Origin of the sequence: Nostoc sp. CCY0012, from assembly GCF_963920855.1 — a bacterium.
Taxonomy (GTDB): Bacteria; Cyanobacteriota; Cyanobacteriia; order Cyanobacteriales; family Nostocaceae; genus Cyanocohniella.
This window is the reverse complement of record NZ_CAWUDM010000037.1, coordinates 1-55558: the sequence shown is the minus strand read 5'-3', so window position 1 is coordinate 55558 and position 55558 is coordinate 1. Positions and strand designations below refer to the sequence as shown.

Sequence of the window (55558 nt, the reverse complement as noted above, 5' to 3'; positions counted from 1 at the left end):
TTTTCTCAAATTGTTGCCACATCTCATCTTCAACTGCCTTGTCACCCGTTAAGGTGGATATGGGATTTATCGGGTGATTTCTCGGATTCAATGGGTGACTTTAAATCGGGAATTGCAGTCTGTGGCGGGAACTCTGCACGATAGTATTGAATTGAAGCTACAAAAACCAGGAATATTAGAACCTGTGATACAACAGCTTTTACCTAATATTTGTGTAGTTGGTCAAAGTTGTACTCAAATATCGGTGAGTTCTCAGCGTCATGTTTTAACTGCTATTAATCAAAGTAATTATTATGTGCGGTTTTTTGATACTTCAGGCGCTTTGTTTGCTATAGCGGGCGCTTATCCACAGGGTTTATCCTCAGAGTTGAATCAGGAGACTTGGCAAATTTTAACAGATAATCAAGGTATTGTTTATCAGCAAATTTCCTTTGATTTACATACCCTAGATAATCGTAATTGGGGTTATATTCAAGTCGGGCGGAGTTTGGAAGACTTGCATAATTATCTTCAAGCTATGCAGCTGACTTTGGCTTTGGGATTACCAATAGCAATGGGTTTTGTGGGGTTTGCTAGTTGGTGGTTAGCTGGGTTAGCTATGCAACCAATTTATTTTTCATATCAACAAGTGCAACAATTTACAGCCGATGCTGCACATGAATTACGGACACCGTTAGCCGCAACCCAAGCCACTGTAGAATCTGCGCTGTTATTAGCTGAATTAGATGAACAAGAAACGCGAGATATTTTGCAAACCATCCAACGACAAAATCAGCGATTAACAACATTGGTTGCAGACTTATTATTGTTGACTCGTTTAAATCGTCAATCTTTACCGCTACAACCTCATCTTTGTTGTTTGAATGATATTATTAACGACTTAATTGAAGAATTTGCAGCTTTAGCGATCGCCTCTAATATCCAACTCACCACAGTAGCCAAAGTATCTCAACCTATAACCATTATCGGTAACGAAGACCAACTATATCGCTTGTTTGCAAATTTAATTGTCAACGCCATTCAATATACACCAGCAGGCGGCGAAGTCACCGTTTATTTAGACTGCAACGATTCACAAGCAATCATTCAAGTACAAGATACAGGTATTGGGATTCCCTCAGCCGAGATTCCGCGGATTTTTGATCGCTTTTATCGAGTTAATAGCGATCGCTCTCGCAGTACTGGCGGTTCAGGTTTAGGATTAGCTATAGCCCAAGCTATTGTTAACTCACACCAAGGCAGTATAGAAGTAGACAGTCAATTTAAAATAGGTAGTAATTTTACTGTTAAAGTCCCCTTTGAAAATGTCCCAAATAAGGGACGCAATTGGTTAAGGGCTATTTTTAATTAAACCTAGTTGCTGCATCACACTTAGTGCATCCTCCTCTCCTTTTTCTTCTACTATCTTGCCTTCAGACAGTCGATAAATGGTCATCCCTGTCCATTTGATTAACTTCATTGTGGGAGGGAGATTGAGGAATGTTATCCGTCCTGCGTTCACACCTTGAACAGTCCAGGAAATGACAACTTTGTCTGCTTCGCCAATGATATCCGTGATTTTAAATTCCAGATCAGAGAATGCTGTGTGGATGTCTCCAAACCATGCTTTCAAGGCTTCTCTATCCAGCGCCTGAGGAAATATGGAGTAATAAGCCTGAAAATCATTGCTTGTAAATTCGTCTACTGCTGCTAAATATCCCTTACCCCATATTTGTTCACAGAACTGTTGGGCGATCGCTTTGTTTTCTGATACTGTCATCAAATATATGCCTTTGTGTAGATACGTCTTAATCAAGAAATAATCTACCAAAAGTAACGTCACTGAACAATCATTTTATTGATTACTTAGGGGTTGCTGAAAATTTATCCCTCAGCTAAAGCGATCGCTATTCCTTGTTGCAAATCTAGGGTAATTTTGGTGTCGTTAGCTAATTGCTGTAAGTAAGTAGGTAGGAAAACTTACAGGTATGTCATTACGAGTGTAACGGAGTGAAGCGAAGTATAAGACCGAAGCGGTCACGCTCCGCGAACGCAAGGGTATAAGGCAATACGGTTCACTTAAGAAAAAAAGTAGGTTGGGTTAAGCGATAGCGCAACCCAACAAAGTCTTGAGGATGTTGGGTTTCCTGAAGTCAAACGCCAGTTGCTCATGGGGGAAACCACGCCAGTTCCTACAAGTCGGCATAGCCGCCCAACGGACTGGCTCCCCAAGATCGCACTGGCTCCCCAACCTACCACTAATTGTAGTTTTTAGCCTTAACTGAAGCAGCTATGCCCTTCAGGGCTTTACGGTAAGTGATACGGCAGTTCGACAAGCTCACTGTGCCACCTGCCGAACTGCTCAGTACAAGTCTTGCCCGCCCGGAATATGGGATGATTAATCTAAGTAAAATTACCACTAAATTTAATGTCAAAAATACAAATTGCCATTGAAAGCGCAGACGCACCCCAAGCCGCAGCAGCTTTACTGGAAATTGAAGGAATATCAGGAGATTACGAAGTTCCTACCCAAAGAGAAGGAACACTAGCCGCTATAGCTACTATTGTCGGGATTGTCGGCGGAACCGTAGCCTTAGCCGAGCAAATCCGCAAATGGTATCAAGAATGGCAGCAAAAACAGCCTAATCAAAAATTTGAGGTGATTATCGTCAATCCTGACACTGGAAGTCGGATTTTTTTGGAAGAAGCTACTATAGATGAAATTACCCAAATCCTCAAATCTCTTGGTTAAGCATAGTGCAAACTATCCGCCTCCAACTCCAGGAAGTTCAACAAGAAACGGTTGAATTACGTTACTGGCTACCACAGCAAAAACACTATGAATCTCGTACTCTCTACTTGGCGGAAATTGCCGATTTATTGAGATTCGGACAACGTGAATATTATAATCTGCTGCCTAATTTACCAGGAATGGGGCGGCAGTTATTTTATTGGCTAGATGGGGATGGTAGGTGGTTGAGTCGTGCTATTAATAATTGTCGCGGTGAAGGTTTGGTAGTTGCCATTGATACTAGGGAATAAGCTCATCTACCTTGGGAAGTGCTACATGATGATCAAGGTTTTTTGGTAAATCGGGTAAATCCGGTAGTTTTGCCTGTGCGCTGGGTGGAGGGAAGCACTGAATCTTTCACCGTAGAAGCGCGACAATTGCGAGTATTGTTTATGGCAACAGACCCAGAAGATGTCACACCCAAGTTAGATTTTGAAGGGGAAGAGGCGCGAATTTTAGCTGATACCCAAGATATGGGTTTAGATTTGCGGGTGGAAGAAAGCGGCTGTGTGGCTGAATTGGGAAAGGTATGGAGTCGGTATATTGATAGTTTTGATGTATTTCACCTGACGGGACACGCTTCGATTATCCGTGAATCACCTTACACGCCTTATTTTATTACCGAGACGGAAACGGGAGAACGTCAGGACACCACCGCCGCCGAATTAGCGGGCGTTTTCCGGTTTCGCTTTCCTAAATTAGTGTTTTTGTCTGGCTGTCGTACCGGAGAAGCCGCCGAGAATGGTGCTGTACCTTCAATGGCTGAGGCGTTAATTGCTCAAGGTGCTAGGGCTGTGTTAGGTTGGGGTCGTCCGGTGGAAGATGGGACAGCGACAACCGCCGCCGCACATTTATATGGGAAGTTGGCAGCAGGATATCAATTAGCCGAAGCATTGGCTAGTACCTATCAGTATTTATTTCAACAAAAAGTTAAAGATTGGCACTTGTTGCGGTTATATGTGCGTGGAGAATGTCCTGGTGCATTTGTGGAAACCTGGGGAGATGTCCCACCACCCCTAGTAGAAACAGCTTATGAACAGTTTTTAGATCCCCTGACGCAACAGGTGAGGGTAGCCACAGCAGCCGAGTTTGTGGGGAGGCGGCGATATTTGCAGCGTTGTTTGAAAGGGATTCGCAATCATTTAGGGTTGCTGATTCATGGCTTGGGGGGTGTGGGTAAAAGTACCCTGACGGCGCGGCTATTGGAAAGGATGCTTGGCTATGACAGGTTGGTGATTTATCGGGGATTAGATGCAGATAAGTTGCGAAAAGTCTTAGCTGAACAATGTACATCAGAACAGGGGTTAGAAATTCTCAACGGGAATTTACCCCTGATGCAGCAACTCACTAAGTTTTTTCAGTCAGGTTTGAATAGTAAAGAACAGCGTTTTGCTCTGGTGTTGGATGACTTTGAAGCGAATTTAGAATTGCGTGGTGATGGGGTGTGGGTGTTACAGCCGCAAGTTGTAGATGTGCTGCTGGCGTTGTTAAAAGCAGTACAGAATTGCCGACTTCCCCATAAGGTGATTATTACCAGTCGCTATGATTTTGTACTGTCGGAATTAAATCAGCGTTTGCATCGAGAAAATTTGGCGGCGTTGCGAGATGCAGACTTAACAAAGAAGTATAGCAGGCTGAATGCTTTTAATGGGGTGTTGGGGATTGATGCCGAGTTGCAAGAACACGCCAAGACAGTAGCAGATGGTAATCCTCGGTTGTTGGAATGGTTAAATCAGATTTTACAAGACTCTACTTTGCAAGTGCAGGGAGTAGAGGCGATTTTGCAAAAGATGCAGGGGGAGGAAGAGAGATTTCGAGAGAATATCTTAGCGGAAGAATTGCTGAAGTTACAAAAGCCAGGTTTGCGGAAAATGTTGGGGAAGTTGTTGGTGTATGAGTTACCAGTTCCCAAGGCGGCGATTTCTGCAATTTGTGGTGATATTTCTGGTTGGGAAGGTTATTTAAAACCGTCGGTGAGTTTGGGTTTATTAGAAGAAGTCACGGTAAATGGAGGAGAGGTGCTGTATCGGGTTCCCCGGATTTTAGAACCATTGTTAAAGTTTGCAGGTGAGGAGTTGTATCCGCAAGCGGCGCGGGTTTTATATCGTCTGTGGTGGGAGGAGGCGGAAACTTCCACGGAAGCGCAAAGGCTAGAAATTCATCGATTGGCTTTGTTGGGGAAAGAAAAAGAAATTGCGGCGAAAATTAATCAAGCATTAGCACCTGCTTGGAATAAAAAAAGCAGATATCGAGAAGTTGTTAATATTTGTCGTTCTACTTTAGATGTTGCTGAAGATTATCGTATATTTCACAGCCTTGCCAGTGCTGAAGATGAACTTGGCGATATTGAAGACTGTCTTCAGCATTATCAAAAGGCTTTAGATTTATGTCCTTCAGAGGAAGAAAAGGAAAAAGCCTCAATTATTCACAACTTGGCAACTGTTCACGCCCAGCAAGGAGAAGTACAACAAGCGATCGCACTCTACAATCAGTCTTTGGATATCGAAAAACGCATAGGCAATGTCCAAGGTGAAGCCGCGACGTTGCACTCTTTAGCAGGTATCTACGCCCAGCAAGGAGAAGTACAACAAGCGATCGCACTCTACAATCAGTCTTTGGATATCAAAAAACGCATAGGCGATGTCCAAGGTGAAGCCGCGACGTTGCACCAATTAGCAGGTATCTACGCCCAGCAAGGAGAAGTAGAACAAGCGATTAATCTGTTTCAGCAATCTTTAGCAATTAAAGAACGCATTGGTAATGTTCATGGTAAAGCGATGACTTTATGGTGGTTAGGACATTTAGCAGAACAACAGGGTGAATACGCCCAAGCTATATCCTATTTGCAACCAGCTTTAGAGATTTTGCAGAAGTTAAAATCACCCAACGCTGAACAGGTAAGGGCAATGCTTGAGAGAATACAGAATAATTCCTAATAATCACAATCTACCCATATCTCGCAGGTTTTGAATATCCTGCTCAAAATCTTCTACTCTGTAATGCACTGGAATACGACGACTAGCAAGTAGATGTTGAAATAACCTTGATAAAATCTAACTATCTAGGACTTCTATAGGTGAAGACTGTTATGCAAACCGCAACTCAAAAACGTTATTACACCCCCGAAGAATATCTAGAACTAGAAGAAAAAGCCGAATTTAGAAGCGAATACCGCAATGGAGAAATCATTCCCATGACAGGTGGCACTACCAATCATAATAAAATAGCCGGTAATTTTTACGCCTACTTAAGATATGCTTTGCGGGGTCAAGATTACGAGATTTATATTGCTGATGTGCGGTTGTGGCTTCCCCGTTATCAGCAGTATACCTATCCTGATGTCATGGTAATTAAGGGTAAACCAGTTTACGCTGGGACTAATACCACCACTGTCACGAATCCATCATTAATTGTAGAAGTTCTATCTAAATCTACGAAAAATTATGACCAAGGAGACAAGTTTCATTCTTATCGCTCTATTCCAGAGTTTCAGGAATACATTTTAATTGATCAATATCAATATCGTGTGATGCAATATGTCAAAACTGCGACTGATCAATGGTTGTTTACAGAATTAGAAGGCGAAGCTGCTACCTTATCACTCAACACGGTTGATTTGCAAATCTCCCTACCGGAAATTTATGAAAAAGTGAATTTTATTGATAGCGAGCCAGAAGAATAAACTTGATTCTCTGACATAATAATGCAATTGTGCTGTTGTGTTTATACTTGATGATTTTTACCATTCAGCTAAAGCGATCGCTATTATTCACTATAATTGAGACAGTAACATATCATACTCAGCGTGTGACCCCACCCAAAACCAAATGACTGTATCACCTTCTAATAAGCCCACTGCTCGATAAATTCTGCTAATCCGAGCAGAGTAAATTGGTAATTGTGGATGTACTTTTTTGAAGCGTAGACTAGGGTGTTCAGGGTCTTGTTTAAATTGACGATATGCTTTGCGTGTTTGCTGCTGAACCGCTTCAGGTAGAACCGCAAATGCTTTACGAAATCGGGCTGTTGTGCGTGACTTCACAGTTTTTCTGGATCTAGCTCTTGGGTTTTCCCTGCTTGGTATTCAGCTAGAGCTTCGGCTGCAAGTTGCGCTAAACTGTCTTGAGAACTGGCAAATGCTTCATCCCATCTGATTTCATCTTCAAGTTCTGCCAAAATCATTTTAGCGATCGCATCCTGTTCCTTTGCAGGTAAAGTTTTTAATTTAGCAATTACCTTTTCTAGTAATTCAGTCATAATTACCAAATTTCTACAATGATCTTACTTACAATCTTATCGTTACCACTCAGCTAAAGCGATCGCTATTCCTTGTTGCAAATCTGGGGTGATTTTGGTGTCGTTAGCTAATTGCTGTAATTGTTGATATGCATCCTCTCCAGCTAGTTTTTTCAAAGACGCGATCGCCCGGAGTCTGACTATGGGATTGGTATCGGCTAAAAGTAAAATTAATGACTCAGTAGCTTGTTGATTACCTAACTGTCCCAAAGCTAGAGCGATCGCACTTTTAATACTGGCAATTTTGGTGGCTGGATGTTGAGATTGCAGGACTTTTAATAAAATTTCTGCGGCTGGTGTCGTTAATTGCGGTTTTTGTATTTGTCCTAAAACTGTAATAATTTCCTGCCATAGTGTTTCTGATGTAGTGCGATTAAATGCTTGGTGCAAATACTCCAAACCAGATAATGTCTCACACCACATTAAACCTCGAATAATTTCTAATTGTAGCTGCAAGGGTGTATTAGGCGATACAAGCACCTGAAATAATTGGTGAGATGCTTCATCTGTACCCATGCGAGACAGAGCGATGGCAGCTGCACGACAAACCTCAAGATGCAAATCATACAATCTAGGTTGTAATCTAGTGACTAAATCTAATTCTGTACATAAATCAGCGCGGAAACCTAAACCCAGCACTGCTGCACGTCTGACGGTAGCGGCTACATCATCTAAGGCATTTAATAGTATTGGTGGTATGCGCTGATCATGAAAGCTGCTGAGGGCTTCTATAGCAGTGGTGCGGACAACTACTTGTGAATCTTCTACCACACTTAATAGCGGAGGGATAATTTCTTGACTGCCAATATAAGCAAGCGATCGCACTGCCAAAAGTCTGGTATATTCATCTTGTAGGAGTTCAGTGAGTGCTGTAATTGCCACAGTACCCATTTGCCCTATTGCTGTTGCAGCGATTACTTTGAGTTCTTCATTTTCGGTAGTTTTCAGTAATTCCACTAAATTGACTATAGCATCTGGGTGTTGAAACTCACCTAAAATTCGGGCTGCATACCAGCGTAATTCTTCTTCGGCTTCTTCATCTTTTAAGATGTCAATTAACGGGGGTATGGCAATATTTCCCAACTGAGTCAACACCTTTGTAATATCCCAACGTTGCTGAAAGTCTCCTACTTGTAAAACCGCAAGTGCTAATTCTAGGAGATGCTCTTGATTTTTAACTATCTCTGGATTGGTTGAGGCTTCTGTCAAAATCAACTGTTGCAGATATTGAATCAGTGATGTCCAATCAGCCGTATCCTTTGCTGACTGTGCTTGCACCAAAAGCTGGTTGATATTGTTCACGATGGGGACTGGGGATTGGGGAACTCGGGGCCCTGTGGGGATAAGAGGCAATGGGGGACTGTAGCACCAGCCCAAAGTATTCCCATCTGCTTCTTCCTCTCTAGTACAGCACGGCGTAAATAGGCATACCATTTGAAATTTTCAAAGAGCCTGTTTGATAAGCCTTTTGACTTTTGACTTTTGACTTTTGACTTCCGCGCAGCGGTACTAACCTCTATATCTTATTTGACTGAACTAAAACTGAATCATTCTCAATTTTAGCGGTGTAAGTTTTGAGAGGTTCTGTAGCAGGGCCTCTTTGTACACTACCATCAACCCCAAATTCAGAACCATGACAACGACAGTTGAAATTTTTGGCTTCAGCTTGCCATGTCACTGTACAACCCGCATGTGTACAAGTGGGATCAACAGCAATCAGATTTTCGCTTTGAGATGTACCAACTACTAAAACGTTGACATTAGGCCAGTTTTTCACCAGTAATTCACCATTCTGATCTAAATCGGCCACAGTCCCCACTGTTTGCCAATCTCCAGATGCAGTTTCAGAAGTACAAGCTGCGATCGCTATGGGTAGGCTACTAGATATTCCTGCTAAACCTACCCAATTAATGAACTCACGACGTTTCATAATTCTGAAAATTCTCTGTAATACTGATAGAGCATTATCTTAGCAGGTCAAGAAAGTTACTCAACAACTCCCAAAACAGGCGCTACTTCAGATGTGGGAATGGTAGGAACAAACAATCCCTGGGCATAGATGTGGGGATTTGTTTGCGAGACGATGATCAGAGATTGACGAACCTGAGCATTTATCGCCACAGTCTTGACGTCGTACATTTGCATAGCCAGCTTGGGATAAAACCCGATACCGATAATCAACACTAAAAAACAGGCAGCGATAAACACTTCACGCGGTCTAGCATCACTATAAATGGTCTGATCCGGCAGCAGACAGTCAGTACCAAAACAAGCTGTTCCCTCATCTTCCTGATTCTCTAAAGCGGCATTATTCACGTCGCACACCAGTGATGCACTAGTCCCGTAGAATACCTTTCGCAGCAGGTTAAGCAGGTAAATTGGCGTGAGAATAATTCCCACGGCTGCCAGGAAGACAGTCACAATGCAGAAGGCTGAACTGTAGACATCGCTGGTAGTTATCCCCACAAAAACCGAAAGTTCGCCTACAAAGCCGCTCATACCTGGGAGAGCCAGCGATGCCATGGCGCCTATGGTAAATAGTGCGAATACTTTGGGCATTACTTGACCAATCCCGCCCATATCATCCATGATCATCGTGCGAGTGCGATCGTAGGTTACACCTGCTAAGAAAAATAGCACCGACGCGATTAAACCGTGGGAAATCATCTGCAACATAGCGCCACTAATACCCAAATCGGTAAATGACGCAATACCCAGCAGTACGAATCCCATGTGAGAAATTGACGAATAAGCCAGCCGACGCTTCATATTCGATTGGGCGAGGGAGTTCAACGCACCATAGATAATGTTGACAACCCCCAAAATAGCTAGAACTGGTGCAAAATAAATATGTGCATCGGAAAGGATTCCCAGATTTAGGCGAATTAGTCCGTATCCACCCATTTTCAATAGCACACCTGCTAGGATCATCGATACTGGAGACGAAGCTTCTCCGTGTGCATCAGGCAACCAAGTATGCATGGGGAACACAGCCAACTTGACACCAAAGGCAATCAGCAATCCTGCATATAGCAGCAATTCTAAATTCAGCGGGTAATCTTTTAGTCCTAGATCGACTAAATCAAAAGTCATATTACCGCCACCGTAGAGCGCCATTGCCAGTGCTGCTACCAGAATAAATATAGAAGCCGCAGCCGTATACAGCAAGAATTTTGTAGCCGCATAGCGACGCTTTTGCCCACCCCAAATGCAGATGAGTAGGTATACGGGAATTAGCTCTACTTCCCACATAATGAAAAATAGCAGTAAGTCTTTGGCGACAAATACCCCTACCTGCGCCGAATACAGCACTAGCATCAGAAAATAGAATAAACGGGGTCTGCGATCAACTTGCCAAGCTGAAAAAATCGCCAGTGTCGTCACCAGTCCGGCTAAAAGTACAAACGGAACTGATAACCCATCTACAGCAACTGCCCAGTTCAGACCCAACTGCGGCATCCATACATAATTTTCTTCTAGTTGAAAAGTCGCATTGCTGGCATCGTAATGTTGCCAAAAGGCATAGCACATCAAAATTAAGTCTGCAACACTTACACCCAGTGCATACCATCGTATCCACTTGCCGTCTTTATCGGGTAGCAAAGGGATAACCAGAGCAGCAATGAATGGTAGCAGGACAATTGTGGTTAGCCAGGGAAATTGATCTGCCATCATATGACTAAGAAATAATACTTATTTATAAATCATGTCATACTATTAAACTTTTTAATAATTTATTAATCAGTAGTTTTTTGGTCATTATTGCTACTAAAAAATACAGCGCTTAACACTGACTGTCTATCTGGCGATTTACGGAAAAAATCAAGTCGGGGTGTATTGACGGTTATTTTGAGATTAAAAAAGACTTTAATGCAGAAATTGCATTCAACCGATACGTTTTTAACAATTATTTCCGAAAATCGTAGCAATTTATACGATTTTATCAAAAATCTCACCTTAACCTGATAAGTATCGAAATCGTTACATAAACAGTAACCAAACTTGCTTGACAAATTATCCAAATGTAAAAGACTACAAATTTCCCCAAATTAATTACGAAGTCACGTTCAGCATCACAAAGGTATCTTGTCGGTCATCAAGTAGCAGATTAGCCACCTAGCAATACTCTTGAGTACGAAAAATTAGCCACAAACAAATATTCAGTTTTTCTTCGCTAGACCTTGTAGAAACACCAACTCGTAATTCAGATTTTAAAAGATTATGGGTTATCTGAGATTGGGCAATTGATTTTTGAGGTTCTTACAACGTATCAGCCACTTGCAATGAGAGTCAGTTTATGACAGTCACAGCAGAAACTACTAAAGTTAATCTCAATAAATTTGAGAAATTGAAAGCCGAAAAAGATGGACTTGCTGTCAAGGAGGAAATAGCCAAATTTGCCCATCTCGGATGGGAAGCAATGGATGCAACTGACCGAGATCATCGCCTCAAATGGGTGGGTGTCTTTTTTCGCCCAGTTACCCCAGGCAAATTTATGATGCGGATGCGGATACCTAACGGTATTCTCAACAGCAATCAAATGCGTGTTTTAGCGTCAGTAGTGCAGCGCTACGGAGATGATGGCAGTGCTGATATTACTACCAGACAAAACATTCAACTGCGGGGGATCAGAATTGAAGACTTACCAGATATCTTTAATAGATTTCATGCTGTTGGTTTAACCAGTGTGCAATCAGGGATGGATAACGTCCGTAATATCACAGGTGACCCTGTAGCCGGGTTGGACGCTGATGAGTTGTACGACACCAGAGAAGTGGTGCAGCAAATTCAGGATATGCTTACCAACAAAGGTCAAGGCAATCCAGAGTTTACCAACCTACCACGGAAATTTAACATTGCGATCGCCGGGGGACGAGACAATTCAGTTCACGCGGAAATCAATGATTTAGCCTTTGTTCCAGCTTTTAAGGAAGGGAGTGGGGAGTTGGGAGTTGGGAGTGGGGAAGAAGCTATTTTTGGATTTAACATCCTTGTGGGTGGGTTTTTCTCTGCCAAGCGTTGTGAAGCGGCGATTCCTTTGAATGCTTGGGTATCTCCAGAGGAGGTAGTGGCTGTATGTAGAGCGGTTTTGGAAGTTTATCGTGACAATGGTTTACGCGCCAATCGTCTGAAATCTCGCTTGATGTGGCTACTTGATGAATGGGGTGTAGATAAATTTCGCTCTGAAGTGGAACAGCGTTTAGGTAAATCATTGTTACCCGCAACCCCCAAAGACGAAATTGATTGGGAAAAACGTGACCACGTTGGAGTATATAAACAAAAGCAGTCTGGATTAAATTACGTAGGCTTGCATATTCCTGTGGGTCGGTTGTATGCCCAAGATATGTTTGAAATTGCTAGTCTAGCAGAGGTTTACGGCAACGGAGAAATTCGGCTGACAGTCGAACAAAACGTGATTATCCCGAATATTCCTGACTCAAGGTTAGCAACATTTTTAACAGAGTCATTGTTGCAGAGATTTTCGATTAATCCTCATGTGTTGACGCGATCGCTAGTATCTTGCACAGGCGCACAATTTTGCAACTTTGCCCTCATTGAAACCAAAAATCGCGCATTGGAAATGGTGAAGGCCTTAGAAAGCGAGTTAACCCTAACTCAACCCGTACGCATTCATTGGACTGGTTGTCCCAACTCCTGTGGACAACCCCAAGTTGCAGACATTGGTTTGATGGGAACCAAAGCCCGTAAAAATGGCAAAGCTGTAGAAGGCGTAGACATCTATATGGGTGGCAAAGTCGGTAAAGACGCACATCTCGGCGAATGCGTACAAAAAGGTATTCCTTGCGAAGACCTACAACCAGTATTAAGAGACTTACTCATTCAACACTTCGGCGCCAAACCAATCTAAGTCATAATCACGCACTGCTGAACTTACCAATTCTTTGTGCCTTTGTGCCTTTGCGTGAGTTTATACCATTCATTCAGCAACGCCCGAAATCCAAATCTACCTAACTACCAGGACTGCACCTGTCGCATTCTTTTTAATTCATCAAGCACTACTAAGCAAATGACAAACTTTCCTAGAAGAAAATTCATTTTCACCGCAGGTGGGGCAGCAGCAGCTTCTCTTTTAGCTCATGGTTGTACAAATAATTCTCAATCAGGTACAACTGCTACTAATGTCTCCTTAGCCGCTAACGCACCGCAAGTAGAGACAACCCAAGCGAAGTTAGGATTTATCGCCTTAACCGACTCTGCACCTTTAATTATCGCTAAAGAAAAAGGCTTCTTTGCCAAATATGGCATGACTGATGTCGAGGTAATCAAACAAACATCCTGGCCCGTCACCCGCGATAACTTGGCAATTGGTTCAGGAGGAGGTGGTATTGATGGCGCACATATCCTCAGCCCCATGCCTTATCTGATGACCATCAATAATATAGTGCCTATGTATATTTTGGCACGATTAAATACTAATGGCCAGGCAATTTCTGTTGCTAATAAATTTAAAGAATTTAATGTTCAGTTAGAAAGTAAAGCGCTGAAGGAAGCAGCATCTAAAGCCAAATCCGCGCAAAACGCCCTGAAATTTGGGATGACCTTTCCTGGCGGTACACACGACTTATGGATGCGCTACTGGTTAGCGGCTGGTGGTATTAATCCTGACCAAGATGTAGTTTTATCCCCCGTACCACCACCACAAATGGTGGCCAATATGAAAGTCAACACTATTGATTCCTTCTGTGTGGGAGAACCTTGGAACGCGCAGTTAGTTAACCAAAACATCGGTTATTCAGCCTTAGTGACAGGCCAGTTATGGCAAGACCATCCAGAAAAAGCCTTCGCCATGCGACAAGATTGGGTTAACCAAAATCCCAACGCGGCAAAAGCAATGTTGATGGCAGTTTTGGAAGCGCAACAATGGTGCGATCAGCCAGAAAATGTAGAAGAAATGTGCAAAATCTGCTCGGAACGTAAATACTTTAACGTTGCAGTTGCCGATATTGTTGAAAGATCCAAAGGTAATATTAATTACGGTGACGGACGCACAGAACAAAACTTTGCATATCGGATGAAATTCTGGGCAGATAACGCTTCATATCCTTATAAGAGTCATGATATTTGGTTCTTGACTGAAAATATTCGCTGGGGCTATTTACCACAAAATACTCAAGTCAAAGAAATTGTTGACCAAGTGAATAAAGAAGACTTGTGGAAACAGGCAGCTAAAGCAATTGGTGTCCCTGATACTCAAATTCCCAGCAGTTCTTCTCGCGGTGTAGAGACGTTCTTTGATGGTGTCAAATTCGACCCAGAAAAACCAGAAGAATATTTGAATAACTTGAAAATCAAGAAAATTTAGGCTGTAATCACTGCTTGCGTAGTCCAATATTTGAACAGGAGAAATCAGAAATGACAGCTATTGTGGGGAGTCGTGTTGGTAGAAAAAAACCGCAAAAAGCTATTTATAAGTTTGTTCAGAAAAAAATTGTTCCCCCGTTAGTAGCATTAGCTGTTTTTTTAGTAATTTGGGAATTACTAAGTTTGTTGCCAGATTTTCAGTTACCTGGGCCGATAAAAACTTTTACTGACACTTTTGATCCTTTTATTGTTCATCCATTTTTTGATAATGGCGAAAGTGATAAAGGTTTAGGATGGCAAATAATTAGCAGCTTGGAACGAGTTGGTATTGGCTTCTCTCTAGCAGCTATTGTTGGTATAGTTGTGGGGATTTTAGTAGGTGCTAATCGTTTTCTCTACAATGCCGTAGATCCGTTATTCCAAGTATTACGAACAGTACCACCTTTGGCATGGTTACCAATTTCTTTGGCAGCATTTCAACAGGCGAACCCTTCAGCTATTTTCGTAATTTTCATCACCTCTATTTGGCCGATTATTATTAACACCACGGTAGGTGTACAACAAATTCCCCAAGATTATGTCAATGTGGCTAGGGTTTTGCGGTTAAGAGGATTTAAATATTTTGTGAAAATCGTGTTTCCGGCTACAGTACCTTACATATTTACTGGGTTACGAATTGGCATTGGTTTATCTTGGTTGGCGATTGTGGCGGCAGAAATGTTGGTTGGTGGTGTGGGTATTGGTTCGTTTATTTGGAATGCATATAACACAACTACAGATACTAATTTGAGTGAAATTATCCTGGCGCTTATATATGTGGGGATAGTTGGTTTGGTGCTTGATAAGTTGGTTGCTTTTATTGCTAATAAGGTGGTTGCGGAACAGAAGTAATTAAACAAACCGCAAAGGGCGCAAAGTCCACAAAGTTAAGAGGGTTTTAAAGAGATTTTGGGTGAGTTCTGCACTAATGACTAAGGACTAATGACTAATGGTTACTTTTGTTGAGGTTGATCACGTTGATCGTGTATTTTATTTGCCGAATGGTGGCAAGTATATCGCCCTGAAAAATATTGAATTAAAAATCAAAGAAGGGGAATTTGTTTCTCTAATTGGACATTCTGGTTGTGGTAAGTCAACTTTGTTGAATATCATCGCTGGTTTAGATCAAGCCAGTGTTGGTGGTGTGACTTTAGAAGGTCGGGAAATTAAAGAACCTAGTCCAGATCGGATGGTGGTGTTTCAAAATTACTCGTTGCTTCCTTGGTTGACTGTGCGGGAAAACATTGCTTTGGCTGTGGATGAGGTGTATAAAAATGAGCCAAAGGGTCAGCGCCGGGGAATTGTTGAAGAACATATAGATATGGTGGGACTGCGCCTAGCGGCGAATAAACGTCCTCATGAGTTGTCTGGGGGGATGAAACAACGGGTGGCGATCGCCCGCGCTTTGGCTACTCGTCCTAAGTTGTTGTTATTAGATGAACCGTTTGGGGCGTTGGATGCTTTGACACGGGGAAGTTTGCAGGCTCAATTGATGAAAATCTGCAATGAACACAACGTGACTTGTGTGATGGTGACACACGATGTAGATGAGGCATTATTGTTAAGCGATCGCGTGGTGATGCTAACCAATGGGCCTGAAGCACACATCGGTCAAATTCTGGAAGTGCCTATTTCTCGTCCCCGTGAACGTTTGGAAGTAGTGAAACACCCCAGTTACTACAATCTGCGGAATGAAATAATTTACTTCCTCAATCAACAAAAGCAAGCCAAGAAACGCAAAGCACAGCAGATTCCAGCGCCATTAGTGACATCACGCAGCGGTTTGGAAAAAGTCAATCTAGATATTGGCTTTATGCCTTTAACTGATGCTGCACCGTTAATCGTGGCGAAAGAAATGGGCTTTTTTGCTAAGTATGGGTTAGAAAATATTACCCTCACCCGTGCAGGTAGTTGGAACGAAATCGCTAAAGGTGTGGCTACAGGTAAATTAGATGCAGCCCAAATGTTAGCGGGAATGCCTTTAGCTATGACTTTGGGTGCTGGTGGAAAAACACCGATTTGTATAGTTAATGCCTTAAATCTTTCTCGCAACGCTAACGCTATTACCTTAAGCAAAAAATTATACAACCAAGGCGTCAGAAACCCAGCTGACTTAAAAGCGGTAATTAATGAATATCCTGACCAAGTTCTTACCTTGGGAGTCAGTCATCCCACATCCATGCAGAACTTAATTCTACGTTATTGGTTAGCGGCTGGCGGCATCAATCCTGATCAAGATATCAGCTTGAGTGTGATTCCCCCAATGGAAATGGCTTCTCAACTCAAAGCCGGTAACATTGATGGTTATTGTGCAGGTGAACCTTGGAACTACATGGCCGTACATGAAGGTTTTGGTTTCGTTGCTGCTACCGCCTTAGAAATTTGGTCAGGACAGCCGAAAAAAGTTCTCGGAGTGCGGGAAGATTGGGCGCAGAAGTACCCAGAAACTTATCTTGCTTTAGTTAAAGCATTATTAGAAGCTTGCCAATACTGCGATGAATTTCGCAACCGCGAAGAAATTTTAGAGATAATTTGCCGTCCTGAATATCTGGATGTAAATCCGGTATATGTTCGTCCTGGTTTTATTGATCCTTATAATCGCGGTGACGGTACTGAACCGCAAGAACTTACGGGATATAACCAGTTTTATTTGAATAAAACTAACTATCCTAACCGTACAGAAATTCTGTGGATGGTAACTCAATTAGCACGTTGGGATTTAGTGCCATTTCCGAAAAATTGGGTAGAAGTAATTGAACGAGTTTGTCGTGCAGATGTTTTTGGCGCGGCGGCGAGGGATTTGGGTTTGTTGGATATTGGCTGGGATGATCCTATTCATTTGTTTGATGGGAAAGTGTTTAATTCTTCTGAACCAATTGAGTATTTGAAAAGTTTGGAAATTAAAAGGAATATTCGCATTGAAGAAGTGTTGATTTAATCTCACGCAAAGACGCAAAGACGCAGAGGGAGAGTTAAAGAGACTTATAAAAACTTCTTCTTGGCGTTCTACAGCCCTTACGGGCATCGCTGCGCGGACTTGGCGATTCGTTTATCAAAAACTACTTATCACCAAAAAATAAACCATGCAATTAGTAAACAAAAATACCCAAACAAACAAACTCCAAAAAGAAGATAACTTTTTAGTCATCGAAGGTGTCAGCAAAATTTACCCAACTGCTGAAGGCCCTTACACCGTAATCGATGGCATTGATCTCAAAGTTCAAGAAGGTGAATTTGTCTGCATTATTGGTCACTCAGGCTGTGGCAAATCAACCTTACTCAACATGATTTCCGGCTTCAACACCCCCACCGATGGCGTTGTGCTATTGCAAGATAAACCTATTACTGAACCCGGTCCAGACCGGATGATGGTATTTCAAAATTATTGCTTGCTGCCGTGGCTGAGTGTATTTGACAACGTTTATCTAGCTATAGATTCAGTATTTCCCCACAAAACCAAAGCCGAAAAAAGAGCGATCGCTAGAGAACACCTAGCAATGGTAGGACTAACAGAAGCCGCAGACAAAAAACCCGGACAGATTTCCGGTGGGATGAAACAACGAGTGGCGATCGCCCGTGCTTTATCCATACGTCCCCAAGTATTGATTTTAGATGAACCCTTCGGTGCATTAGACGCAATCACCAAAGAAGAACTGCAAGAAGAACTACTACAAATCTGGCAAGACCATCAAGTCACCGTTTTAATGATTACTCACGACATTGACGAAGCCCTCTTTTTAGCAGACAGACTCGTCATGATGACCAACGGCCCAGCCGCCAACATCGGTGAAGTCCTAAATATACCTTTCTCCCGCCCCCGCGATCGCCGCCAAATCATGGAAGACACGGAATACTACAACCTGCGGAACTACGCCCTAGACTTCCTCTATCGCCGATGCGCCCACGCAGAATAATTCGTAATTCGTAATTCGTAGTTTGCAAATTTTGACAAAGGAATATTAAATGCTTTCAGGATTGCTCTCATTCAACGGTCGCTACCGCATACTACATCTGACGTGGTTTGCATTTTTCCTCTCATTTGTAGTGTGGTTTAACTTTGCCCCATTTCAAACTGCTATTCAAGAAGCACTAGGCTTGAGTGTAGCCCAAGTTAGAACCATCGCTATTTGTAACGTCGCCCTCACCGTACCAGCCCGCATCATCATCGGTATGGTATTAGATAAATACGGGCCACGCGTCACCTATTCACTGCTACTCATGTATGCAGCGATTCCCTGTCTCGCCTTCGCCTTCGCCCAAAACTTCAGTCAATTAGTCATCAGCCGCCTTGCTTTAAGTATCGTCGGTGCTGGTTTCGTGATTGGTATCCGCATGGTTGCTGAATGGTTCCCCCCCAAAGAAATTGGTATTGCTGAAGGAATTTATGGTGGTTGGGGAAACTTTGGTTCAGCCGCCGCAGCCTTCACTCTCCCGACAGTCGCCACAGCAGCCGCAATTTTTACAGCCGGACAAATTAACTGGCGACTTGCGATCGCTTTAACTGGTATCATCGCCGCCATCTACGGAGCGATTTATTTCTTTAGCGTTCAAGATACACCCTCCGGCAAAGTTTATCAGCGACCTGCCCGTCATGGTGGTATAGAAGTCACCACTAAAAGAAGCTTTTGGCTGTTGATGTTGAGTAATATTCCCTTGGTTGGCATCTTAGGCGTACTAGCTTGGCGCATCGCTCAAATTGGTTTACTCAATCAAACTCAATTATTCATCGTCTACTTGTTATTAATTGGTTTGTATGCATTCCAAGCATATAAATGCTGGTATGTCAACCAATATTTAATGACCGGGAAAAAAAATTATGCTCCCCAAGACCGTTATGAATTTTCCCAAGTAGCAATCTTAGAATTAACTTACTTCGTCAACTTTGGTTCAGAACTAGCAGTAGTTTCCATGCTACCGGCATTTTTTGAATCAACCTTCAGCCTCAGCAAAGTTTTAGCTGGCATGATTGCTGCAAGCTTCGCCTTCATGAACTTAGTTGCCCGTCCTGGTGGCGGTTGGGTGTCCGATACAGTCGGTAGTCGCAAATGGACAATGACAGTACTCACAGGTGGTATGGGTATTGCTTATTTAGTCATGAGTGGTGTAAGTAGTAATTGGTGGCTACCCATAGCAATAATACTGACAATGACTTGTTCATTTTTCGTCCAAGCAGGTGAAGGTTCCACTTATGCGATCGTCCCCTTAGTCAAGCGGCGCATTACCGGACAGATTGCTGGTAACGTTGGTGCTTACGGTAACGTCGGTGCAGTCGCCTATCTCACAATGTATAGTTTACTACCAGTCGGCGACATTGGTAATCGCATCTTCTTCCAAACCCTTGGTGTCACCGCCTTAATTGTCACCTTCCTATGTGCCTTCTTACTCAAAGAACCCAAAGGCTCATTTGCCGAACACCACGAAGGCGAAGCACCAGATTTAGCTCCAGATATAGCACCAGAACAGTTTCCAGTTAGGGAGAGATGAGGAAGAAGCAGGGGAGCAGGCAGCAGGGGGCAGGGGGGAAATATTCTTGTTTTTCTTCTTTCTAATTCCCAGTCCCAATCCCTAATCCTTATCCCTAATCCCTACTCCCCACTCCCTACTCCCTACTCCCTAATCCCTATGAGTGAATTTACCAAAACCCTATGTCCCTACTGTGGTGTTGGCTGTGGATTGGAAGTTTCACCGCCAGCGCAACCTGCAAAACCTACTAATCGAGATAGTCAAGGAAATCCGATTTGGCGGGTACGGGGTGATAAAGCCCACCCATCAAGTCAGGGAATGGTGTGTGTTAAGGGTGCAACGATCGCAGAATCTTTGGATAAAAATAGATTACATTACCCAATGGTGCGAGACTCTTTAGATCAAGAGTTTCGCCGTGTGAGTTGGGATGAAGCTTTTGATTTAATTACCCAGCGCATCCAAACAGTCCGCCATACACAAGGGCCAGAGGCTATTTGTATGTATGGGTCTGGTCAATTTCAAACTGAAGATTATTATTTAGCCCAAAAATTACTCAAAGGTTGTTTGGGTACTAATAATTTTGATGCCAATTCCCGGTTATGTATGTCTAGTGCTGTGGCTGGGTACATTCAAAGCTTTGGTGCTGATGGCCCTCCCTGCTGTTATGAAGATTTAGAAATCACAGATTGTGCATTTTTGATTGGGACGAATACAGCAGAATGTCACCCAATTGTTTTTAATAGATTAGCGAAACATCATAAAAAAAATCGTAAAGTTAAAATGGTTGTGGTTGATCCCCGGCGGACACCCACCGCAGAAGCAGCCGATTTACATTTAGCTATTCGTCCTGGTACAGATATTGATTTATTTAATGGTATTGCTCATTTATTGATGCGTTGGCAACTCATTGATGTGGGTTTCATTGATGATTGCACTAGTAATTTTTCTGAATATGCAGAAGTAATTCGTCATTATTCCCCGGAAGTCGTAGCTAATCAATGTGGAATCAGTATTGCAGATTTAGAAACAGCCGCTAAGTACTGGGGTGAATCTCAACGAGTGCTGTCTTTATGGTCAATGGGTGTGAATCAGTCCAGTGAAGGTACAGCCAAGGTTAGAAGTATTATTAATCTGCATTTGATGACTGCACAAATTGGCAAACCGGGTGCAGGGCCATTCTCCCTCACAGGTCAACCCAATGCAATGGGAGGTAGAGAAGCCGGGGGATTATCACATTTATTACCTGGTTATCGTTTAGTGAAAAATCCCCAACACCGCGCTGAAGTGGAGGATTTTTGGGGATTACCAAGAGGACAAATGTCACCACATCCCGGTTTAACAGCGTGGGATATGATTACCGGGTTGGAAAATGACGCTGTGGGTTTACTTTGGATTGCAGCCACAAATCCGGCTGTGAGTATGCCAGATTTAGAAAGAACGAAAAAAGCATTGTTGCGATCGCCTTTGACAATTTACCAAGACGCATATTACCCCACAGAAACCTCTGCATACGCCCATGTTCTCTTACCGGCTGCCCAATGGGGTGAAAAAACAGGCGTAATGACCAATTCCGAAAGAACAGTCACCTTGTGTCAAGCATTCCGCCAACCACCCAGGGAAGCAAAAGCCGATTGGGAAATTTTTGCCGAAGTAGGACGCAGATTAGGTTTTGAAAAAGAATTTGCCTTTACCAACTCATCTCAAGTTTATGCAGAGTTCGTGCAATTAACGAGCGATCGCCCCTGTGAAATGACTGGTATCAGTCATGAACAATTGCAGATTCAAGGGCCAACTCAATGGCCTCATTCTCAACTGGGGAGTGGAGAATCCCCTACTCCCTCCAAACGCCTATATACAGATTTGCGTTTTCATACCCCTGACGGACGGGCGCGATTTGGGGCTTATTATTCTAAGGGTTTAGCTGAACCACCTGATCCTGATTTTCCGTTTGTCCTGACTACTGGGCGACTTTACGGACATTGGCATACACAGACACGCACTGGTCGCATTGAGAAAATCCGCAAAATGCACCCGGAACCTTTTATCGAAATTCATCCCCGTGATGCGGCTGGGTTAGGTATTATTGATAACCAATTAGTGGAAGTGCGATCGCGTCGGGGTCAAGCCAAGTTTCCTGCTAAAATTACGAGAGCGATCGCACCTGGTACAGTATTTGTCCCCATGCACTGGGGCGCACTTTGGGCGGATAATGCTGAAGCTAACGCCCTCACTCATCCTGAAGCTTGTCCTGATTCCCTACAACCAGAATTAAAAGCTTGTGCAGTGCAGCTGGTTCCTGTAAATACATTATTAGTGGAAAAACAGGAAACACAATTCTCTAATTACTCTGTTGTCGAGTAAATTGCCAAGCCAAAGGCCGGATGTTTTCGTGTGCCATAACCCATATCAATAACTGGTGATTAGTCTTTAAAAGTTGCCCATTAATGATAGGTTTTGCTTAAATTGAGGGTGAGTTTGACAAACGCAGCGTATTCTGACCGATACCACTGACATGAAATTCAAGAACAGAAACTTACGTGCGATAGCGGAAATGATAATAGGCGATGTCCAATATTTCCCATATCGCTCTAGCAGTTATATCACTCAGTTTTTTGAAGAATGCGACTTGGATTTTGTTCATGATGGTTCAACTCGATGGTGTTGGACTCAAGAAAGGCTGTCAGAATTGCTGCAAGAGCCACAACCGACTGCTCATGCCTTACCAGAGCGCTTCATGCATGTACTACGAGTAAGTAGCTAAACAAAATTAATTACATAGTTTTTACCAAATTCTCGAAGAATTTTTTCCACAGATTCTACAAAAATTTGCCAATTTTTGTAAGCATCAATTTCAATCCATTGATACTTAATGAACCGCCACAAAATTTCAATCAAATTTAATTCAGGTGAATAAGAGGGTAATTGGAAGATGGTAATACCACGTTCTGACCATTCTTCAATTTTGTCAAGAATCATACCACTGGTATGAATAGAGGATTGATCAACAACAATCACGGTAGGTTTATCTACCTGAGCAAAGAAGGTATCAATGCAAGCAATAATGACATCCGAATTAATACTTTGAGTTGAAACATAAGTTTCTAAGTGATTATTTCGACTCATGATTCCTAAAACATTTAAGCGCGAACTACGGCGACTATTAATAGTTAAGTATTCTCCGATATCTTGCCATCCATAAGGAACAGAAGGAATCAGACAGAATCCGGTTTCATCTAAGTAATATAAGTTAATTTTACCTTCATCTTCTAATCGTTTAAACTCTGTTAACTGTGCTGATTTTTCCTTGTATTCTAAAGGGTCTGGCTCTCCTCCAACATCTCGTCGAATTCTATGCCAACTCATATAAAAATTTTTCAATATTCTTTTAATGGTTTCAGTACTAACTTCAATATTCCATTCTGATTTAATTTTTTGTAGCGTCTTTTTTAATTGTCTTGGTTCTTGTTTAGCCCACTCTCTAATTTCTGCTTCTTGTTCCGGCTTAAATATTCGTTTTCTACCTCTTCCTGGTTTATTATACAGCCCTACCATTCCCGATAATTCCCAACGATTTATCCAGTTATATATTGTCTTGTAACTCACATTAAATATTGTCATTAATAACTGGAACTGCCAAGTTTTATTGAACTCGTAACAGTTAACAGCTAAGATGTCAAATTCTCCTCGTAGTAGGAGTGTCGTTTTCAATTGTTTACCACTTGGAAGAGTTACAATTCTGCTATCACTAGCGTCTACTTGAGCTTTGCCAGACCAAAGTTGAGTTTTTTCATCAAATTTAATCTGACTTGTTTGCAGAGATTTGGATTCAACGCTAAAAACTCGATGATGGTAAATGATATGTAAATCGCCCTTTTTCTTTCTATCATGATCATCAAACTTCTTCATTGACCCTATCCCAGGGAAAGCAGAAATTAACTCTCTTAATTTTAATTCTGCTACATAGCCAAAAAGCATACCCCTGAGACTTGGTTTCTCTTGCAACAGAATTGTCATTTCATCAGCAGTTACTTTCCACTCATCCATAATGGTTGGTTCAGGCAATGTTTCACTAAGAATTGTTCTTATCAGCTCACAGGGATCAAACTGGAGAGCTATTGAAATTTCCAAAAACTCGATAAGATCGAGCCTACGCTCACCACTCTCATATTTGGAAACAAAAGATTGCGGACGATTTAGAACGTCTGCGAGTTGTGCTTGTGTGATGGCTCGTATTTGGCGGTACTGTACAAGTAACTCCCGGAAACGCCCATACTGTTCCGTGAATATGGATGAAGTCATGCTTTCCTCCTTCAATGGAAGAAAGTGTAATATCCCATGTTGGGATATCCCAAAACAGGATATTGCTCACGTGCGCGTTCTGAATTTGAAATCCGTTCCAAGCAAGGTGGATAGCAATAAAGATGAAATCCCCGTTGGAAGCGACTAGTGAGGCAAGGTTTAACAACCCGCTTGGAGCGGACTGACAAAAGATATGGATTGGAGATGCAAAGGTTACTTACTTGTCGCTCCTCACTTTAGCCGTTCCAAAGGGTTGGACGAACCACCTGATCCTGATTTTTCTTTTGTATTGGCTACTGGGCAACTTTACGGTCATTCGCATACACAAACATGCACTGATCGCATTGAGAAAATCCGCAACATGCACCCGGAACCTTTTATGGAAATTCATCCCCGTGATGCGCCTACTTTGGGTATTATTGATAACCAATTAGCGGTAGCGTGCCGGAGGCTCTAGCTATGCCGTACGGACAAATTATGGATACTGGTATGATTTTTATAGACAGGAAATACAAAATTTGTGGGATGCAGGGAGCGAATGGGGCTAATATTCCAATAAATTTATTTTTATTTTTGAGGATAATCTATGGACTACCGAAACCACATCACGATCGAACCTAATAAACGCGGTGGTAAGCCTTGCGTCCGTGGCTTGCGAATTACGGTTTATGAAGTGCTTGAGTACCTAGCTTCCGAGATGACCGAAGCAGAAATTCTTGACGATTTTCCTGATCTGACGCGAGAAGATTTAAAAGCCTGCATTGCTTATGCTGCTGATCGTGAACGGCGATTTATGACCGCTCCATTATCCTCATGAAATTACTTTTTGATGAAAACTTATCGCCCAAGTTGCCGAATCGTTTAAGTGATATTTTCCCACACTCACTTCACGTCCGAGATGTAGGAATGAAAGCAACGATCGATCCAATCGTTTGGGATTATGCAAAAGACAATGATTTGATGATTGTCTCGAAAGACGTTGACATACACGACCTGAGCTTAGTATTTGGAAATCCACCGAAAGTTATTTGGCTTCGCCTTGGAAACTGTTCGACATCGCAAGTTGAAAATTTGCTGCGTCAGAATTTTGACACGATTAAATTGTTTTATAAAGATGAGAATTTATCGCTGCTTGCTTTATCATAATGCACTGATGCCTTTAGATATTTTTTCACGAGTTTTATAAATGGAGAATGCATAAGGCGATCGCGTCGGGGGCAAGCCAAGTTTCCTGCTAAAATTACAAAGGCGATCGCGTAAACCGCACGCTGCGCGGTAAGCGAAGCTATGCCGTTAGGCTTATCGCACCTGGTACAGTGTTTGTCTTTATGCACTCTTGGTCACTTCGGGCAGATCATACTGAAGCTAACGCCGTGACACATTCCGAATGTCCTGATTCTTTAAAACCAGAATTAAAAGCTTGTGCGCTACAGTTATTCCCAGTTAATGTAGATTTACTCATGGGACAATATGAAACACAAGGCTCACATTACTCTGTTGTAGATTAAATCATTTATCATCTCGCATAAGTTACCAAATCTTGTAGCCCACCCATGTGGGCTTTATTCATATAGCCACAGACTGGAAGTTGTGAGCCTTTTTGAGCAAAAAATAGAAAAAATTGACTCAAATTGAGTCTGAAGCACTCAAATAATATAGAATACCTGAGTTCGCCATAAATCAAGAATGATGAAATATTTGAAAAATCCTTAGCAATTAGTGAACCCATATGGTTTCCCTTGTGTATGGCGATTATTTTCGGATTATGTGCCTATACACTGATTGCATTCCTGGTGATTCCCTGTCTATATTTACAGTTAATACCAAATAACTTATATGAGGCAACTATTTAGAAAGATTAAGAATCTAGCTAGAGACGAAAATTTTATGCACATGATAGAAAATATCGAAGTGCTTGTCTCTAAAATCTTATCCCTGGCAATGGTAGTGGTAATTGTGGCCGCCATTTTTGATCTAGGAATTTATCTGATTAATGAATTATTTACTCGTAAATATGGCAATTTTAATCAAGTGTTATTTACAATTTTTGGATTATTTTTAAATATTTTAATTGCCTTAGAAATATTAGAAAATATCACAGCCTATCTCCGTAAACACGTAGTTCAAGTTGAATTAGTAATTGTTACTTCCTTAATTGCGGTTGCCCGGAAAATTATTATTCTTGATTTGGAAAAAGTCAGAGGTATTGATATCATTGGACTAGGAGTGGCAATTTTAGCTTTAGCAATTAGTTATTGGATTATTCGTAGTAGCAATAATAGAGCCTAAATTATCAAAATTAATTATAAATTACCAAAATGAGGTTTACAGATTGGGCAACTAGAGTACTACTTATTTCCCTGATGTTTGTCGCTGTGATTACGGCGTTATGGTGGGGAAGAGTCACACAAAGTAATACAATAAATTCCCAGGCAGACAGATCAGATATCACTACAGACTGGAGTCAATATCCACAAGCCAAATTACAATCAACTGAAAACCAAGAGAATAAATTTCCCCAAGATTTGCAGCAATCTTCAGCTAAAACCAATCAACAGACGGGAAGATACCAAACTACTGAAGCTTTTGCTAGGTACACCCCTCGATATGAAATGGCCTCGGTACACCCCAGCAATTATGGCGAACGCTACACGCGAGATGCGAATAATTTATCTGTGAACAATCAAGCAATTGTTGTTCTCCACGAAACGGCGGCGGCTGCTTCCAGTGTGATTAATTTCTTTCAGACACCCAATGAAGATGAAAGTGTACAAGCAAGTTATCACGCCTTAATCAAACTAGATGGAACTGTGGTTTATTTAGTCCCTCCAGATAAGCGAGCTTATGGAGCAGCTAACTCAGTGTTTGAAAGTCCCAACGGTGTGGAAACTGTGACAACTAATCCTAATTTAGCTTCGTCTGTCAATAATTTTGCTTATCATGTTTCGTTAGAAACACCACCAGACGGACGGGGAAACAATTTCCTTACATCTCATAGTGGTTATACAGAGGCTCAATATAACTCTTTGGCTTGGTTAATTGCTCAAAGTCAAGTTCCAGACTATCGCATCACTACCCATAGAGCCGTAGACCGTTCCGGTCAAAAAATCGACCCTGTAAGTTTTGATGGGGAAAAGTTTTTGCGCTTACTGCATACTTATCGTCAGGTAACCCCCAGTTATCAAGCCAATAATTAAAAGTCGAACAATTTTGAATTTGGATTTGGATGAGATTGCAAATTAAAATAACTTGTTCTGCGTCTGCTTCGGTAACACAAATCCCAAATTTTCTAGCCTCTAGTAAAACTATAAATCTGCTGAGTTTCCAAGCGATCGCATATCGTCGAAGGTAGAGTATCCATAGAAAAAGTCTGCCTATCTAGGTTAACTTGCAAGTTACTTAAAGGATCGCTACCAGGAGAAATCAGAAATTCTAACTTCTCGACATAGGACAAACTTGTCAGATGATCTAAAATATGGAAAATTGCTTGCAAGTAAGGATGACCATTTTGCTGATACCAATCACTATCAGCCACATTTGCTTGATCAAAACCCAAGTGTACTGTTAAAGATGTTTGAGCAAACAATGCCAACCCTAACGGACGAGCTTCTTCTTGTAATAATAAATGATTATTTTTGGCTAAATGCCGTAATTTATCTAAGCGTTCATAGCGCTGAGTGACTAATTCCGGGTCATCTTGCCAGTTAATTGCTACTGTCACTAAGTAAGTCTGTAACAGCATATGACCCAGCTTTTGGGCTTTGGTTGCCAAATAATAGGAATTGTAGTCGTTAGCTTCAATCAACAACGGTAAGCGGTCAACGACTTCCAAGCCGTAACCCTTGAGTCCAGCAATTTTACGCGGATTATTAGTAATCAGGCGAATCTTTTGCACACCCAAATCCATGAGCATTTGCGCTCCCATACCATAATCACGCAAGTCCGCCGGAAATCCTAAACGCTCGTTGGCTTCGACTGTATCCAGTCCCATATCCTGTAAAGAATAGGCTTTGAGTTTATTAATTAAGCCGATTCCCCGCCCTTCTTGACGCAGATAAACTACGACCCCTTGACCAGCCGCTTCAATCATTTTTAATGCTGCTTGTAGCTGCATTCGACAGTCGCAGCGTAATGAACCCAAAGCGTCACCAGTTAAACATTCCGAGTGCATCCGCACCATCACAGGCTCATCTTTAAAATTAGCCGGATCACCCTTGACAATAGCAACGTGTTCTGTATTATCCAGAGTATGGCGATAGGCATAAATATCAAACAGACCGAACTGACTAGGTAGCTTGGTGACTACTTCACGATATACCAAGCGATCATGCTGTAGGCGATAACTAATTAAATCGGCAATACTGATAATTTTGAGATTGTGATGTTGAGCATATTCTATTAACTGGGGCAACCGCGCCATTGAACCATTAGGGTTTTGAATTTCACAAATTACCCCGGCTGGATATAGCCCTGCTAATCGAGATAAATCAACAGCCGCTTCTGTATGTCCGGCGCGTTTGAGTACACCGCCCAATTTGGCACGAATCGGGAAAATATGACCAGGACGACGTAAATCTGTAGGTTTTGTTGCTGGATTGAGGGTAACTTGAATCGTGCGGGCGCGGTCTTCGGCGGAAATGCCAGTAGAAACACCCAATTCAGGGCCAGCGTCAATACTGACAGTAAAAGCTGTTTGGTTAGTATCTGTGAGATTCGTCACCATTAAAGGCAAGTCTAATTCATCCAAGCGATCGCCTGTCATCGCTAAACAAATTAACCCTCTTGCTTCCACCGCCATGAAATTAATCATATCCGGTGTCGCAAATTGGGCAGCACAGATTAAATCACCTTCATTTTCTCGATTTTCATCATCTACTACCACAATGACGCGACCTGCTTTTAAGTCTGCCAAAGCAGCATCAATAGAATCAAATTCAAAAGACGGAGTTGAAGAGACAGATGTATCAGTGTTTTCCCCTGCTTGAGGAGCCACACCCGTGGGGGTGTCTTCCCCATTGAAGGGAGTAGAGTGAGACTGCCGCGTAGGCTTAGGGTTTGACACAGAGAATTTCCAGCTGCCAGAAAGTAAACTTTTTTAACAATTTCTTCTTTTAGATTGTAGCTCGTTTATGCAGCATAGAAGTAGACTAACATTGACACTCTCCGGTATAAACAACAGTGAACATCAGCTTACTGCCTGAGCTTCCGGGGTTTTCGGTATATTCTTCATAACAGACAACATTAAGATTAACCAAAAGCGGATAAGGATTTCATCATCATGGGTAATTTGAGACGCGTACCAGTTGGGATTGTTGGCGCGTCAGGCTATGGCGGGGTGCAACTAGTAAGATTACTGATGGAGCATCCAGAACTCGAACTAGTGTATTTAGGGGGTGAGAGCAGTGCAGGAAAATCCTTTGCAGACCTCTACCCTCATCTGGCTCATTTAGTTAATTTGCCCATCGAGGCAGTAGAGCCAGAGGTTATTGCTCACCGCTGTGAAGTAGTATTTCTGTCTCTACCAAATGGTCTGGCTTGCCAAATTGCCCCGAAATTATTAGAAAAAGGCTGTAAAGTCTTAGATTTGAGTGCAGACTATCGATTTAGTGATTTGGTAACTTACACCAATTGGTATGGCACCCAAAGAAGCGATCAGACAACTGCCGCCACAGCAGTATATGGTTTACCAGAACTTTATCGTGATCGCATTGCCGAAGCCCAGTTAGTTGGCTGTCCTGGTTGCTACCCCACTGCCAGCCTGTTAGCACTTTCACCACTTTTAAAGCAAGGCTTAATCGTCCCCGAAACCGCCATTATCGATGCCAAGTCTGGCACATCCGGCGGCGGACGGCAAGGCAAAATTAACTTGTTATTAGCCGAAGCAGATAACTCATTAGGAGCTTATGGTGTCGCTCGTCACCGCCATACCCCGGAAATTGAGCATATTTGTAGTGATTTAGCCGGTCACGAAGTCACAGTGCAATTTACACCACACCTCATCCCAATGGTGCGCGGGATTTTGGCTACAGTATATGCCACACTCCGCGATCCCGGACTAGTGCGAGATGACTTAACGACAATTTACACAGCCTTTTATCGCAATGCCCCCTGGGTAAAAGTATGCGAAAGTGGCGTTTATCCCCAAACCAAGTGGGCTTGTGGCAGCAACCTTTGTTACATCGGTGTAGAAGTTGACCCGCGCACTGGCCGAGTGATTGTGATGTCAGTTATCGACAACCTAATCAAAGGACAGGCGGGTCAAGCAATTCAATGTTTAAACCTAATGATGGGTTGGGAGGAAACCTTGGGGTTGCCCCAGTTGGGATTTTATCCCTAGAGGCTAGGGGCTAGAGGCTAGAGGCTAGAGGCTAGTTTTAAAGTAATCCCCCTTTGGGTTCGCCAGTCGCTCATGGGGGAAACCCCCAAGACCGCGCTGGTCTCACCTTGTCCCCTTGTCCCCTTATCCCCCCTGCCCCTACTTAGGCCCTAAACCTACAACACCAGCATAAACGGCGCGATCGCCTAATTCATCCTCAATGCGTAGCAAGCGGTTGTATTTCGCTACTCTTTCGCTGCGACAGAGGGAACCTGTTTTGATTTGACCGGCGCGGGTGGCTACGGCTAAATCAGCGATGGTGGTGTCTTCGGTTTCCCCAGAACGATGGCTAATTACTGACCGGAAACCATTGCGGGTGGCTAAGTCAATGGTTTCTAAAGTTTCGGTGAGTGAACCAATTTGATTGAGTTTAATCAAAATTGAGTTACCGGCTTTTTGCTCGATGCCTTTTTGCAAGCGGGTAGCATTGGTCACAAACAAATCATCTCCCACCAACTGTACACGGGAGCCGAACTTTTGCGTAAGTAATTGCCAACTTTGCCAATCTTCCTCATGTAACCCATCTTCAATGGAGACAATGGGGTATTGGTCAACTAATTGACCCAGGTAATCAATAAATTCCGCAGGGGCGTGGGGTTTACCATCATAGACATACTGCCCATTCTTGTAAAATTCACTCGCAGCCACATCCAGGGCCAAAGCTACTTGTTCTCCTGGCTTGTAACCAGCTTGCTTAATGGCAGCTACGAGTAATTCCAACGCCACCTGATTGGACTCTAGGTTAGGGGCAAAACCGCCTTCATCGCCCACACCAGTTAATAATCCCTTTTCATCCAACACCTTGCTCAAGGTAGCAAATACTTCTGCACCCCAGCGCAACGCTTCTTTAAAAGAAGGAGCGCCAATAGGGACAATCATAAACTCTTGGAAATCCACGTTGTTGGCTGCGTGAGCGCCACCGTTAATTACATTCATCAACGGTACAGGTAACAAATTCGCTAACGGGCCACCCAAATAGCGATACAGGGGAATATTCAAAGATTCAGCACCGGCTTTAGCTGCTGCTAAGGAAACCGCCAAGATGGCATTTGCACCCAAATTGGATTTATTCGCCGAACCATCCACAGCAATCATTGTCCGGTCTAATAGTTCTTGGTTGAGGACATCCAAGTCTAATAACTTCGGGGCAAGTGACTCATTCACGTTTTGCACCGCCTTGAGAACCCCTTTACCCCCATAACGGCCTTTATCACCATCCCGGAGTTCATGCGCCTCAAAAGTACCTGTAGATGCACCACTGGGAACCTGTGCTAAACCCACAGTACCGTTAGCTAAATGCACTTCGGCTTCCACTGTTGGTCTGCCGCGCGAGTCAAGAATTTCGCGGGCAACAATCGCCTCAATGGCAGTATCTAAGTAGTTACTCATTTGTTTTTTGTCCTTTGTGTCTTTTGCAAGAGTGCATTCCTAACGTTGATGGCATACATTCCAGTCGCTTACCCCAATCGTTAGCATAGGCGGTTAAGTGACTATGTAGCCTGAGATTAAACAAGATTTCCACTGATGAGGTCAACTTTCTGTAAAACAGAGGAGTAGAACACATAAAAATGTAAATTCTTCCCCTGCCTCTTCTCCCCCCTGCTCCCCTGCTCCCTGCCTCTTCCCCCCCAGTCCCTATTAAAATCAGTAAGAGAGAACAAATCAGGAAATAATTATGCGCTTACTACACACAATGCTGCGGGTAGGTAACCTGGAAGAGTCTTTGAAATTTTACTGCGATCTCCTGGGAATGAAATTACTGCGGAAAAAAGATTATCCAGGTGGAGAGTTTACCTTGGCTTTTATTGGCTACGGCGATGAAAGCGACAATTCTGTCATAGAACTAACTTATAACTGGGGTGTGGAAAAATACGATTTGGGTAATGCTTACGGTCACATTGCCCTGGGTGTCGATGATATTTATGCCACTTGTGAGGAAATTAAACATCGCGGTGGTAAGGTGACACGGGAGCCAGGTCCAATGAAACACGGTTCCACAGTAATTGCCTTTGTGGAAGACCCAGATGGATATAAAGTTGAACTTATTCAAGTGGGTACTCAAGGGTCAACAGTTAAACAGGAATCACCAGAACAATTGGTGAATAAATAAAAATGAAAGGGAACAGGGAACGAAGAATAGAAAAACTTATTTACCTGTTCCCGCCCCATAGGGGCTTGATGAAGGTTGAGTAGTATAGTATGCGATCGCACGCCAGCAATTTCCCAATCATCTAATCATGGGAAAATCCCCTAAACAGGAAAAACATTTTCTCTAATCTCTAGCCTCTCAATTTGGCAAAGTTCGCTCATCTGGATATTTTCGTTTTAAATTGGAAATAGGTCAGGACAATTAATCTTCTCATCTGTAACCGCAAATACACGCGGATAAACACTGTTAACGTTTGGATAACTATTTGGGGAATGGTTAGTGGAAAAATGATCAAGGATGACTAAACTATGTTTTCATCCTAGGCTAATGATAGGGGACGCCGCGAGAGCGTCTGATACCTCTACGTCATTCCCCAGTTCTTTACCCAAAATCTCACATCCATAAAATTGAAAAAATTGCTGTCAGGGAAATTATCCCGGCAAATTCCTGAAAAATCCCAAATCTAAAATCCTTAAAGATGCAGCCTACAGATCCCAATAAATTTACTGATAAAGCCTGGGAAGGAATTGTTAAATCTCAGGATATAGTTCGTGCATATCAACAACAGCAACTAGATGTTGAACATTTAATTATTGCTCTTTTAGAAGAACCTACAAGTATAGCCATCCGCATTCTCGCCCGCGCTGAAGTTGATCCTATTCGCTTGCAACAGCAGTTAGAAGCTTTTACCCAGCGTCAACCGAAAGTCGGTAAAAGTGACCAACTCTACCTCAGTCGCAGTTTAGACACATTGCTAGACCGCGCCGAAGAAGTTAGGGTGAGGATGCAAGATGCCTACATCTCAGTGGAACATATCCTTTTGGCTTTTGCCGATGATGAACGCATCGGTAGGCGAATAATCAAAGGTTTTAACGCTGATGGCGCTAAGTTAGAGGCCAGTATTAAAAGTATTCGCGGTAGCCAAAAAGTGACAGATCAAAATCCAGAGTCTCGCTATGAAGCTTTGCAAAAATTCGGGCGGGATTTAACGGAACAAGCTAAGGCTGGTAAGTTAGACCCAGTAATTGGTCGAGATGACGAAATTCGCCGGGTAATTCAGGTATTGTCACGCCGGAGTAAAAATAACCCAGTGTTAATTGGTGAACCTGGGGTGGGTAAAACTGCCATCGCCGAAGCTTTGGCGCAGCGGATGGTAAATGGTGATGTGCCAGAATCTCTGAAAAATCGCCAGTTGATTTCTTTAGATATCGGCAGTTTGATTGCTGGGGCGAAATATAGGGGTGAATTTGAAGACCGTTTAAAAACTGTACTCAAAGAAGTAACTGAATCTAACGGTCAAATTGTCTTGTTTATTGATGAACTGCACACAGTTGTGGGTACTGGTTCCAATCAACAAGGGGCAATGGATGCCGGGAATTTACTAAAACCTATGCTGGCGCGGGGCGAATTGCGGTGTATTGGTGCTACTACCCTAGATGAGTACCGCAAACACATTGAAAAAGATGCAGCCTTAGAAAGGCGTTTCCAGCAAGTATTTGTGGATCAACCCAGTGTAGAAAATACCATTTCCATTTTACGGGGGTTAAAAGAACGCTACGAAGTTCACCACAACGTCAAAATCTCTGACTCAGCCCTGGTAGCAGCAGCAACTTTGTCATCTCGTTATATTAGCGATCGCTTCTTGCCAGATAAAGCCATAGACTTGGTAGATGAAGCCGCCGCCCAGTTGAAAATGGAGATTACCTCCAAACCCTCAGAATTGGAAACCATTGACCGCCGCTTGATGCAGCTAGAGATGGAAAAGCTATCATTGGCGGGAGAAGAAAAGGAAACTGCCCCAGCTAGGGAGCGTTTTGAGCGCATTGAACAAGAAATTGCGGACTTGACGGTAAAACAGCAGCAATTTAACGAACAATGGCAAGGTGAAAAACAGATATTAGAAGCTATCAGCACCTTAAAGAAAGAAGAAGACGCTTTGCGGGTGCAAATTGAGCAAGCAGAACGGGCTTATGATTTAAATAAAGCTGCCCAATTGAAGTATGGCAAATTGGAAGGAGTGCAGCGCGATCGGGAAGCTAAAGAAGCGCAACTGTTAGAAATTCAAAGCCAAGGTTCGACATTACTCAGAGAACAAGTCACAGAGTCCGACATTGCCGAAATCGTCGCCAAATGGACTGGTATACCTGTGAATCGTCTTTTGGCATCAGAACGGCAAAAATTACTGCAACTCGAAAACCATTTACATCAACGCGTTATCGGGCAAGAAGAAGCAGTATCAGCCGTATCAGCAGCAATTCGTCGCGCCCGTGCAGGGATGAAAGATCCCGGTCGTCCCATTGGTTCCTTTTTATTCATGGGGCCCACAGGCGTTGGTAAAACCGAACTTGCCCGTGCTTTAGCTCAGTTCCTCTTTGATTCCGATGATGCCCTGGTACGCTTGGATATGTCCGAGTACATGGAAAAACACTCAGTTTCCCGGTTAGTGGGTGCGCCTCCAGGATATGTCGGTTATGAAGAAGGCGGTCAACTTTCCGAAGCCGTGCGCCGTCACCCCTATTCGGTAGTGCTACTAGATGAAGTAGAGAAAGCTCACCCAGATGTGTTTAATATTTTACTACAAGTGCTAGATGACGGTAGAATTACTGATTCTCAAGGGAGAACCGTAGACTTTCGCAACACCGTCATAGTCATGACCAGTAACATCGGCAGCGAATATATTCTAGACCTTTCAGGTGATGACACCAAGTATGAAATAATGCAAACCAGGGTAACAGATGCCCTGCGATCGCACTTCCGCCCCGAATTTCTCAACCGCGTCGATGATATCATTCTCTTCCATGCCCTCAGTCGTTCAGAAATGCGCCATATCATCCGCATTCAACTAAAACGGGTAGAAAATCTCTTGCGCGAGCAAAAAATCTCCTTTGAGATCTCCGCAGCCGCCTGTGATTACCTAGTAGAATCTGGCTACGACCCAGTTTATGGTGCCAGACCCCTCAAACGGGCAATTCAAAGAGAAGTAGAGAACCCCCTGGCCACCAAGTTATTAGAAAATACCTTTATCTCTGGGGACACAATTTTCATTGATAAAGAAGACCAGGGTTTAACCTTTAGTAAAACCATGCCCGTCAAAGTTACAGTCTCACCATCCACCGTCAAAGTCGTGGAGTGAAAAAGGTTCGTAGTGAGGACTTTAGTCCTCTCTTCTCCTTTCAAAATAATTTTCCATACTAGACACTTAAGTAGGTAGGCACAAATAAAGTCAACTATGTAACAGAATGTAAAAACCTTATAACCCTTGCGTTCGCGGAGCGTGACCGCTTCGGTCTTATACTTCGCTTCACTCCATTACGTATGGCTAACGCCACGCTCTGCGAACGTAATGACATACCTGTAAATTTTCCTGCCTACCTACTTACTCAATAATTTCGTCATATTGATTAGTGTCGTCTTCAGGCAATTCGTTCATCTCCAGCAATACATTCGCCAAAGTTTTTTCATCTAGCCATTGATGACGTTCTTGAGTATAGTCTCCTTTACCGGGACTGAAATACCGAATAAACCGAATAGTATCCACAACTCCCAGAGAATTAATTAAGGCATCATAGCCCTGTTGAATAATTTCATGTTGCGTTTTCATCATTACTGTTCTCGGCTTGTATTACTTCTGCCAGCCATTGAACCGGATTATTGGTCTTGACTGTAATTAATTGAGAATTTTTTTGGGCTTTTTTTAAAAGTCTGTCAATTGTGTACTTATGATGTTCATAGCCAGTAATATTACAGCGCAACCAATCTGTTCAGCAACACTGGCAATTGACCGTGATGAAGTTCAAGCGGCAAAACGTTAATTTGGTCATATTGATTAGTGTCATCTTCAGGCAATTCGTTTATCTCCAGCAATACATTCGCCAAAGTTTTTTTATCTAGCCGTCTCACGTAGTGCATAAACAATTGCAGTCATACATATCAAGTGTATGTAAAGACATTCGATTGGTGACTGCAATGAAGAGCTTAACTTTGAACTCGAAGATGATTTGTGGAAGTTTGATTTCCTTAAGCTTCCTCTGTGTTACCCCCAAACCCGCAATGGCTCAACTCAACTGTAGAGTAGTAGAAGCATTGGGGAATAGTCTTCAATCTGAGATTTTGACAGAATTAAATAACAATTTAGCTGGACAACGTGAACGAATTAATCGGCGCAAAGAGTTACAAATTAATCATATAGAGAACGTTTCTTTTAATGGTTGCCGGATGACAACTACAGTTAATGTAACTTTAGAACGCAAAATTCGGCGTGATGCCCACGGAACGGTACAAGTAGGCGCAGATATTACATCCTTGAACATACCTAATAGACAATTATGCTATAACAATGCCAAAGTGAGCAATGTTAATTTAAGTAGAACTTTGAGAATTGGTGAAACTGTTTATAAATGGGTAGCAAATGCCATCCTTCCTAATAGTGGATGTTTTGGGGCTTAAATCCAGGGATTGACACAAAGACTTAGAGTGCGTCCGGCAAATAAGTGTCACGGCGATCGCGTAGCAGAATTAATCATAAGCAATACATAAGAAGTTCAAGCGGCAGAACGTTTAATTGCGATCGCCTTCTCTGGAAATCCACCGCAGGAGATTACGGAAGAACTCAAAAGTTTATCAGGCATTGATATTTTGCTCATCGGGTTATTGCATTTACTGAAGCCCAACTTCAAAGCTTCAGTCTAAGTAAATCTGTCTCTGGGTTATCAGAAATACCACTATTTTTCTGAAACCCTGGTATTTTGATTGACTTTATCAAGCTCTATGCATTTATTGCAAGGATTCAGACGATTTAGTAATATAGCCAATCACTAAATTATATGTATAAAATAGTATTTATCACTAAAATCGTTTCCGTATTGCTATCATAAATCAGATTTGCTGAGATATCACAGCTTTTTCTATTTTAGGACTTACGCACTCGCTACGAAAATCAAGGCTTTGAGATTGCCTCCCTAGGGTCACAATGACGAAAATACGTGGTTGGTTACGTAATTCCTGTATTTATGTCATCACCTGTCCTGTAAACCAGAACAGGACTAATGAGACTGCAACCCTTGAGTCTAAAAAATTTTTTCAAATAATCACTAAGGTAATGCTTATGAAATTAGCTTATGTAACTACCTATGATCTTCTCAATAAATCTGGTTGGAAAAAATATGATATGGGTAATTACGGTTCCAATCAATATATATTTAAAACTCTAGTTAATCAGGGAATATCTATTGATCAAGTAGGGAATTTTAAAAAGACTTATTCTTGGTTAACTAGAAGTAAATGGAGCTTTTATAGATATTTTTATCATAAAGATTATTATAGATGGGCTGAACCAATAATTGGTAAAGATTATGCAAAACAAATCCGCAAACAATTGTCTAATCTAGATGCAGATATAATCTTATGCACAGAAGGGGCTGCACCTGTAGCCTACCTAGATTATCAAAAACCAATGGTTCTTTGGTTGGATACAGTTTTAGCCGCACTTATTGATGTTTACCCCTACTTAAGTAACATTTGTCAAGAAACAAGAAAAAATATTCATTTAATAGAACAATCGGCTTTAAATAAATGCAGTTTAGCTATTTTTTCCTCAGAGTGGTCTGCTAAACAGGCTACACAAATTTATAATTTGAATGCGAATAAAATTAAAGTAATTCCTAGAGGAGCAAATCTAGAATTACAATCAGACAGAACCATTAAGGATATTAAATTTTTGATCAAATCAAGAGGTACAGATATTTATAAATTTATTTTTATCGGGGTAGATTGGAATAGAAAAGGCGGGAACGTTGCTTTAGAAATAAGTAAAGAATTAAAAAAACAAGGATTTAATATTGAATTAAAATTAATAGGTGACTTGCCAAAACTAAGAGAAAATATGCCAGATTTCGTGAAACCTTTAGGATATATCAACAAATCTTCCGTTGAAGGGAAGAAATATTTTTATAATCTACTTAGTGACTCTCATTTTTTAATTTTGCCTACTCAAGCGGATGTAACTCCTAACGTATTAATTGAAGCAAATGCATTTGGCGTTCCTTGCCTAACTACTGATATAGCAGGTATCCCTACTATCATTAGAAATGATGTAAATGGTAAAACTTTTCCAGTAGACGCTGATATTACAGATTACTGTAACTATATAGCAAATTATCTCACGGACTATCAAAAATATGAAAATTTAGCTCTGGCATCATTTAATGAATATATAACTCGTTTAAATTGGTCAATAGCTGGTGAAACAGCAAAAAAAATATTTCAAGAATTAATATGATATTAAACAATAAATACACAATTGTCCAAAAAATAAACTTCCGTGAATTATAAATATTTGTAGTTTCCGGCATTAGTGGCTACATAATTAGAAGTTAATTTGAATACTATTATATTAAATGGATCGAGTAGGGAAATCCGAATCATCTTTTGGGGGCAAACAAACCCTTTAAGGGTAGCGATCGCATCAGTTCTGCCATTAAAATCCTCAATGAGAGATTTTATTTAATCACACACTATGCTAGAACAAGGCACCATCAGTATTCATACTGAGAATATTTTCCCAATTATCAAGAAGTCCCTGTACTCAGATCACCAAATCTTCTTGCGGGAATTGGTATCCAACGCTGTAGATGCCATCCAAAAGCTGAATATGGTATCCCGCGCTGGAGAATTTGCGGGAGACACAGGTGAACCGGAAATCCAAATTGCTATCGACAAAGATAAAAAAACCCTTTCCATCACCGATAATGGCATTGGGATGACAGCAGAGGAAGTTAAGAAATATATCAATCAGGTAGCTTTCTCTAGTGCCGAAGAATTTATTCACAAATATGAAGGTAAATCAGATCAACCGATTATCGGTCACTTTGGTTTAGGTTTCTACTCCTCCTTTATGGTGGCGCAGAAAGTAGAAATTGATACTCTCTCATATCGAGAAGGCGCACAAGCTGTCCACTGGAGTTGTGATGGTTCTCCTGCGTTTACTTTAGAAGAGTCTAGCCGCACTACTCGTGGTACTACTATTACTCTTACCCTCCAAGGAGAGGAAGAGGAATTTTTAGAAGCTGCACGGATTAAGAATCTTGTCAAGACTTACTGCGACTTCATGCCAGTACCCATCAAACTGGAAGGTGAAGTATTAAACCAGCAAAAAGCACCTTGGCGGGAGTCTGCTAGTAACCTGAGTCAAGAAGATTACTTAGAATTTTACCGATACTTATACCCATTTCAGGAAGAACCTCTGTTATGGGTGCATTTAAATACTGATTATCCCTTTATCATCAACGGGATTTTGTATTTTCCCAAAATGCGCCCCGATGTGGATGTGACTAAAGGGCAAATCAAGCTATTTTGCAACCAAGTTTTTGTTAGCGACAACTGCGAAGAAATTATTCCCCAATTTCTCACGCCCATGCGCGGTGTGATTGATAGTAGCGATATTCCTTTGAATGTGTCTCGTAGTGCATTGCAAGGCGATCGCACAGTCCGCAAAATCGGCGATTATATAGCCAAGAAAGTAGGCGATCGCCTCAAAGAATTGTACCGCGACAACCGTGAACAATACATCAGCGCTTGGAAAGACCTCGGCACATTTGTAAAATTTGGTGTTCTCAACGACGAAAAATTTAAAAAACAAATCGAAGATATCATCATCTTCCGCACCACAGCGAAACCAGAAGTTAGTAAGGAATCGGGAGTAGGGAATAGTGAAAGTCCTTCTGTTCAAGTTCAATCGAGTGAAGAGGATGTTTGGCAAGATGTCACACCTTCCCCCGAATCCCCCACTTCCCACGCCCCATATACAACCCTGAAAGAATACTTAGAACGTAACAAAGAACGGCACGAAAACCGGGTGATCTACAGTACCGATGAAGCGAGCCAAGCTACTTATATAGAACTACACAAAAACCAAGGCTTAGAAGTCCTGTTTATGGACTCCTTCATCGATACCCACTTTATCAACTTCCTCGAACGGGAATATTCGGATGTCAAATTTACGCGGGTAGACTCAGATTTAGATAACACCCTACTAGATCAAGACAAAACCGGGGAAATAGTTGACCCCAAAACCAACAAAACCAAGAGTGAGGTCATCAAAGAGTTATTTGAAAAATCTCTCAACAAACCCAAAGTTAACATCCGTACTGAATCCTTAAAATCAGACGATCCCCAAGGAACACCACCAGCAATGGTACTGTTACCAGAAATTCTTCGCCGTCTGCGAGAAATGAACGCCATGATGCAGCAGCAGAACGCAGAGTTTCCCGAAGACCATATCTTGCTGGTAAATACAGCGCATCCCCTAATTCAAAACCTCACCAACCTTAGCCAAGGCAGTATTATTCAGGGTGATGGTCAGTCATCGACAGATCAGTTAGTGACGATGATTTGTCAACACGTTTACGATTTAGCGCTAATGTCCCAAAAAGGATTTGACGCTGAAGGGATGAAATCTTTTGTCGAGCGCTCAAATGATGTGCTTACTAAGCTGACAGAACAAGCCAGCAAATAAAACAGCTAACTTCATGATGTTTTTTAGTCCACACAGGTAGACTTTGGTTGTGTAGTAGCGACTTCTAGTTGCCCCAAACAGCTAAGTCCTGATAGGACTAAAATAGAAAGGTTGTATTCAAATAGTCATCTGGAGATAGTTGCTATGTCTCGCCGCTGTGAATTAACTGGTAAAAAGGCAAATAACGCCTTTGCAATTTCTCACTCTCACCGCCGTACCAAACGCCTACAGCACGCCAATCTGCAAAACAAGCGTGTTTGGTGGGCTGGTGGAAATCGCTGGGTAAGAATGAAGCTGTCTACTAAAGCCATCAAAAGTTTAGAAACTAAAGGCTTAGAAGCAATGGCCAAAGAAGCTGGAATTAATCTGAATCATTACTAAACTTTTGAACAAGGTATAGACTGCCAAACTTAATTTCTCAGTATTTACCTGTAAGAGAATATTTACTCCAGCAGCCTCCCCGAAATGGGGAGGTTTTTAATTTTCCATCTTTCTGGCTTCTTCAAAAAGTCGGGAATTTAGTTTTTCACAAACGATTTAGGGCTGCTATATGATTTTGTACCGCCCTGATATGTTTTTTTTATTAATGGGTAATATAAATTTATTCTGCTCACATTAGCTTCAATAAAATTACGTAGGAGCAAGACCAAGTTTATTAAAGTGTGGTGAAGTAAATAATTTGAAAAAATCAGTATTTTCTGTAAATCATCCAAACTTAATAAATGTTATAAAGAAAACAATGTTTTTTATGAATTGATTCTGTGTTTGGGAGTTAGTTAAATAGGGTAATTACTTATTTTGTTGAATAATTGAATTTACAAAGTTTCTTCCCCATACCAAAAAAGATAAACCGTTGTTTAAAAATCACTTGACAGGAGATCGTTTATGTCTCTAAACCGCCAGCTAGTCAAGACAATCAGAAAAATTGCCAAACAATTTAGTCAGATTAGTAAGAAATTTTTATCTGCGATTAACAAAAAAATTATTTGGCTATTACGAACTTTATTTATTACCAAAAGACGACAAAATTCTGCAAATGCGGGTTTTGTGTTACCAACAGTGGTAATGGTGTCGATAGTAGTGGTACTACTGACAACAGCAATTTTATTTCGTTCTTTCGAGCGCGCTAAAAATGCCAACAATGTCAGGGTAAATGAAGTTGTACTTAAAGCAGCTGCTCCGGCAATGGATAGAGCTAAAGCGAAGATTAATCAGTTATTTCAAGACCCTAGATTACCACGTTCAACACCGTCAGATTTATCATTAACTCAAGTTATCGAAGGCAATATAAACCAATTTACTTTTGGTGACGAAACACAGTTGAAAGTTGTCAAAGAGTTTAATGGTACAACAGGTATTCAAGACGAAGAAACTCTTAAGACAGCCTGGAAGTACCCTGTTGATACTGATAATGACGGCAAATTTGATAGTTATACAATATATGGTATTTACTTTCGGACTCCCACTAGTACTAGAGCGAGGAGTGCTTTAGAGGCCAGAGCGCAACCAATGGACGAAGGTGCTTCTGGAAGTCAATGTCAGAGTGATATTGCTACTAGTGCCAACTTGGTAAGTAGTCAAGGTTGGTATAAGGTCGGTAGTAAGTTGAAAAGAAGTATTTTTATTCATACTGCTACAGTACCCATTACAAATATAGCTGGACTAGATGCTACTAAATACGAGACATTCACAGGTAACAGAGGTTTCGCAGCTTTAGAATATCAGCAAGACCGGGAACGAATTCCACTTGCTAATAATGCAGTTATATATGAAGACGATTTAGAAATTTCTCCTGGAGCAGGTTTAAATCTGAATGGACGTATTTTTACTAATGGCAATCTGCTGACCAGAAAAAATGGTAGTGACATCAGATTTTATTTAGTCAGTAGTCCTAAATCTTGTTATTACACAGAAGAAAATAGCAAAATTGTTGTTGCAGGTAATGTAATAAATAGCCGCGTTAATGAAACTAGTGGCGGTGATAATGTGAGAGTAGACTTGTTCAATAAAGATTATGATGTCGATAATCTTACTTTAAGTAGTGCCAATATTAGTAACGCAAATAAGACTGTACCTACAGCTACTCATGGTAGTACAGCAGCTTACAATGATGAAGCTTATGCTAAAAGAATTGATAAATTAGTAAACATCACAAATACAACTTATCCAAATAATACGGATCTTCCAGATGAAGTGCAAGAAGAAATTCAACGTGAATTAGTTCTTAATCCTACCAAAGATCCTACTGAAGTACGCAACGAAAAGCTAACGGTTTACTTCAGAAAACGGACACGGCGTGTTCCCTTTGCAGAAATTTCTTTTGGTAGTGATGCACTTCATCGAACTGGAGGTACTGATTACAATACAACAACTCCTCTTGAGGGAAGTGGTAATTCTCTCAGACCAGTGGATGCATGGGTGTTTCCCTTCGCTCCAGGTGATGGTACAACGGAAACTGGTTATGCTGAGATAGGTATTAAAACGGGTACTGGAAACAAACTTCATCTATCTGCTACAGACCCAGCAATACAATTAAAAGCTGGCAAAGAAGACCGATTGGGCGATCGCGTTTTGGTTGGCAACAATATGCCAGAATTATGGTACGACGGCAGTAAGTTTGTTAGTTCACCAGGTGAAGGACAAACAATTTCCGGTAGACAATGGGATAACAATACTAATGCTCGTAAACGTTTCTCCCAAGCTTACCAACTAGATAACTTAGGCGTTACCAATCGGGATGGCTTTTGGGAAAGATCAGCAGCACAAAAACCCGATGGGCCTTTAGATGTAGTCGGTGGTTTGCGAGTTGTCACAGGTGCGGGAATTTATTTGCCTACTGGTCGTATTCCTAGTAGTACCGCTGTTGAATTAAATGCCGATCTTGCGGTTACAGATAAGATTTGGCCAGATTATATGCCAACAGGAATTACTACTGCTCTTCAGGGTTTGCCCAGCGATAAAACACCATATCTACAGATGCGGGCTACAGCAGTTTATCACTACCAAGATGACTTCTACGATCCTAAAACACCGTCAAACTATCAATCGCCCATAGCTTGTGTCAGCAGTTTCTATGACCCTACCACTGAAACTACAGCCAATGCTTCTAATAACGGTATTGCCTATCCAGCTTCTTCTCTTGCCATAACAGGTTATGAACCAGTGCTGAACTATCAAGCACAGTTACAATATCCCAATGGACGCTGGGTCAACGAACCATTAAAAGATGCTTTAGCAAATATTAATGCTACTCCAGCCAAACCTCTGACCCTTTCACAACAGTCGGCGGTTGATTCTGCCATGTGTGCTTTGAAAATTCTAGATACTACCATTGGCACTGCTACAGAAACGGCTGTTCCTAACGACGCTATTAAAGAAACTGCTTTTTTGGATGCAAGGCAGATAAAAGCAATTGATAGGGTTTACGGTTCCAAAAACTATGATTTGGATGTAGAGCTACGTCAGCCATTAGAAATCCGTGCCACCGTTTTAGATTTAGATTTGTTGAGAACAAAATCCAAGACAGGTGGAGAATTTTTATTCCCCAATAGCGGAATTATATATGCCACTCGTGATGATGCACTTCCTGATGAAAGCGACACCAGTAAATCGGTAAGCGAGACTGACTTTAAACTAGATCCAACTCGTCGCCCCAACGGTATCATGCTGATTAATGGCAGTGACTTAAGCCGTAACGCTACCTATAAGGCTGAAGAAAAGGGTCTTATTTTAGCATCTGACTTGCCAGTTTACATCAAAGGAAATTTCAACTTACACACCAAAGAAGAGTTCACAGAACTAAATACTTGGGGTGATGATTTTTATGAACGTAAAAACCTTGATCCTAATTTTGCCTGTCGCAAGGATCAGTTTTCTAGCTGTGATACTGGTGAAACTTGGCGACCAGCATCTATACTTGCTGATGCGATTACTGTTTTGTCAAATGATTTCCAGCGAGGTTACCGCCGAGACGGTGATTACGACCTGAATGACAATTATGGTAGTTATCCCATAGGTTATGACTTAAATGGTGATGGCAATATTGAAACCACATTATCTGCTACAACACCAAACACACTAGATGAACGGGTTATTAAGATTGACCTTAATAATGATGGTGATCAAGATGATGCTGCTGTTAATATGGTTGAAAGCAACATAACTTCAACTATTGCAACTAGGTTAAATGGTTTTTGGGATAACAACTTTGTCAATAATCGTAGCTCTAGTGTAGATTACTTAGACAGCTACTACTCAGGTAATACCGATCTTCCTGCGCGTGTGGATAGTTCTTACTTCAATAACTTTGTTACCCCAGTCCAGCGTCGAGGGGCATTTCCTGAATATGCTATGGAAATTTGCCGCAAACCAATAGTTACAACCTGTCAACCTAGTGATTGGGTAGTTGGTTATGATGCAGGTGGTGACCCTCTTAACATTAATATTGATTGGACTTACAAAGCAATTGATTCAGGAGCAAACCGCATACTACCAAATGACACCACCTTTACCGTTAATAAACTCGGTGCTGGTACCACAGCCAGACCTGCATTAAATCCAACAGATCGACACTTTCCACGCAGAGTTGCTTTCTTACGAGATGCTACTAGCGGTAACTTAATATTCTCTAGTAGTAATAGACCAATTCCTTTAGGAATCATAGGTGGTAATAACAGCATCACAAATTCTACTACATTAGCCACAGAGAATTTAGGTCAAGTAAGATACTATCCGTTTGATACTCATTCTATAAATGGCGTTTCCTTCTCAGCATATAGCTCTAGCAACAAACCAAGACGTCACTACAAAGCTTTGTGGTTTAAAACAAGTAATACAGATAATACTGGTACAGCTAACTATGGTCATGATCATCCTTTATGGATTGAAAATCAAGCAGTATTGACTAACACTCGGAAAATAGACCAGCCTTTATTAGTACCAGTACTGCAAATTCAATATCCCTTCTTATCACCAGCAGCAAATACAATTACTTTAGGCACTGGTGGAAATGCAGCAGATCCAACTACAGGTTTTTGGATGCAACATGCCACAGCAACCGAAACCAATCTAGTCTTTGCTCAAGGGAATACTCCCGCACGTCCACCAAACTCAGATGTTGGTGAATCTAATGGTGGTTTAGAAAACTTTGTACGTTACTTAGAAAATTGGAACGGTATAAATCATACAGCTTCTGGTTCTTTCATTCAATTTAAACGCAGTAGCTATGCAACCGCTCCTTGGCAAACTCTGATTGCAACTGGTAGCCCAAATGGGCAAATCCTCGGACAACCGCAAATTTACAGAACTAGTGTAACTGGTGGTCGTTCACCTTTCTATAACGCTCCTAACCGTCTCTGGGGTTATGACGTAGCCTTGCTTACCCAGTTACCTGACTTGTTCTCTCAACGATTTACCGCACCTGCCACAAACGAGCCTAACGAATTTTTCAGAGAAGTAGCTCGAGACGATACTTGGATAAAAACTTTGTTATGTGCAGCGCAAGAAGGTGGTGGCTATAGCCCTGCTCCCAGTACCTTATATGGCGACGATTTTGAATACGCTATTAGTGACGACCAACGTGGTAACTGTTCTTAATATCCAATAGTGAACTTATGGTGAGTTCCTCAACGCTAGAGCGCTCACCATGAAATTTATTGATATTTCAGGTAATCCGCTAGTGTAATTTAAGCTACAACGAATATGATTCACCATAAACAGTGGCAAACATCCACATCTAATCAGTCAGGTTTTACCATCATCGAGTCATTGGTAGCGATTGTTGTTACTAGTATTTTATTAGCTGCGATCGCACCTGTGATTATTTTATCTGTAGGGACACGCGTACAAGCAAGGCGCATTGAGTTAGCATCGGACGCAGCTAAAACTTACGTTGAGGGTGTTAGATCAAAATCAATTCTGCCCCCTACAAACCCAATTACAGGAGATGAAGATAGTTTAGATGACTATGATGCTCCTGCTGTAGGAAGCTTAACTTGTAATGCTAATAATTACTGTACTGCACCTGCTACAAATTTGTATTGTGTTTCTCTTGATGGCACTAACTGTACCACAACAAATACTAGAAACTTTGTAATTCAAGCATTTAGATATAACCAAGACTCAACTGAAGCTGCTAAAGGTTACCAATTAGGGGTGCGTGTCTATAGGTCAGATGGATTTGCTAGTGACGGCGGCGCACTGAAAACAGCACCTAATAAACAAATGACTTTTACTGGAGGATTAGGGGAGCGAAAATCGCCACTAGTTGAATTGACAACAGAAATAACAACTGAAACTACAAATTTTAGTGATTTCTGCGATCGTTTGGAAGATGAAGATAACGAGGAATCAAATTGTCAACCATAAATATTAAATGGCATATATATAATTTCAAGGAAAATATATCATTATGAAACTGTTTCAATGGCTTTTAAATAATCAGCAAAAAGAAATTACTTTAAAACACAAGAATCATGGATTTACACTGATAGAATTGCTAGTTGCAGTTTTGATAGCTTCTCTTATAATCACACCTTTGCTGGGATTTATGATTAATATTCTCGACAATGATCGTAAAGAACAAGCTAAGGCAAATACTGAGCAGGAAATTAAAGCAGCACTCGACTATATTACACGAGACTTGCAACAAGCAGTATATGTTTATGATGCTGATGGTATAGCTGCTATCAGAAATGAACTTCCTAAATCTTCTACAGATGATAAAAAAAACTTTTTTCCAGTACTTGTCTTTTGGAAGCGGCAGTTCATTTCACAAGGACTATCAATAAAAGATGGTAAAGATGAAGATAACAATGATATTATTCTCGGTAAAGATGATACATTTGTTTATTCTTTGATAGCTTATTATTTAATTAAAGATGATAATGCTAGTTGGTCGAATGCAGCACGAATTGGCAGATTTCAAATTAATAACGGTTATGGTCAAACTGAAACTGAAAAAAATAGCACTAGAGACTCTGGATTTCAATTATTTGATTTATCTAATGACGGCACTCTTCAGACTAAAATGAATAGTTGGAAAAAGAAACCTTTGGAAAACTATACACAACAAATTTTGCCTCTTGTTGACTATGTAGATCAAACTATTATAAATAATTCGACCAATCTAGAACCAATTTGTTCTATAGGTCAGCTAGTACCCCAGTTTTCTGGTAGTGGGGATGCCGTAGCAACAGATAATGTAAGAACACGAGGATTTTATGTTTGTGTAGATGCATCTAGTAATGTAGCAGAAATTTACTTACGAGGTAATGCTCTTGCTCGTTTACAAAACAATAATATTGATTTTGATCAAAATAGAACCACCTATTTTCCTCAAGTAAGTACAAGAATACAAGGACTCGGGTTTTTGTTTACGAATTAAATCAATATTGGTTATTTAGAATCATCAATCATCTTGGAGTATTTGAAACTTTTTAATTACGCTTTTCCAACATTTGGTTAAGCTTTGTTTTTGTTTTTTTAGTAAGGTAAAATATCGGTATGCATAGTCTAATTTTAGATAAAAAATTCAAAGAAATTCATAAAAGAATAAAATACTCAGCTCAAAGTACTCAAAAAAATGCTGGATTCACTCTAATTGAGATGTTGGTGGTGGTGGTCATGATAGCGGTTTTATCTGCGATCGCAGCTCCAGGATGGTTGGGTTTTGTCAATAGACAACGGTTAAATAAAGCTAATGATGTTGTTTTAGCAGCACTACAGGAAGCACAGCGAGAAGCTAGAAGGACAAAACTTAATTACAGTGTGAGTTTTAAAACCGAAAGTAATATTCCCCAAATAGCAGTTTATCAAGGTACAACAACACCAAATACAAACGATTGGCGTAATTTAGGCAGGGATTTGGATATTAAACCGGAACAAATACTGTTAGGCACAAATCTAAATCATAGAAATAGTATTGCTGCTTCTATTAACTATGCTTCTAACTACAACGCAGATGCACCACAAACAATTACTTTCGATTACATGGGCAATTTAGCACCTAAAGCTAATAATAATGCTTCTGATATAGATTTAAAAGTTGTAGTAGCCATACCTCAAGGAGGGACGACTACTCCCAGTAATGTGAAACGATGTGTCATTATTAAAACCTTATTAGGCTCAATGCTCACAGAAAAAGACGGTCAATGTGGTTAAGTTAATTTTCATTTGCTAAAACAACATAATAAAAACAGTATAAACACGGTACATAAAGCTGCTCCTTGATAGCAAAATTGAAATATGAGGAGCAGTTTTTTAGTTGTATATAGCATTTATATATTGGCTTGCTACTCAAAAAATAGTAATAAATTCTACCCCACCGCATTTTTAATATTATTAGGGTGAGATAAGAAAGTTTTAATTTAAATCCAACTAAATTCAACTTACCCGCTATGACTGAAAAGATTGATTTTACGGTAGCTATACCGACCTACAACGGTGCAAATCTTTTACCTGGGCTACTAGAAAGACTGCGAAATCAACTTCACATTGAAAACCTTTCTTGGGAAATCATTATTGTAGATAATAACAGCAACGATAATACAGCTCAAGTTGTTAAAAGCTATCAAGAAAATTGGAATTGTCCTTATCCTTTAAAGTATTGCTTTGAACCTCAGCAGGGAGCAGCGTATGCCAGAAATAAGGCTGTGGAAGTGGCTTCTGGTAAATTAATAGGTTTTCTCGACGATGATAATTATCCAGCACCCACATGGGTAGCAGCCGCTTATAGTTTTGGTGAACAGCACCCGCTTGTTGGAGCTTATGGGAGTCAAATTCATGGTGAATATGAAGTAGAACCACCAGAAAATTTTGAGAAAATAGCTTGTTTTTTAGCCATTACTGAACGTGGTAATGATCCTCATCAATACAAGCTACAAATGAAAATACTGCCACCAGGAGCAGGTTTAGTAGTTCGCAAACAAGCATGGGAGAAAACAGTTCCTAAGAATTTGATTTTAAATCATAAAGGTAGAGATGCTGGTTTAGCCAGTGAAGATTTAGAAGCTGTACTACATATTCAGTTAGGTGGTTGGGAAATTTGGTATAACCCAGAAATGCACGTGTACCATCAAATTCCTGCCTGGCGATTACAAAAGCAACACTTAATTAGTTTATTTCGTTGCGTTGGCTTAAGTAAACATCACCTACGTATGCTAAGAACTAGACCTTGGAAAAGACCTCTGGCAAGTCTGGTATATTTGATGAATGATTTACGTAAAATCATATTATACGCACTCAAATATAAAAGTGCTGTTAAAAAAGATTTAATTAGGGCTTGTGAATTTGAATTATTAGTTAGTAGTTTTCTCAGTCCATTTTTTTTGTTAAAAATCATATATTTAAATTCTTGGTTACTTAAACAAAAAAATCATACTTATACACATAATTGGTGGGAATTAAAATGGAAAAATCAATTAAAGATATATCTTTAGATTTTACTGTAGCTATCCCTACATATAATGGGTTGGAGCGCTTACCCAAAGTTTTAGATCAGCTTTTGATGCAGACTGGATTAGAACAAATAACCTGGGAAATAATTATTATTGACAATAATAGTTCTGACAAAACTTTTGAGTTGATTCGGACTTATCAAGCAAGTCATAATACTGATTTTCAAATCAAGTATTTTCTGGAAAAAAAGCAAGGAATTCCCTTTGCACGTCATCGGGCTGTAAGTGAAGCTAGTGGCGAGTTTATTGCCTTCATAGATGATGATAACGTACCAGCAACTGATTGGGTGACAGCAGCTTATAATTTTGGTAAAGAACATCCTGAAGCTGGTGCTTGGAGTGGTCAAATTCATGGTGAATATGAAGTTAAACCACCTCAAGATTTTAAAAAAATTCAATCTTTTTTAGCAATTAGAGAATATGGTTCTCCAACACACTTGTTTGATCCAGATAATTTAAGATTACCTCCTGGGGCGGGGCTTGTTGTTCGTAAACAAGCATGGTGTGAATCCGTTCCAGCTAAACCTAATTTGCGTGGAAAACTGCCGGGCTTATTTGTGCAGGGTGACGATTATGAGGCATTACTTTATATACACAAGGCAGGCTGGAAAATTTTGTATAATCCCGCCATGCATATTAATCATCAAATACCACATTGGCGATTTGAAAGAGATTACTTATTAACACTGGCTCGTGGCTGTGGACTTTGTGTTTTTCAGCTACGTTTGATCAATGCTAAATATTGGGAAAAACCAATAATTTTAATAAAAACTCTTCTAGGAAATTTACGTCGAGTGTTACAACATTTTATGAAAAATAAAAATTATTTAAGTAATGATATAACTTTGCGGTTTGAAATGCAGTTTTATTTGGCTAGTATGATGAGTCCTTTTTATTGTTTAAAATGTTGGATTAATAGCTTTTATTTAAAAAATTAAAAGTTATGAAATATTTGAATTGAGTCATTTCATTGTAAAGATAGATATCCAAAAAGCTTCAAGCTTTATCTGCCTATTTTGAATTAAAATTATTTCCGGTGCATTTACCATATTTACTGAATCCCAAAAATTTATTTAATCATCACGATGATAGTGGCTTCACGCTACTAGAGGTATTAGTCACTGTTGTATTAATTGGTATATTGGGCGGGTTAGCTGCACCTAGTTGGTTGACTTTTGTGGATATTCAGCGCCTTAACACTGCCCAAGGTGAAGTATACAGTGCTATCCGTCAAGCTCAAAGCCAAGCCACTAAAGAAAAATCCACCTGGCAATTTAGCTTACGTGAACGAAACGGAATTGTACAGTGGACTGTTCATAAAGCAGAAGGGGCTAATTTTCTTCCTGATGCTGTGAGAAATAATGATAGCTTATGGCATGGATTACATCCAAATATTCGCATCTATCAACAAAGAAACGACAAAGATAAATCCGAAACAACCTTACCTAAACAATCATCACAACCGATATGGCGAGTACTATTTAACTATCAAGGTTGTCCTGTATACAAAGTTGAAGATGAATGTACCAATACATCATTAAGAACACTAGGGCAAATAACGTTTTACGGTCAAAATAGTTCTAAAGCGCAGCGTTGTGTCTACATTTCTACGATTTTAGGGGCTATGCGAACAGGCAAAGATCATAAAAAAGCTAATAAAGACAGCAAGTATTGCTATTAAGATATTTTAAGTTAATTACTTTAGGTATTCTGTGCTGAAATCATTAGAAATTGCCAAACAGCACTTAATTGTTTTTACTCGCTACCCAGAACCGGGGAAGACCAAAACCCGACTCATCCCTACTTTGGGTGACGTTGGTGCTGCCAATTTGCAACGGCAGATGACTGAACATACAATATTTCAGGTTCAAGAACTACAAAAAACAACTGATATATCGTGGGAAGTCCGATTTGCAGGTGGTAATTTGCAACTCATGCAAGATTGGCTGGGTACTGATTCAGTTTACCAGTCTCAAGGGGAAGGTGATTTGGGTGATAGGATGGCGCGATCGCTTGTTCACGCCTTTCAATCTGGTGCAACACAAGTAGTGATCATTGGTATAGATTGTCCTGGGGTAAATCCTCAGATTCTTACCCAAGCCTTTGAAAAACTCAACACTTACGATCTCGTACTTGGCCCAGCCATTGACGGTGGTTATTACTTGGTTGGTTTGTGTCGCCTAATTCCAGAATTATTCGCTAACATCAATTGGGGAACTTCTCAAGTATTACAACAAACTGTGGAGATTGCTGACAAACTCAAAATATCACTGACGTACTTACCTGCTTTGGCTGATGTGGATCTGCCAGAGGATTTACCGATTTGGGAACAAACCCTGAATAGGGAAATTGGATGATCACAAGATACTAAAACATCAAGACGAAGGAATGTGGATTTAATAAAATACAGAACCTCACCCCCAACCCCTCTCCTTGGTAAGGCTACGGTGTACACACATCTCTGTACTGGGTGCAAAATGTGGCTTGATCCCCCTAAATCCCCCTTAAAAAGGGGGACTTTGATTCTTTTCCCCCCTTTTGAAGGGGGGCTAGGGGGGATCGAAACACTGTTAGGCAACTTGATACGACTTGTGTGTACACGGTAGCCTTGGTAAGGAGAGGGGAGACTTTGACGCAAGTCAAAGGCGGGGTGAGGTCAAAAACTAGACTTGCATATTATTTAATTCATGTTCCTAAGGGAACAAATTCAATTTATCTGTTTGTCTGTTCTTCAAATTTCTTCTATCATCACCCCCATCTTACTGCGTATCTTCAATGACCTAGCGTTTTCTGACGACAGCCCATATCACAGATGCTACCGTGGTGTAGTTTAAAACCAAGACACAAAAATTATATATGTGTATGGCACGTGCTTTTTGTTCTCAATAAGTTTCAGCCAACGAATATGGGAACAATATTCCAGTAACTTTAAAAAGGACAATCACTCTGATATACCAAAAATTTGAAAAACTATGACTAACCGTTTTGCTTCTGGGAACGCTGCCCTGACACTCAAGGTAGCAGGGATAATTTTAATTTTGTCCTTTTTACTCGACTTTTTAATTTTGATGTTGCCTTTCCAACCCACTGATAGGTCATGGCAAATCAACCTGGCCACCGCATTGGTAGACCGGGGTATTGTGCCTTTAGTGGGGATAGGAATGCTATTTGTGGGCTACTGGATGGATGGTTTTGCTGATGGCGATCGCCCTCAACCGGTAAATGTGAGATTTCCTGTCCTCATCTTATCCAGTATTTTAGGGTTAATCTTCTTGCTAATTTTTCCTCTGCACCTCAATAATGTACGGCAAGCTAGCGCTCAAACCGTCAATCAAATCGCCCAAGATGCACAGCAGGCGGAAAACCAATTGCAAGGTCAGTTATCGCAATTGCAAGCCCAAATCAATAACGAGCAAGGCCAAGCACAACTAGAACAACTACGAAACCAAGCGAGAAATCAGTTTAATGAACTGCTAAAAGACGAGCAATCATATCAACAAGCATTGAATAACCCTCAGATTCCCGCAGCGCAAAAAGAGTTACTTAAAAAGTTTAAAGCCAATCCCCAAGAACTAGATACCTTTATCGCCCAACAAACAGACCCGCAAGCCCTGGCAACTCAACGATTGACCCAAATTCGCCAACGTCGAGAAGAAGCTCAAAAACAAGCCAGAGACAACGCTTGGAGATCGGGACTACGAATTGGGATTAGCAGTCTATTGTTATCCATTGGTTACATGATCATTGGCTGGACAGGATTACGAAGTATGGGTGCTTTACAAGGTAGTAAACGTAAAGTAGCTGCTCGTTAAAAGGCATGCATATGGGGCGATGGGGGATTGAGTAAGTATTCTTGTCCCCTTGTCTCCTTATTTCCAGTCCCCAATTAGGAAATTTTTTATAAAACTTCAACATGTTTTCTATTTACATACTGACATATAACGAAGAACTAGATATTGCGGCTTGTATTGAGTCAGCGATGCTATCGGATGACATTATTGTTGTAGACTCATGCAGTAGCGATCGCACTGTGGAAATCGCTAGTCGCTATGCTGTTCGCACTGTCCAACACGCCTTTGAAAGCCACGGACGCCAACGTACTTGGATGCTAGAGTCCATTCCTCCCAAATATGAGTGGGTCTACATTCTCGAAGCTGATGAGCGCATGACGCCAGAATTATTTGCTGAATGCGTACAGGCAAGTCAAAATCCAGACTACATCGGCTATTACGTCGCTGAACGGGTAATGTTCATGAATCATTGGATTCGCCGTAGCACCCAATATCCCCGTTACCAAATGCGTCTTTTCCGCCACGGTAAAGTTTGGTTTACAGATTATGGTCATACTGAAAGGGAAGTTTGTGAAGGGGCTACCAGTTTTTTAAAGGAAACCTACCCTCACTACACTTGTAGCAAGGGACTAAGCCGTTGGATTGAAAAACATAACCGTTATTCTACAGATGAAGCCAAAGAGACTTTGTACCAAATTGAACAAGGTAAAGTCAATTGGCGAGACTTGTTTCTCGGTAAAACAGAAGTCGAAAAACGCCGCGCTTTGAAAGATTTATCTTTACGGTTACCTGCTAGGCCTTTTCTCCGCTTTCTATATATGTATTTTATGTTAGGGGGTTGCCTAGATGGACGCGCTGGTTTGGCTTGGTGTACACTACAGGCGTTTTACGAATACCTGATTTTGCTAAAAGCTTGGGAAATGAAACATCTGCCCACACCCAGTTTAGACATAGGTTTATCTCAGGGTGAAGAGAACACCGCAAAAGCACATCATCCTGTTTCTGAATCCACAACTAAGTTAGGAATATAAATTAAATAACATGCAAGTCTAGTTTTTGACCTCACCCCGTCTTTGACTTGCGTC

At 41.2% G+C, this 55558-nt stretch carries 45 protein-coding genes and 4 pseudogenes; 37 read left to right on the top strand and 12 right to left on the bottom strand.

What is annotated here, in order from left to right; genetic code table 11:
* Positions 1 to 55: 55 nt before the first annotated feature.
* Positions 56 to 1351: pseudogene (gene rppB, locus ACM0OS_RS12870) on the top strand (two-component system sensor histidine kinase RppB); the annotation flags it as partial.
* On the opposite strand, the gene ACM0OS_RS12865 reads toward rppB, so the two are convergent.
* A complete protein-coding gene (locus ACM0OS_RS12865; protein ID WP_414543578.1) occupies positions 1331 to 1759 on the bottom strand; it encodes an ester cyclase in 429 nt (142 codons plus the stop codon). The pseudogene rppB and the gene ACM0OS_RS12865 sit on opposite strands and share 21 nt — an antisense overlap.
* Before the next feature lie 648 nt (positions 1760 to 2407).
* On the opposite strand from ACM0OS_RS12865, the gene ACM0OS_RS12860 reads away from it, so the two are divergent.
* From ACM0OS_RS12860 to ACM0OS_RS12845, 4 genes and pseudogenes are all read left to right on the top strand, one after another.
* Entirely contained in the window at positions 2408 to 2731 is a 324-nt protein-coding gene (locus tag ACM0OS_RS12860; RefSeq protein WP_414543577.1) for a hypothetical protein, read from the top strand.
* Positions 2732 to 2736: 5 nt separating this feature from the next.
* Positions 2737 to 3021 carry a hypothetical protein gene (locus ACM0OS_RS12855; protein ID WP_414543576.1) on the top strand — a complete coding sequence of 95 codons (285 nt, stop codon included), beginning with the start codon at positions 2737 to 2739 and terminating at the stop codon, positions 3019 to 3021.
* A 15-nt stretch (positions 3022 to 3036) separates the two neighbouring features.
* Positions 3037 to 3687, top strand: a pseudogene (locus ACM0OS_RS12850) (CHAT domain-containing protein); the annotation flags it as partial.
* A 294-nt stretch (positions 3688 to 3981) separates the two neighbouring features.
* On the top strand, positions 3982 to 5706 hold the full coding sequence (locus ACM0OS_RS12845; RefSeq protein WP_414543582.1) for a tetratricopeptide repeat protein: 1725 nt from the start codon (positions 3982 to 3984) through the stop codon (positions 5704 to 5706).
* Between the two features lie 3 nt (positions 5707 to 5709).
* Here ACM0OS_RS12845 and ACM0OS_RS12840 read toward each other — a convergent pair whose 3' ends face one another.
* Complete coding sequence (locus ACM0OS_RS12840) at positions 5710 to 5823, bottom strand: UPF0175 family protein (protein ID WP_414543581.1); 114 nt, start codon at positions 5821 to 5823, stop codon at positions 5710 to 5712.
* A gap of 35 nt (positions 5824 to 5858) precedes the next feature.
* Between ACM0OS_RS12840 and ACM0OS_RS12835 the strand changes: the two genes are divergently transcribed.
* Entirely contained in the window at positions 5859 to 6452 is a 594-nt protein-coding gene (locus tag ACM0OS_RS12835; protein WP_414543575.1) for a Uma2 family endonuclease, read from the top strand.
* Positions 6453 to 6542: 90 nt separating this feature from the next.
* On the opposite strand, the gene ACM0OS_RS12830 is transcribed toward ACM0OS_RS12835, so the two are convergent.
* The 5 genes from ACM0OS_RS12830 to ACM0OS_RS12810 form a co-directional block, all read right to left on the bottom strand.
* On the bottom strand, positions 6543 to 6812 hold the full coding sequence (locus ACM0OS_RS12830) for a type II toxin-antitoxin system RelE family toxin (protein ID WP_414543574.1): 270 nt from the start codon (positions 6810 to 6812) through the stop codon (positions 6543 to 6545).
* Positions 6809 to 7027 (bottom strand): hypothetical protein, encoded by a 219-nt coding sequence (locus ACM0OS_RS12825; protein WP_414543573.1) that lies wholly within the window; start codon positions 7025 to 7027, stop codon positions 6809 to 6811. The genes ACM0OS_RS12830 and ACM0OS_RS12825 overlap by 4 nt, the downstream gene beginning before the upstream one ends.
* Positions 7028 to 7069: 42 nt before the next feature.
* The gene (locus ACM0OS_RS12820; RefSeq protein ID WP_414543580.1) at positions 7070 to 8371 is read right to left on the bottom strand and encodes a HEAT repeat domain-containing protein; all 1302 of its coding nucleotides are present in this window, start codon (positions 8369 to 8371) and stop codon (positions 7070 to 7072) included.
* A gap of 211 nt (positions 8372 to 8582) precedes the next feature.
* A complete protein-coding gene (locus tag ACM0OS_RS12815) occupies positions 8583 to 8996 on the bottom strand; it encodes a ubiquinol-cytochrome c reductase iron-sulfur subunit (RefSeq protein ID WP_414543572.1) in 414 nt (137 codons plus the stop codon).
* A 56-nt stretch (positions 8997 to 9052) separates the two neighbouring features.
* On the bottom strand, positions 9053 to 10741 hold the full coding sequence (locus tag ACM0OS_RS12810; protein ID WP_414543571.1) for an NAD(P)H-quinone oxidoreductase subunit 4: 1689 nt from the start codon (positions 10739 to 10741) through the stop codon (positions 9053 to 9055).
* Between the two features lie 622 nt (positions 10742 to 11363).
* Between ACM0OS_RS12810 and ACM0OS_RS12805 the strand changes: the two genes are divergently transcribed.
* The 8 genes from ACM0OS_RS12805 (at position 11364) to ACM0OS_RS12770 (ending at position 22652) form a co-directional block, all read left to right on the top strand.
* Positions 11364 to 12935 (top strand): ferredoxin--nitrite reductase, encoded by a 1572-nt coding sequence (locus tag ACM0OS_RS12805; RefSeq protein ID WP_414543570.1) that lies wholly within the window; start codon positions 11364 to 11366, stop codon positions 12933 to 12935.
* Between the two features lie 159 nt (positions 12936 to 13094).
* Entirely contained in the window at positions 13095 to 14390 is a 1296-nt protein-coding gene (locus ACM0OS_RS12800; protein WP_414543569.1) for a CmpA/NrtA family ABC transporter substrate-binding protein, read from the top strand.
* A 50-nt stretch (positions 14391 to 14440) separates the two neighbouring features.
* Entirely contained in the window at positions 14441 to 15280 is an 840-nt protein-coding gene (gene ntrB, locus ACM0OS_RS12795) for a nitrate ABC transporter permease (RefSeq protein ID WP_414543568.1), read from the top strand.
* 97 nt (positions 15281 to 15377) lie between these two features.
* On the top strand, positions 15378 to 17366 hold the full coding sequence (locus tag ACM0OS_RS12790) for a nitrate ABC transporter ATP-binding protein (RefSeq protein ID WP_414543567.1): 1989 nt from the start codon (positions 15378 to 15380) through the stop codon (positions 17364 to 17366).
* Positions 17367 to 17511: 145 nt separating this feature from the next.
* Entirely contained in the window at positions 17512 to 18342 is an 831-nt protein-coding gene (locus ACM0OS_RS12785; protein WP_414543565.1) for a nitrate ABC transporter ATP-binding protein, read from the top strand.
* A gap of 49 nt (positions 18343 to 18391) precedes the next feature.
* The gene (locus ACM0OS_RS12780) at positions 18392 to 19912 is read left to right on the top strand and encodes an MFS transporter (protein ID WP_414543564.1); all 1521 of its coding nucleotides are present in this window, start codon (positions 18392 to 18394) and stop codon (positions 19910 to 19912) included.
* Between the two features lie 138 nt (positions 19913 to 20050).
* A complete protein-coding gene (locus ACM0OS_RS12775; RefSeq protein ID WP_414543563.1) occupies positions 20051 to 22252 on the top strand; it encodes a molybdopterin oxidoreductase family protein in 2202 nt (733 codons plus the stop codon).
* Positions 22253 to 22403: 151 nt separating this feature from the next.
* On the top strand, positions 22404 to 22652 hold the full coding sequence (locus ACM0OS_RS12770; protein WP_414543562.1) for a hypothetical protein: 249 nt from the start codon (positions 22404 to 22406) through the stop codon (positions 22650 to 22652).
* Here ACM0OS_RS12770 and ACM0OS_RS12765 read toward each other — a convergent pair.
* Complete coding sequence (locus ACM0OS_RS12765; RefSeq protein WP_414543561.1) at positions 22649 to 24190, bottom strand: IS630 family transposase; 1542 nt, start codon at positions 24188 to 24190, stop codon at positions 22649 to 22651. The two genes, ACM0OS_RS12770 and ACM0OS_RS12765, sit on opposite strands and share 4 nt — an antisense overlap.
* 244 nt (positions 24191 to 24434) lie before the next feature.
* Here ACM0OS_RS12765 and ACM0OS_RS12760 point away from each other — a divergent pair.
* The 6 genes and pseudogenes from ACM0OS_RS12760 to ACM0OS_RS12735 all read left to right on the top strand — a co-directional run.
* Positions 24435 to 24623: pseudogene (locus tag ACM0OS_RS12760) on the top strand (molybdopterin dinucleotide binding domain-containing protein); the annotation flags it as partial.
* Between the two features lie 153 nt (positions 24624 to 24776).
* The gene (locus ACM0OS_RS12755) at positions 24777 to 25007 is read left to right on the top strand and encodes a DUF433 domain-containing protein (protein ID WP_414543560.1); all 231 of its coding nucleotides are present in this window, start codon (positions 24777 to 24779) and stop codon (positions 25005 to 25007) included.
* Entirely contained in the window at positions 25004 to 25336 is a 333-nt protein-coding gene (locus ACM0OS_RS12750; RefSeq protein WP_414543559.1) for a DUF5615 family PIN-like protein, read from the top strand. Before ACM0OS_RS12755 ends, ACM0OS_RS12750 begins: the two co-directional genes overlap by 4 nt.
* A 57-nt stretch (positions 25337 to 25393) precedes the next feature.
* Positions 25394 to 25698, top strand: a pseudogene (locus ACM0OS_RS12745) (hypothetical protein); the annotation flags it as partial.
* 328 nt (positions 25699 to 26026) lie between these two features.
* The gene (locus tag ACM0OS_RS12740) at positions 26027 to 26479 is read left to right on the top strand and encodes a phosphate-starvation-inducible PsiE family protein (protein WP_414543558.1); all 453 of its coding nucleotides are present in this window, start codon (positions 26027 to 26029) and stop codon (positions 26477 to 26479) included.
* A gap of 29 nt (positions 26480 to 26508) precedes the next feature.
* Complete coding sequence (locus tag ACM0OS_RS12735; RefSeq protein ID WP_414543557.1) at positions 26509 to 27387, top strand: peptidoglycan recognition family protein; 879 nt, start codon at positions 26509 to 26511, stop codon at positions 27385 to 27387.
* Positions 27388 to 27479: 92 nt separating this feature from the next.
* Here ACM0OS_RS12735 and ribBA read toward each other — a convergent pair whose 3' ends face one another.
* Entirely contained in the window at positions 27480 to 29252 is a 1773-nt protein-coding gene (ribBA, locus tag ACM0OS_RS12730) for a bifunctional 3,4-dihydroxy-2-butanone-4-phosphate synthase/GTP cyclohydrolase II (RefSeq protein ID WP_414543556.1), read from the bottom strand.
* Positions 29253 to 29468: 216 nt separating this feature from the next.
* Between ribBA and argC the strand changes: the two genes are divergently transcribed.
* Positions 29469 to 30527 carry an N-acetyl-gamma-glutamyl-phosphate reductase gene (gene argC / locus ACM0OS_RS12725; RefSeq protein WP_414543555.1) on the top strand — a complete coding sequence of 353 codons (1059 nt, stop codon included), beginning with the start codon at positions 29469 to 29471 and terminating at the stop codon, positions 30525 to 30527.
* A 138-nt stretch (positions 30528 to 30665) separates the two neighbouring features.
* On the opposite strand, the gene eno is transcribed toward argC, so the two are convergent.
* Positions 30666 to 31955 (bottom strand): phosphopyruvate hydratase, encoded by a 1290-nt coding sequence (gene eno / locus ACM0OS_RS12720; RefSeq protein WP_414543554.1) that lies wholly within the window; start codon positions 31953 to 31955, stop codon positions 30666 to 30668.
* A gap of 286 nt (positions 31956 to 32241) precedes the next feature.
* Between eno and gloA the strand changes: the two genes are divergently transcribed.
* Both gloA and clpB read left to right on the top strand, forming a co-directional pair.
* Positions 32242 to 32676 (top strand): lactoylglutathione lyase, encoded by a 435-nt coding sequence (gene gloA, locus ACM0OS_RS12715; RefSeq protein ID WP_414543553.1) that lies wholly within the window; start codon positions 32242 to 32244, stop codon positions 32674 to 32676.
* 517 nt (positions 32677 to 33193) lie between these two features.
* On the top strand, positions 33194 to 35848 hold the full coding sequence (gene clpB, locus ACM0OS_RS12710; RefSeq protein ID WP_414543552.1) for an ATP-dependent chaperone ClpB: 2655 nt from the start codon (positions 33194 to 33196) through the stop codon (positions 35846 to 35848).
* A 243-nt stretch (positions 35849 to 36091) separates the two neighbouring features.
* Here clpB and ACM0OS_RS12705 read toward each other — a convergent pair whose 3' ends face one another.
* Together ACM0OS_RS12705 and ACM0OS_RS12700 are read right to left on the bottom strand one after the other, a co-directional pair.
* Positions 36092 to 36316: a hypothetical protein gene (locus ACM0OS_RS12705; protein WP_414543579.1), complete on the bottom strand. Its 225-nt coding sequence runs from the start codon at positions 36314 to 36316 to the stop codon at positions 36092 to 36094.
* Positions 36317 to 36456: 140 nt separating this feature from the next.
* Positions 36457 to 36624 (bottom strand): hypothetical protein, encoded by a 168-nt coding sequence (locus ACM0OS_RS12700; RefSeq protein WP_414543551.1) that lies wholly within the window; start codon positions 36622 to 36624, stop codon positions 36457 to 36459.
* A gap of 57 nt (positions 36625 to 36681) precedes the next feature.
* Here ACM0OS_RS12700 and ACM0OS_RS12695 point away from each other — a divergent pair, with 57 nt between their 5' ends.
* The 14 genes from ACM0OS_RS12695 to ACM0OS_RS12630 all read left to right on the top strand — a co-directional run bounded on the left by ACM0OS_RS12695 (position 36682) and on the right by ACM0OS_RS12630 (position 55504).
* Positions 36682 to 37161, top strand: coding sequence for a hypothetical protein (locus tag ACM0OS_RS12695; protein ID WP_414543550.1), 480 nt, complete (start codon positions 36682 to 36684; stop codon positions 37159 to 37161).
* 658 nt (positions 37162 to 37819) lie between these two features.
* Entirely contained in the window at positions 37820 to 38992 is a 1173-nt protein-coding gene (locus tag ACM0OS_RS12690) for a glycosyltransferase family 4 protein (protein WP_414543549.1), read from the top strand.
* 237 nt (positions 38993 to 39229) lie between these two features.
* Positions 39230 to 41227 (top strand): molecular chaperone HtpG, encoded by a 1998-nt coding sequence (gene htpG / locus ACM0OS_RS12685; RefSeq protein ID WP_414543548.1) that lies wholly within the window; start codon positions 39230 to 39232, stop codon positions 41225 to 41227.
* 144 nt (positions 41228 to 41371) lie between these two features.
* Entirely contained in the window at positions 41372 to 41608 is a 237-nt protein-coding gene (gene rpmB / locus ACM0OS_RS12680) for a 50S ribosomal protein L28 (RefSeq protein ID WP_414543547.1), read from the top strand.
* Between the two features lie 504 nt (positions 41609 to 42112).
* Complete coding sequence (gene hpsA / locus ACM0OS_RS12675) at positions 42113 to 46822, top strand: hormogonium polysaccharide biosynthesis protein HpsA (protein ID WP_414543546.1); 4710 nt, start codon at positions 42113 to 42115, stop codon at positions 46820 to 46822.
* A 105-nt stretch (positions 46823 to 46927) separates the two neighbouring features.
* Entirely contained in the window at positions 46928 to 47593 is a 666-nt protein-coding gene (gene hpsB, locus ACM0OS_RS12670) for a hormogonium polysaccharide secretion pseudopilin HpsB (RefSeq protein WP_414543545.1), read from the top strand.
* A gap of 43 nt (positions 47594 to 47636) precedes the next feature.
* Complete coding sequence (gene hpsC, locus ACM0OS_RS12665; protein WP_414543544.1) at positions 47637 to 48611, top strand: hormogonium polysaccharide secretion pseudopilin HpsC; 975 nt, start codon at positions 47637 to 47639, stop codon at positions 48609 to 48611.
* A 119-nt stretch (positions 48612 to 48730) separates the two neighbouring features.
* The gene (locus ACM0OS_RS12660) at positions 48731 to 49387 is read left to right on the top strand and encodes a Tfp pilus assembly protein FimT/FimU (RefSeq protein ID WP_414543543.1); all 657 of its coding nucleotides are present in this window, start codon (positions 48731 to 48733) and stop codon (positions 49385 to 49387) included.
* A gap of 236 nt (positions 49388 to 49623) precedes the next feature.
* Complete coding sequence (gene hpsE, locus ACM0OS_RS12655) at positions 49624 to 50664, top strand: hormogonium polysaccharide biosynthesis glycosyltransferase HpsE (RefSeq protein ID WP_414543542.1); 1041 nt, start codon at positions 49624 to 49626, stop codon at positions 50662 to 50664.
* A complete protein-coding gene (gene hpsE, locus ACM0OS_RS12650) occupies positions 50634 to 51620 on the top strand; it encodes a hormogonium polysaccharide biosynthesis glycosyltransferase HpsE (protein WP_414543541.1) in 987 nt (328 codons plus the stop codon). Before hpsE (ACM0OS_RS12655) ends, hpsE (ACM0OS_RS12650) begins: the two co-directional genes overlap by 31 nt.
* A gap of 98 nt (positions 51621 to 51718) precedes the next feature.
* Positions 51719 to 52363 (top strand): Tfp pilus assembly protein FimT/FimU, encoded by a 645-nt coding sequence (locus ACM0OS_RS12645; protein WP_414543540.1) that lies wholly within the window; start codon positions 51719 to 51721, stop codon positions 52361 to 52363.
* A gap of 31 nt (positions 52364 to 52394) precedes the next feature.
* The gene (locus ACM0OS_RS12640) at positions 52395 to 53039 is read left to right on the top strand and encodes a TIGR04282 family arsenosugar biosynthesis glycosyltransferase (RefSeq protein ID WP_414543539.1); all 645 of its coding nucleotides are present in this window, start codon (positions 52395 to 52397) and stop codon (positions 53037 to 53039) included.
* Positions 53040 to 53654: 615 nt separating this feature from the next.
* Entirely contained in the window at positions 53655 to 54494 is an 840-nt protein-coding gene (locus tag ACM0OS_RS12635; protein ID WP_414543538.1) for an HpsJ family protein, read from the top strand.
* Positions 54495 to 54595: 101 nt separating this feature from the next.
* Positions 54596 to 55504 (top strand): glycosyltransferase family 2 protein, encoded by a 909-nt coding sequence (locus ACM0OS_RS12630; protein WP_414543537.1) that lies wholly within the window; start codon positions 54596 to 54598, stop codon positions 55502 to 55504.
* Positions 55505 to 55558 lie beyond the last annotated feature (54 nt).

What these genes read in the sequence shown, in the direction of transcription:
- ACM0OS_RS12865 (WP_414543578.1), bottom strand. Translation starts at nt 1,759, where the DNA reads ATGACAGTATCAGAAAACAAAGCGATCGCCCAACAGTTCTGTGAACAA.
- ACM0OS_RS12860 (WP_414543577.1), top strand. Translation starts at nt 2,408, where the DNA reads ATGTCAAAAATACAAATTGCCATTGAAAGCGCAGACGCACCCCAAGCC.
- ACM0OS_RS12845 (WP_414543582.1), top strand. Translation starts at nt 3,982, where the DNA reads ATGCTTGGCTATGACAGGTTGGTGATTTATCGGGGATTAGATGCAGAT.
- ACM0OS_RS12835 (WP_414543575.1), top strand. Translation starts at nt 5,859, where the DNA reads ATGCAAACCGCAACTCAAAAACGTTATTACACCCCCGAAGAATATCTA.
- ACM0OS_RS12825 (WP_414543573.1), bottom strand. Translation starts at nt 7,027, where the DNA reads ATGACTGAATTACTAGAAAAGGTAATTGCTAAATTAAAAACTTTACCT.
- ACM0OS_RS12815 (WP_414543572.1), bottom strand. Translation starts at nt 8,996, where the DNA reads ATGAAACGTCGTGAGTTCATTAATTGGGTAGGTTTAGCAGGAATATCT.
- ACM0OS_RS12810 (WP_414543571.1), bottom strand. Translation starts at nt 10,741, where the DNA reads ATGATGGCAGATCAATTTCCCTGGCTAACCACAATTGTCCTGCTACCA.
- ACM0OS_RS12805 (WP_414543570.1), top strand. Translation starts at nt 11,364, where the DNA reads ATGACAGTCACAGCAGAAACTACTAAAGTTAATCTCAATAAATTTGAG.
- ACM0OS_RS12800 (WP_414543569.1), top strand. Translation starts at nt 13,095, where the DNA reads ATGACAAACTTTCCTAGAAGAAAATTCATTTTCACCGCAGGTGGGGCA.
- ntrB (WP_414543568.1), top strand. Translation starts at nt 14,441, where the DNA reads ATGACAGCTATTGTGGGGAGTCGTGTTGGTAGAAAAAAACCGCAAAAA.
- ACM0OS_RS12790 (WP_414543567.1), top strand. Translation starts at nt 15,378, where the DNA reads ATGGTTACTTTTGTTGAGGTTGATCACGTTGATCGTGTATTTTATTTG.
- ACM0OS_RS12785 (WP_414543565.1), top strand. Translation starts at nt 17,512, where the DNA reads ATGCAATTAGTAAACAAAAATACCCAAACAAACAAACTCCAAAAAGAA.
- ACM0OS_RS12780 (WP_414543564.1), top strand. Translation starts at nt 18,392, where the DNA reads ATGCTTTCAGGATTGCTCTCATTCAACGGTCGCTACCGCATACTACAT.
- ACM0OS_RS12775 (WP_414543563.1), top strand. Translation starts at nt 20,051, where the DNA reads ATGAGTGAATTTACCAAAACCCTATGTCCCTACTGTGGTGTTGGCTGT.
- ACM0OS_RS12770 (WP_414543562.1), top strand. Translation starts at nt 22,404, where the DNA reads ATGAAATTCAAGAACAGAAACTTACGTGCGATAGCGGAAATGATAATA.
- ACM0OS_RS12765 (WP_414543561.1), bottom strand. Translation starts at nt 24,190, where the DNA reads ATGACTTCATCCATATTCACGGAACAGTATGGGCGTTTCCGGGAGTTA.
- ACM0OS_RS12755 (WP_414543560.1), top strand. Translation starts at nt 24,777, where the DNA reads ATGGACTACCGAAACCACATCACGATCGAACCTAATAAACGCGGTGGT.
- ACM0OS_RS12750 (WP_414543559.1), top strand. Translation starts at nt 25,004, where the DNA reads ATGAAATTACTTTTTGATGAAAACTTATCGCCCAAGTTGCCGAATCGT.
- ACM0OS_RS12740 (WP_414543558.1), top strand. Translation starts at nt 26,027, where the DNA reads ATGAGGCAACTATTTAGAAAGATTAAGAATCTAGCTAGAGACGAAAAT.
- ACM0OS_RS12735 (WP_414543557.1), top strand. Translation starts at nt 26,509, where the DNA reads ATGAGGTTTACAGATTGGGCAACTAGAGTACTACTTATTTCCCTGATG.
- argC (WP_414543555.1), top strand. Translation starts at nt 29,469, where the DNA reads ATGGGTAATTTGAGACGCGTACCAGTTGGGATTGTTGGCGCGTCAGGC.
- eno (WP_414543554.1), bottom strand. Translation starts at nt 31,955, where the DNA reads ATGAGTAACTACTTAGATACTGCCATTGAGGCGATTGTTGCCCGCGAA.
- gloA (WP_414543553.1), top strand. Translation starts at nt 32,242, where the DNA reads ATGCGCTTACTACACACAATGCTGCGGGTAGGTAACCTGGAAGAGTCT.
- clpB (WP_414543552.1), top strand. Translation starts at nt 33,194, where the DNA reads ATGCAGCCTACAGATCCCAATAAATTTACTGATAAAGCCTGGGAAGGA.
- ACM0OS_RS12705 (WP_414543579.1), bottom strand. Translation starts at nt 36,316, where the DNA reads ATGAAAACGCAACATGAAATTATTCAACAGGGCTATGATGCCTTAATT.
- ACM0OS_RS12700 (WP_414543551.1), bottom strand. Translation starts at nt 36,624, where the DNA reads ATGCACTACGTGAGACGGCTAGATAAAAAAACTTTGGCGAATGTATTG.
- ACM0OS_RS12695 (WP_414543550.1), top strand. Translation starts at nt 36,682, where the DNA reads ATGAAGAGCTTAACTTTGAACTCGAAGATGATTTGTGGAAGTTTGATT.
- ACM0OS_RS12690 (WP_414543549.1), top strand. Translation starts at nt 37,820, where the DNA reads ATGAAATTAGCTTATGTAACTACCTATGATCTTCTCAATAAATCTGGT.
- htpG (WP_414543548.1), top strand. Translation starts at nt 39,230, where the DNA reads ATGCTAGAACAAGGCACCATCAGTATTCATACTGAGAATATTTTCCCA.
- rpmB (WP_414543547.1), top strand. Translation starts at nt 41,372, where the DNA reads ATGTCTCGCCGCTGTGAATTAACTGGTAAAAAGGCAAATAACGCCTTT.
- hpsA (WP_414543546.1), top strand. Translation starts at nt 42,113, where the DNA reads ATGTCTCTAAACCGCCAGCTAGTCAAGACAATCAGAAAAATTGCCAAA.
- hpsB (WP_414543545.1), top strand. Translation starts at nt 46,928, where the DNA reads ATGATTCACCATAAACAGTGGCAAACATCCACATCTAATCAGTCAGGT.
- hpsC (WP_414543544.1), top strand. Translation starts at nt 47,637, where the DNA reads ATGAAACTGTTTCAATGGCTTTTAAATAATCAGCAAAAAGAAATTACT.
- ACM0OS_RS12660 (WP_414543543.1), top strand. Translation starts at nt 48,731, where the DNA reads ATGCATAGTCTAATTTTAGATAAAAAATTCAAAGAAATTCATAAAAGA.
- hpsE (WP_414543542.1), top strand. Translation starts at nt 49,624, where the DNA reads ATGACTGAAAAGATTGATTTTACGGTAGCTATACCGACCTACAACGGT.
- hpsE (WP_414543541.1), top strand. Translation starts at nt 50,634, where the DNA reads ATGGAAAAATCAATTAAAGATATATCTTTAGATTTTACTGTAGCTATC.
- ACM0OS_RS12635 (WP_414543538.1), top strand. Translation starts at nt 53,655, where the DNA reads ATGACTAACCGTTTTGCTTCTGGGAACGCTGCCCTGACACTCAAGGTA.
- ACM0OS_RS12630 (WP_414543537.1), top strand. Translation starts at nt 54,596, where the DNA reads ATGTTTTCTATTTACATACTGACATATAACGAAGAACTAGATATTGCG.